The organism is Streptomyces sp. B3I8 (genome assembly GCF_030816915.1).
In the GTDB taxonomy this organism is placed as follows: domain Bacteria; phylum Actinomycetota; class Actinomycetes; order Streptomycetales; family Streptomycetaceae; genus Streptomyces.
Genome location: NZ_JAUSYN010000002.1, coordinates 1377501 through 1433209, shown reverse-complemented (window position 1 = coordinate 1433209; position 55709 = coordinate 1377501). Strand labels below are relative to the sequence as shown.

The following is a 55709-nucleotide window of genomic DNA, read 5'->3' as shown; positions in this document are numbered from 1 at the left end:
CGGGCAGCTCCTCGGCGACGTCCACGCGGGTGGGGTTGCCGATCCGGTAGCCGGCACCGGTGGCGGCCCGGGCCGCCAGCAGGTCCGTGTCGGCGGTCGACAACAACAACACTGTGCTCATGCGGGCGCTCCCGGTGGGATGAAGGGCAGTCCTTGCGGCGCGCCGGACTCGATGAGCCGCCACAGCGCGTCCGTGTCCGCGTGCTGTTCGATCAGGTCGCCGAGCCGGTCGAGCTGCTCCTCGCGCAGCGCGGCGAACGACGTGTCGGGGGCGGGGACGAAGCGGCGGCCCGCGGCGGCGGCCACCTCGCGCAGGAAGGCGCGCCGGAAACCGTCCGACTCCAGCGAGCCGTGCCAGTGCGTGCCCCGGACCGCCCCGACCCGGCAGCCGTCCGGGTCGAGGCCCCCGGCGGTGCGGATGAACGTCTCCCCGCCGGTGACCTCGGCGACCCCGTGGTGGATCTCGTACCCCTCGACGGGCTCACCGAGGGCCTCGCCGACGGGCCGGGCGAGGGTCTTCTCGCGGGCGAACCGGACCCGTACGGGCAGCAGTCCGAGGCCGTCCACCCGTCCGGCGCGCGACTCGACCTCGTCCTCGATGTACTCGCCGAGGATCTGGTAGCCGCCGCAGATCCCGAGGACCGGCCGCCCCTCGGCGGCCCGGCGGCACAGCGCGTCGGCGAGCCCCCGCGCCCGCAGCCACTCCAGAGCCCGGACGGTGCCGCGCGTGCCGGGCACGACGACGAGGTCGGCGTCGGCCAGCTCCTCCGGCCGGTCCACGAACCGCACGACGACACCGGGTTCGGCGGCGAGCGCGTCGACGTCCGTGAAGTTGGACATCAGCGGGAGCGCGCACACGGCGACCCGCAGCACGTCCTCGCCGACCGGCGGCGCGGTGTTCGACTCCCGGACGGTCCCGCGCGACGAGACCCTCCCCCAAGCTCTCAACTTCGTTCGAGCAGGGGGGACCCCCATTCCGTCCTCCTCGTCGATGCCGAGGCCGTGCCGGAACGGGAGCACGCCGTACGTGGACCGGCCGGTGAGTCCGTGCAGCATGTCGAGGCCGGGTTCGAGCAGCGAGACGTCGCCCCGGAACTTGTTGACGAGGAACCCGGCGACCAGCTCCTGGTCCGCGCGGGAGAGCAGGGCGACGGTGCCGAAGAAGGAGGCGAAGACCCCGCCCCGGTCGATGTCGCCGACGACGACCACGGGGAGCCTCGCGTTCCGCGCGATCCCCATGTTGACGATGTCGGTCCGGCGCAGATTGATCTCGGCCGGGCTGCCCGCGCCCTCGCAGATCACCGCGTCGTACGTGGCGCGCAGCTCGGCCAGGGAGTCGAGCACGGTGCCGAGCAACTCCCGCTGCCGCCCGCCGTGGTAGCCGCGGGCGCTCATCTCGCCGACCGGCCGGCCGAGCAGCACCACCTGGCTGCTCCGCTCGCCGCCCGGCTTGAGCAGCACGGGGTTCATCAGCGCGGTCGGCTCGATCCGGCAGGCCTGGGCCTGCATGGCCTGCGCCCGCCCGATCTCGGCGCCCTCACGCGTGACGAACGAGTTGAGGGACATGTTCTGCGCCTTGAACGGCGCGACCTTGACGCCGCGCCGCGCCAGCCACCGGCAGATCCCGGCGGTGACGACGCTCTTCCCGGCGTCGGAGGTGGTCCCGGCGACGAGCAGCCCGCCACCGGTCCGACGGTCGGTACCGCCGCTCATGATGTACGCCCCTTCGCCGTCGCCCTCGTGTGCGCGCCTGTGTTCGCGCTTGCGTTCGCCCGGCGGCTGCGGCTCCCGAACGCGAGCCGCACGCCCGCGCACACGCCCAGCGCGAGCCAGTTCACGCGCCGCGAGAGCCGCGCCGCACGCTCGATGTCCGCCACCCGCACGGCGCGCCCGGCGCCATTGAGCAGCGGACGGTGCTCCACGCGCCCTCCGTACGACAACGTGCCGCCCAGCCGCACCCCGAGCGCCCCCGCGAAGGAGGCCTCGACGGGACCGGCGTTGGGGCTCGGATGCCGGCCCGCGTCCGCCCGCCAGGCCCGTACCGCACCCCGGGGGTCCGGACCGGCGACGGCCGCGAGGACGGCGGTGAGCCGCGCCCCCGGTGCACCGGCCAGGTCGTCCAGCCGCGCGGAGGCCCACCCGTACCGCAGATGACGGGGGGAACGGTGACCGACCATGGCGTCCAGCGTGTTGACGGCCCGGAAGCCGAGCAGTCCCGGCACACCGGCGACGGCACCCCATACGAGGGCGCCCACGACGGCGTCGGAGGTGTTCTCGGCGACGGACTCGACGACGGCCCGCGCGATTCCGTCGGCGTCCAGCGCCTGCGGGTCGCGCCCGCACAGGTGCGGCAGCCGCGCCCGGGCGGCGTCCACGTCACCGGCCTCCAGCGCCCGCCCCACCGCCCGCGCCTCCCGCACGAGCGAAGTGCCGCCGACGACGGCCCAGGTGGCGGTCGCGGTCAGGGCGACGGAGGCGACGGGGGAGCGGCGTACGGCGCGCGCGGCGAGGGCTCCGAGCGCGGTGGCGCCACCGGCGCACACCAGGGTGTGCAGCGCGCCCCGGCCTCGGTGATCACGCCACAGCGCACGCTCCACGGCTGCCGCGGCCCGCCCGAACACGGCGACGGGATGCCCGCGGCGCGGATCGCCGAGGAGCAGGTCGCCGAGGAGGCCGGCAGTGGCGCCGTACGCGTAGAGGCGTTCGGCACCCACGGGGTCAACCGGCCGTGGGATCGGTCAGGGTGTCGCTGATGAACCTCGGTCGGCAGCCGCGCATGGCGAAGTGTCCTCACTCAGGGTGTCCACGCCCTGGTTCGACGAGACCGGCGGTGAGAGTTCCTGGCTCCCGGGGATGTCTACCCCGGTGACAGTGGCGGGACCGCGCCGGATTCGCACCGGCTTCCTCTCCTGCCGCCGTATTGGCTTCGGCAGTTCACCACGCCCCCCGACACCAGTCAACCTGGCCCTGACCTGCTGTGCGGAGTCCCACACGTACGCCGGCGCCCGTCCCGGGGGCATGCGAAGGGGGGTGGGGACGAAAACCGCCCCCACCCCCCTCACGTCGTCGCGCCATCACGCTCGCGGGGTCACATGGTCACGTGGTCACGTGGGTTCACGGTCCGTCAGGCCACGATCAGTTGGATGCCGTACGCGACCGCGGCCGCACACGCGGCGAAGCACGCGTACGCCCCCGTGGTGGCGAGCACTGCGCTCCCGCCCCGCGCGGACTCCTTCTTGGTGAGTCCCACGATGCCGAGCGTGAACAGACCCACCAGTCCCACCGTCACCACGAGAGAGACCCCGAACACTGATCCGAGCGCTACCCAGTCGATCTTCATGATGTCCGTTCCTCACACCGCGGCGGGACGAGTCGGTTCCGCCGCGGACCCGGTGTCCGGAGCGGGAATGGTGGTCTGCAACCCCGTGGCCACCGTGCCGCCGGCGGCCGTGGCGACGGCAGGTGCGGCGGCGACAGCCGTGCCGACGACGGTCGCCCCGGCGCCGTCCGCGGCGATGATCGGGCCCGCCGGCGGCGGCGCCACCGCGGCGATGGCCGCGGTCACGACGCCCGGCGACTCGACGTCGACGTCTGCGACGGAGTCCAGGTCATTGACGTTGTCCACGGTCACCGGCTTGCGGCGGGACAGCACCCAGATCGTCCCCGCCCCCGCGAGCAGCAGCGCGCCGGTCACGACCGTGCCCCACGTGCCCTGCTTGGTGAGCAGTTCCGCCCCGGCGCCGACCAGTCCCGCCGCGGGCAGCGTCAGGCACCAGGCGACGACCATGCGGGTCGCGGTGGACCAGCGGACCACCGCGCCCCGGCGGCCGAGTCCGGAGCCCATCACCGCGCCGGAGCAGACCTGGGTGGTGGAGAGCGAGAAGCCGATGTGGGAGGAGGCGAGGATCGCCGTCGCCGCACTGGTCTGCGCGGCGAATCCCTGCGGCGGCGCCAGGTCGGTCAGCCCCTTGCCGAGGGTCCGGATGATCCGCCAGCCGCCCAGGTAGGTGCCGAGCGCTATGGCCGTGCCCGCCGAGAAGATCACCCACATCGGCGGGTTGGAACCGGGGGAGAGGACGCCGCCGGTGACCAGGGCGAGGGTGATGATGCCCATGGTCTTCTGCGCGTCGTTGGTGCCGTGCGCGAGGGAGACCAGGCCGGCCGAGGCGATCTGCCCGGCCCGGTACCCCTTCGCGGTGGCCTTCTCGTCGGCCCGATTGCCGATGGCGTACGTCAGCCGGGTCGCCAGCATCGCGGCGAGACCGGCCACGACCGGCGCGGCGACCGCGGGAAGGAGGATCTTGGTGACGACGGTCGAGCCGTTCACCGACGACCAGCCGGCCGACATGACCGCCGCGCCGATCAGACCGCCGAACAGTGCGTGGGAGGAGCTGGAGGGGAGACCCAGCAGCCAGGTCAGCAGATTCCACAGGATCGCGCCGACGAGAGCGGCGAAGATCACTTCGGTTCGAAGGCCCTCTTCGTCGATGATGCCGCCGGAGATCGTCTTGGCGACCTCCACGGAGAGGAACGCGCCGACGAGGTTCAGCACGGCGGACATGGCCACCGCCGTCTTGGGCCTCAGAGCGCCGGTCGAGATGGTGGTGGCCATCGCGTTGGCCGTGTCGTGGAAACCGTTCGTGAAGTCGAACGCGAGTGCGGTGACAATCACGATACCCAGGAGGAGCGTGATGTGTTCCATTTACCCAGGCTTCTGTTGGACGTCAGTGGCCCTTGGACCGTAGGCAACCTGGGTGAACGGCAGGTGAACTGGGGCAGGCGGTGTGGTGACCCCAACGAGGTGCCGGGGTTCCGCTTACCCGGCGGCGTCCGGGTACCGGTCCCGACGGTGCCCGGGTGCCGCCGCTCCCCGAGGGCACCTCAGCCGCGCGCGAACCGCTTCAGTCCGGCGAGGGAACCGTGGAAGACGTTCTGGTCGCCGGGCAGGGTGCCCTTGGTGGCGTACTGCCAGAACGTCCAGGTCGTCCAGCCGCCGGGCAGGGCGCCCGTGTCGGAGGCGTCGTGCCGGGCGATCCACAGCGCGTGGTCACCGGCGAAGACGGTGCTGTCACCGGTGCACAGCCGCCACCAGTCGGCCGTGGTGTACAGCACGGGGCGGCGCCCGGTCAGCCCCAGTACCTCGTCGCTGAACGACCTGATCCAGCGCACCATGGCGGTCCTGCCCAGCCCGTAGCACCTCTGCGTGCCGTACGGGTTGTACTCCATGTCCAGCGCGGGCGGCAGGGTCCGCCCGTCCGCGCGCCAGGCACCGCCGTTGCGCACGAAGTACGCCGCCTGCGCGGCACCGGAGGACCTGTCGGGCACCGCGAAGTGGTACGCGCCCCGCAGGATGCCGGCGGCGCGCGCCCCGGCGTACTGCTCCTCGAAGGCGGGGTTGCGGTAGTCGGTGGACTCGGTCGCCTTGACGTAGACGAACCGCGCCCCGTCCCCTCCCGCCCGTGTCCAGTCGACGCCGCGCTGGTGCGAGGAGACGTCGTGTCCCCTCGGCGGGTCGGCGGCGGCGCGGGCGGACCCCGCTCCGACGGCGAGGAGCGCGGCGCAGAGGGCGAGCGTGAAGGCGCGGGCGGTGGGGCGTGCGGTCATGAATCCCCCGGTGAGTGTGGTGCGGGCGGGCGCCGGGGACTGTCGTGCGCGTGGCGTGCATGCGTCGCGCAAGCCGTGTGTACGCGCCCGCGCACGGACGGTCCCGCGGAAGCCCCAGAGAGTAATCGAAGGTCACCGTAAATCAGCCCATCATCATTCAATCGGCTCATAGAGGGGTGTTCGCGGGCGTAAGCGCCGGTGTACACGCCGGGACGCGCGCATTGCCTGGCATGATCGCGCCATGGCTGAGCAGCGACGGGAACGTGAACGGCGGCAGGGGGAACGTCGGCGGGGGAAAGGGAAGCGACAGGAGGACCGGGCGGTCGGCGGGGACGAGGTGGACCGTGCCTGGGACGCCCTCGTCGCCACCGCCCGCCGGACGGTCGCCGACGGACTGGTCGTCGGCACCTCGGGCAACGTGTCGGTACGGGTGGGGGACACGGTGCTGGTCACCCCCACGGGGGTGCCGTACGACAGGCTGGGCCCCGATGACGCGGTCGGCGTCGGACTCGACGGCCGTCAGGTGCTCGGCACGCTGCGGCCGACCAGCGAACTCCCCATGCACCTCGCGGTGTACCGCGACACCGGCGCACGCGCGATCGTGCACACGCACGCGGTGCACTCGACGGCGGTCTCCACCCTCGTCCGCGAACTGCCGCTGATCCACTACATGGCCGCGGCCCTCGGCGGCCCGGTCCGGGTCGCCCCCTATGCCACGTACGGCACCGCCGAACTGGCCGGGAACGTGCTCCGCGCCCTCGCCGGCCGCACCGCCTGCCTGCTGCAGAACCACGGCACCCTCGCCCACGGCGACACCCTCGACCAGGCGTACGACCGCACGGCACAACTGGAATGGATGTGCCGGCTCTGGCTCATCGCGACCGCGTCACCCGCGGGCCCGCCCAGCCTCCTGACGCCGTCCCAACTGGACGAGGTCACCGCCGGTTTGCGGAACTACGGGCAACCGGACGCCCCCTGAGGGGCGCTCGGAGGCGTTCCGGGGCGCTCCGCTGGCCGAAGCCCGCCTCAACCACGACACTGGACCGGTGCGCACTGTCAGGCCGACGGCCGCCGCCGTCACCGTAGCCCTCGCGGCCGGCCTCGTCGGCGTCGGCGCCGCCGGCGTCGCGGCCGGCCGCCTCGCCGCCGACGCCGCGCTCAAGGCGCCCCCCGGCCGCCCCCTGCCCACCGAACCCCGCCTCACCGTGCACGCCACGGCCGCGGGCCAGATCACCCTGACCCGTGCCCTCGCCTCCCGGCGCCCCGGCACCTACGGCCTCGTCGGCAACGGCGTGCACGCGGTCGTCGGCCAGGTCCTCCCCGGGGCCCCGCCCTCCGCCGACACGGTCGTACGCCGCCTCGAACGCGTCACCCACGGCACGCTGGAGACCGGCGACAGGGTCAGGTTCACCCCCGCCCTGTACCTCGGCGACCCGGGCACCGCCCTCGGGCTCGACCACACCGACGTGGACGTGCCCGGCGAACTCGGCCCGCTCCCGGCGTGGTGCGTGCCGGGCGCGCGGGACACCTGGGTGATCGCCGTGCACGGGCTCGGTGCCACCCGGGTCCACTCGATGAACCTGATGCGCTTCCTGCACGGCGACCGCTTCACCGTCCTCGCCCCCGCCCACCGGGGGGATCCGGACGCGCCCCGCCCGCCGGACGGTCTGCACCACCTCGGGGACACCGAGTGGCGGGACGTGGACGCCGCGCTCCACCACGCCGTGCGCCACGGCGCCCGGCAGGTGGTGCTGTACGGCTGGTCGACCGGCGCGACCATGGCGCTGACCACCGCGGCCCGCTCCGAGCTGCGGGACCGCGTGGTGGGGCTGGTGCTCGACTCGCCCGTGCTCGACCGGGAGGCGACGCTGCGCGCGCTGGCCGCCGCACGGCACACGCCCGGCTTCCTGCTGCCGCTCGCGGTACGAGCTGCCCAGGCAAGGATGCGGTGGGACGCGCAGCGGCTGCGGCAGGCGGTGGACCCGGCGCGGCTCACGAAGCCCGTGCTGATCCTCCACGGGCCGGGGGACTCCGTCGCACCCTGGGGGACCTCGCGGCGGCTGGCGGCGCAGCGGCCGGAACTGGTCACGCTGCACGTGGTGCGGGAGGGGGCGCACGGTGCCATGTGGAACGCCGACCCCGAGGGGTACGAGGACGCGTTGCGGCGCTTCCTGACCCCACTGGTGTGACCTCGCTGGTGTGACTGCACCGGTGCGACCCCATTGGTTCGCCTCACTGGTGCGAGTCGCCGACCGACCGCGCCTCGCGCCCCGGAGGGGTGCGCCCGGGCCGCCGTCACCTCTTGTCGCGGTTCGGCCCGGTTTGCTTCCGGTTGGCGGGTCGCGGGACGGTGGTTGCGCAGCCCCCGCGGTGCGGCGGGGGGCCGGCATCCGCATTCCGTTTGGGTTTTCGGACCGTCAACCGGAAGACTGCCCCTGTGACGTCCCGTACCCCGCGCGACTCCAGGCTCCGTCTCGTCCGCCCGCGGCCCCTGGCCGCCGCTCCCCGAGCGGTGAACCAGCACCGCACGCGCCGCCCCGCGCCCCGGCCGCCGGAGGGCACCCCGCCACCGGCGGAACTGGCCCGCATGGCCCGCGCCCGGCTGGCCGCCGCCGCCACGATCGCCCGCTGGGCCGACACCGCCCTGCGCCCGGGCCGCGACGGAGCCGGATCCGACGGCGGGGGCACCCTCTCCGACCGGACCTCCGAATCCGCCGCGGCCGAACTGGGACTGACCGTCGCTCAGGTACGCGCCGACTGGGACACGGCACGCCTCGCCGGTCTCGTCGAGGTGCACGGCGACAGCGCCCGCTCCGGCTGGCGGCTGCGCGCCTGGGACCGAGACGACAGCGCCGTCCTGCGCGGCTGGGTCGCCCTCTTCGACGCCTGGTCGCTGGCCACCCCGGAACCCTCGGACCGGGAGCACGCCGACGTCGCCGAGGTCGTCTCCGCGATGCCACAGCTCCTCTCCTTCCTCCAGCTCTCCGCCGGCCCCGTTCCGGTGGAGCAGCTCCTCGACCTGCTGCGCCAGCGCGTCACCGAACTGCGCACCGAACGCTGCGAGGTCCCCTACGGCCCGGTGCCCGAGCCCGTCGCCCCGTCCGACGGCGCCCTCGTGGCCGTCGACGCCACCGCCCTGGCCGTGTCGCCCGCACCTCCCGAGCCCGCCGACGCCGCCACCCTCGCCCCGCTCCTCGACTGGGCGCTGCGGGCGCTCGCCTCCGTCGGGGCGCTGACCTACGGCGACGGACAGGCCACGCTCACCCCGCTCGGCAGCTGGGCGGTGTGGGTCAAGCTCGAGCAGATCTGCGTGGCCGCGCAGAGCCCGGCCGGCAACATCGAGGTCGCCGCCGAGGACATGCTCCGCGGCTGCGCCCAGCTCCGCCCCAACGCCGCCCGCGCCGAGTACCGTGCCTGGCTCGCCGCCCGCCCCGTCGGCGGCGCGGTCACCGAACTCCTCGAGGCCGCCCGCGGCGAGGACGCGCTGCTGCGCGGCCTGGCCTTCGAGGCGCTGCGCGTCGTCGGCGCCCCCGCCGAACCCGACGTGCGCGCCGCCGCCGAGGAGGCCGGACTGCGCCCCTACGCCCTGCTCTGGCTCGCCGAGCAGGAGGGCGTCGACCCCGAGGACGCCCACGAGGTGCTCACCCGCGAGGAGGCCACCTGGCTGTGGGTGGACACCGCCGCCGCCGTCGCCGACCACGGGGAGGCGCCGCTCCTCGTACGCCACCTGGAGTCCGCCGTGCAGCCCACCGTGCCCGCGCTCCTGGACGAGGTGCGGGCCGTGGGCCACCCGCGCACGGTGCAGGTACTCGTCGCCCTCGCCGCCGCCCACCCCGACCCGGCGCTGGCCAGAGCCGTGCGAAGAGCCGCTTTCCAGGTCCACACCGGCGGCTGACCCCACGGCCCCCCGCCCCCAGGTTCTCCGCCCGGCCGCTCCGCCCGGGAACCGGTGCCCGTCGGGTGATTGGTGTCCGCCCGGGAACCGGTCACTGTCCGGGAACCGGTCCCCTCCCTAGGATCCGATCTCCGGCGCGTACGTGCCGAAGCTCCAGATGGTGCCCTCCACGTCCCGGGCCATGTAGTCCCGTGAGCCGTAGTCCTGGTCCGTCGGGGGCGTCAGGATCTCCGCGCCGTGCTCCACGGCTCTGCGGTGGTGCGCGTCCACGTCGTCCACCACGACGTACACCCCGGCCGGGCCGCCGCCCTTCATCACCTCGTCGAACCGGCCGCCCCGGCCCTTGGAGCCGAGCATCACCGCGCCGTTGCCCTGCACCAGTTCGGCGTGCACCACCTTGCCGTCCTCGCCCTCGTACACGGCGAGTTCGGTGAAGCCGAACGCCGCGGTCAGCTGACGGATCGCCGCCGACGCGTCCGCGTACAACAACGTGGGGAAGACGCTCGGACGCCTGCCACCCGTGCCTGCCATGCCGTTCACGCTCCCTTCGCGGCCTTCGTCTCCCGCGCTCCGCACGCCCGGAATGTGGCCTGCTTCACAGTCTGGCACCCGCCACTGACAACGCCCCGGGAATCGGCACGGCCGTACCCAGGAGGAGTACGCGAGCAGCGCGTACGGCACGGGGCGGCGGGCCCGCGGGCGGCCCCGCGGACGGGATAAACCCCTTGCGCACCCCCGTTAGACTTGGCCCATGGCCATTCTCCTCGCGCATTAGACAGCGGAGACGTCCTCAGCCGCCCGTCCCGCCTCACCCGCTACTGGAGTCTGTCCGTGATTTCCGCTTCCGGCATCGAGCTGCGTGCCGGTGCCCGCGTCCTCATCGAGTCCGCCACCTTCCGCGTCGCCAAGGGCGACCGCATCGGCCTGGTCGGGCGCAACGGCGCCGGCAAGACCACCCTCACCAAGGTCCTGGCCGGCGAAGGCATGCCCGCCGCGGGCACCGTCACCCGGTCCGGTGAGGTCGGCTACCTCCCGCAGGACCCCCGCACCGGCGACCTCGACGTGCTCGCCCGCGACCGCATCCTCTCCGCGCGCGGCCTCGACACACTGCTGCGCAAGATGCGCGACAACGAGCAGCGCATCGCCAACGGCCAGGGCGCCACGCGGGAGAAGGCGCTGAAGCAGTACGAGCGCCAGGAGACCGAGTTCCTCACCAAGGGCGGGTACTCCGCCGAGGCCGAGGCCGCCACCATCGCCGCCGCGCTCAACCTGCCCGACCGCGTGCTCGGCCAGCCCCTGCACACGCTCTCCGGCGGCCAGCGCCGCCGCATCGAGCTGGCCCGCATCCTGTTCTCCGACGCGGACACCCTGCTGCTGGACGAGCCCACCAACCACCTCGACGCCGACTCGATCATCTGGCTGCGGGACTACCTGCGGAGCTACCGCGGCGGCTTCATCGTCATCTCCCACGACGTCGACCTGGTCGAGACGGTCGTCAACAAGGTGTTCTACCTGGACGCCAACCGCTCCCAGATCGACGTCTACAACATGGGCTGGAGGCTGTACCAGCAGCAGCGCGAGGCCGACGAGAAGCGCCGCAAGCGGGAGCGGCAGAACGCCGAGAAGAAGGCCGCCGCACTCCACTCGCAGGCCGACAAGATGCGCGCCAAGGCCACCAAGACGGTGGCCGCGCAGAACATGGCCCGCCGCGCCGACAAGCTCCTGGCCGGTCTGGAGGCGGTCCGCCAGTCCGACAAGGTCGCCAAGCTCCGGTTCCCCGAGCCGGCCTCCTGCGGCAAGACCCCGCTCATGGCGGAGGGCCTGTCGAAGTCGTACGGCTCCCTGGAGATCTTCACCGACGTCGACCTGGCGGTCGACAAGGGCTCCCGAGTCGTCATCCTCGGCCTCAACGGCGCCGGCAAGACGACGCTGCTGCGGCTGCTGGGCGGCGTCGAGCAGCCCGACACCGGCGCGGTCGTCCCCGGCCACGGCCTCAAGCTCGGCTACTACGCGCAGGAGCACGAGACCCTCGACCCCGAGCGCACGGTGCTGGAGAACATGCGGTCGGCCGCGCCCGACATGGACCTCGTCGAGGTCCGCAAGGTGCTCGGCTCGTTCCTGTTCTCCGGCGACGACGTCGACAAGCCTGCCAGGGTCCTCTCCGGCGGGGAGAAGACGCGGCTCGCGCTGGCGACCCTCGTCGTGTCGTCCGCGAACGTGCTGCTCCTGGACGAGCCCACGAACAACCTCGACCCGGCCAGCCGCGAGGAGATCCTCGGCGCCCTGCGCACCTACAAGGGCGCGGTCGTCCTGGTCACCCACGACGAGGGCGCGGTGGAGGCGCTGCAGCCGGAGCGGATCATCCTGCTTCCGGACGGCGTCGAGGATCTGTGGGGTTCCGACTACGCGGACCTGGTCGCCCTCGCCTGAGGATGATCACTTGCGCATGGATCATTCGACCCACGCGTGATCCACCATCTGCGTGAGATCTCCTCGTACCCCGGTGCGTCGCGCACCGATCTTCCGGCCGGGTCCCCCTTCCGCGGGGGCCCGGCCGTCGCACGTCCGTGACCTGCTGGTTCGTGGGCGCGCTCGTGCGGGCGTACGGGAAAACAGTGATCGGAATACATCCCTCCGTTTGTGGGGACCCGCTCCTGTCGTCAAAACCGTCTCTCATCGACCTTGCCGAATGGGTGGCCAACCCGCCCCGGAGGGGTGATCATGAGAGGACCAGAGCGCACTTCCCATGAGGAGGCACGGGTGGCCGAGACTCTGAAGAAGGGCAGCCGGGTGACCGGCGCCGCGCGCGACAAGCTCGCGGCAGACCTGAAGAAGAAGTACGACTCCGGTGCGAGCATCCGGGCGCTGGCCGAGGAGACCGGCCGCTCGTATGGCTTCGTGCACCGGATGCTCAGCGAGTCGGGCGTCACGCTGCGTGGACGCGGTGGAGCGACCCGGGGAAAGAAGTCCACCTCCGCCTGAGGCCCTCGAGCCTGGGGCGGTCATCGGTTCTCCGATGGTGACCACCCGGACGGTCGGGCGACCGACCGGGTGGTTACTGTGCAGTCACTTGGGATGCCGTCGTACGGCGTCCCCGACGACCGCACCCCTTCGGAGGCGCCCCATGGCTTCGCTCGGACTCGACCTCGAACCGGTACTCGACAAGAACGGCGTACGCCTGACCGTTGACGACGCGATCGCCACGGTCACGCTGACCAACCCCGCCAAGCTCAACGTCCAGAGCCCCGCTCTGTGGCGCACGCTGATCGAGGTCGGCCGGCTGTTGCCGGGTTCGGTGCGGGTGGTCGTGCTGCGCGGAGAGGGCAAGTCCTTCTCGGCGGGGCTCGACCGGCAGATGTTCACGCCCGAGGGAATTCCCGGCGAGCCCTCGTTCATCGGCCTCGCCCGGAGCGACGACGCCGAACTGGACGCCACGATCGCCGCGTACCAGGAGGCGTTCACCTGGTGGCGGCGCACCGACATCGTGTCCGTCGCCGCCGTGCAGGGGCATGCCATCGGCGCCGGTTTCCAGCTCGCGCTCGCCTGTGACCTGCGCGTCGTCGCCGACGACGTGCGGTTCGCCATGCGCGAGACCAGCCTCGGCCTGGTGCCGGACCTCACGGGAACGTACCCGCTCGTCGCGCTGGTCGGGTACGCCCGCGCGCTGGAGATCTGCGCGACCGGGCGCTTCGTCCACGCGCAGGAGGCCGTGAACACAGGCCTGGCCAACGCCGCGGTCCCCGTCGCGCAGCTCGACGACGCGGTGCGCGACCTCGTGGACGCGCTGCTCGCGGCCCCGAGGGACGCCGTCGTCGAGACGAAGGCGCTGCTGCAGGGGGCGGCCGACCGTACGTACGACGCGCAGCGCGCGGCGGAACGGGCCGCGCAGGCCCGTCGGCTCCGAGACCTGGCGGACCTCGGCGACTGACCCGGGTCGCTCGCGCAGTTCCCGCGCACCAGAAGGGGCGCGGGGAACTGCGCGACGAGTCACGACGTACCCCGGCACCCGCCGCACATCCCGCGCGCTGTGAGCCGAGGTCCGTTCGGGGCCCAGGGGCAGAGCCCCTCGAGGGACGGGAAGGGCAGGGGCGGCGGGCGCGCGAAAAAGCCCCTCAGAACCCCCGCAGTGCCCCGCCGTCCACCGGCAGCATCAGCCCCGTCAGATAGGACGCCGCCGGCGACAGCGCGAACGCCGCCACCCGCCCGAACTCCTCCGGCCTCCCGTACCGCCGCAGCGGAATCCGCGACTCCTGCTCCCGGCGCGTGGCCGCCGGGTCCGCGGAGGCCGCGTCCAGTTCCCGCACCCGGTCCGTGTCGATCCGGGCCGGCAGCAGCCCCACCACCCGGATCCCCCGCGGCCCCAGTTCGTCCGCCAGCGACTTGGCGAGCCCCGCCAGCCCCGGCCGCAGCCCGTTGGAGATCGTCAGCCCGGGAACCGGCTCGTACACCGAGCCCGACAGTACGAACCCGATGACCCCGCCCTCCGTCAGCTCCGCCGCGGCCGTCCGCGCCATCCGTACCGCGCCCATGAACACGGACTCGAACGCGGCGCTCCACTGCGCGTCCGTGTTGTCGGCCGCGAATCCCGGCGGCGGCCCGCCCACGCTGACCAGCACCCCGTGGAAGCCGGCGAAGTGCTCGCGCGCGGCCGCGATCAACCGGGCCGGTGCCTCCGGGTCGCCGTTGTCCGCGGCCACCCCCACCGCGTTCGGCCCCAGCTCCGCGGCGGCCGCGGCCGCGGTCCTCTCGTCCCGCCCGGTGAGCACCACCTTGGCTCCGTCGGCGACCAGTTCCCGCGCCGTGGCGTTGCCCAGCCCCCGGGTCGCCCCGGTGGCCACGTACACACGGTCCTTCAGTCCAAGATCCATGGCCCTATCCTGCCTCGCCGCCCACTCCGCGCACACCCGCCTCCGGGGGGCCTACCGCTGGGGGGAACGCGGGACTGGCCCCCTTGCCGCCGTACAGGCACAGCGCCGTGTTCACCAGACCCAGATGGCTGAACGCCTGCGGGAAGTTGCCGAGCTGGCGGCCGTCCACGGGGTCGTACTCCTCGGCGAGCAGCCCGACGTCGTTGGCGAGGGCGACGATCCGTTCGAACAGTTCCCGGGCCTCCCGCACACGGCCCGTCAGATGCAGCGCCTCCGCCAGCCAGAACGAGCACACCAGGAACGTGCCCTCGTCGCCGGGCAGCCCGTCGACGTTCGGCCCCGCCGTGCTGTAACGGCGTACGAAGCCCTGGTGGCCGAGTTCCGCGCGGACCGCGTCGACGGTGCCGACCACCCGTGGGTCCTCCGGCGGCAGGAAGCCGACCCGGGGGATGAGCAGCAGCGAGGCGTCCAGCTCCTTCGAGCCGTAGAACTGGGTGAACGTGTTCCGCTCCGGGTCGTACCCCCGCGTGCACACCTCCCGGTGCACCTCGTCCCGCATCGCCCGCCAGCCGTCGAGGTCGCCGCCGAGCTTGGGGTTGCCCTCCAGTGCGCGCACCGCGCGGTCGGCGGCCACCCATGCCATCACCTTGGAGTACACGAAATGCCTCCGGCCGCCGCGCACCTCCCACAGGCCCTCGTCGGGCTGTTTCCAGGCGGTGCGCAGGAAGTCCATCAGCGCCCGCTGCACCTGCCACATGTGCGGCTTGGCGGGCAGCCCGGCGGCGAGCCCGAGCGAGAGCGAGTCGATGACCTCGCCGTACACGTCCAGCTGGAGCTGGGTCACCGCGTCGTTGCCGATCCGCACGGGGGAGGAGCCGGCGTAGCCGGACAGCCAGGGCAGCTCCACCTCGCGCAGCCGCCGCTCGCCCGAGAGGCCGTACATGATCTGGAGGTCGGCGGGGTCGCCGGCGACCGCGCGCAGCAGCCAGTTACGCCACGCCTCGGCCTCGTCCAGATAGCCGGCGCCGAGGAGCGCGTTCAGGGTGAGCGTGGAGTCGCGCAGCCAGGCGTAGCGGTAGTCCCAGTTGCGGACCCCGCCGAGCTGCTCGGGCAGCGAGGTGGTCGGCGCGGCGACGATGCCGCCGGTCGGCCGGTAGGTGAGTGCTTTGAGAGTGATCAGGGAGCGCACGACGGCGTCCCGGTGCGGTCCGTCGTAGCGGCACCTGGCCGCCCATGCCTGCCAGTCGGACAGGCTGGTGCGCAGGGCGTTGTACGGGTCGACGAGCCGGGGACGCGGCTCGTGCGAGGGGTGCCAGGTGAGGACGAAGGCGACCTTCTCGCCCTCGTGCACGGTGAACTCCGAGTGCGTGCAGAAGTCCTCGCCCCAGGTGCGCACCGGGGGCTCGCTGCGCAGCCAGACCGCGTCGGGTCCGGCGACCGCCACGCGGTGGCCGTCGGTGCGGCGCATCCAGGGGACGATCGAGCCGTAGTCGAAGCGCAGCCGGAGCGCGCCGCGCATGGTGACGGTGCCGGACAGGCCCTCGACGATGCGGACGACGTCGGGGGCGCGGTCGCGCTGCGGCATCAGGTCGGTGACGCGGACCGATCCCTCGGGGGTGTCCCACTCGGTGTCCAGGACGAGGGAGTCGGGGCGGTAGGCCCGCCGGGCGCAGACGTCGGCCCCCTGGGGCGCCAGCCGCCAGTGCCCGTTGTGCTTGTCGCCCAGCAGGGCGGCGAAACAGGCCCCGGAGTCGAACCGGGGCAGGCAGAGCCAGTCGATGGAACCGGACCTGCTGACCAGCGCGGCGGTCTGTTCGTCACCGATGAGGGCGTAGTCCTCGATGCGCGACTTCATGCGCCTCGGGGTTCCCGGAACGGGGCCGGCGCAATCACCCAGGCCGGGGGCGGGCGGGAGCGACGGGAGCGGCCGGGGTGGACACCACGCCGGTGCGGGCCCCGGCGTGCGCCTCCCGCCGGGGCCCGCACCGCTGCGGGTGGGCCTGCGCTCCTGCGGGCCGGCCCACGCCGTCGGCTCCTGCGGGTCGGCCTACGCCGTCGCGGGTTCCCGCGATTCCGTCGTGTCCTCCTCGCGCTCCGCGCCCGCCCTGTCCCGTGCCTCGCGCCGGGCCAGGACGACCCAGCCCACCGGAACGCCCGCGGAGAACAGCCACCACTGGACGGCGTACGCCATGTGGGGGCCGATGTCGCTGTGGTCGGGGTCCGGGATCAGCTCCGGGCTGTCCCCCTTGGGCTTCGGGGCCGTCAGCTCGACGTAGCCGCCGAGCACCGGCCTGCCTAGCCGGCCGGCCTCCACCCGGCTGTTGATCAGCATGACCTGGCGGTCGGGGAGACCCTTGACGTTCTTGATGCCGCTGTCGGCGGTCGTCTGGTCCGGCATCAGCCGTCCGGTGACGGTGAGCTCACCGCGTGCGGGCGCCGGGATCTTCGGGAACTCGGTCTGCGCGCCGTCCGCCGGGACCCAGCCCCGGTTGACCAGCAGTACCTTGCCGTCGTCCAGGACGAACGGGGTCAGCACGTGGTAGCCGACCTCGCCGTCGGTGTTCGTACGGCGCCGCACGACGACCTCGTGCGCGGTGTCGAAGGTGCCCCTGGCGGTCACCCTGCGGTACAGGTCGACGTGCTCGACCTTCCCGCCCGGGGAGGTGAGCGACTCGGCGGGCACCGGCTTCGCCGCCAGCGAGTCGCCTATCACCTTGTTCAGCGCCACCTTGTGCTGGTGCCGGTGCAGCTGCCAGAAGCCCAGCTCGATCATCGTCGGGATGAGCAGGAGTGCGATGAGGGTGAGGATCACCCACTGCCGGGACAACAGGAAGCGGTACACCCGTCGACGGTACCTCTTGCCTGAAAGCCTGCGGCCGGTAGGGTCCCCCGGCACCCGGCGTCACACCTTGTCGGTGATGCCCGCCCTCCCCTCCGCGCGGGCACAGTGCGCGCCGCAGTACCAGTGGCCCTCCACCTCGACGCCCTGACCGATGATCTGCACACGGCAGTGCTCGCAGATCGGGGCCATCCGGTGGATCGCGCAGGAGAAGCAGTCGAAGACGTGCACGGCACCCTGTGCGTGCACCTCGAACGTCATGCCGTAGTCGTTTCCGCAGACCTCGCAACGTGCCATGGGGGACAGGGTGCGGTGCCGCCCCGCACCGGGCGGGCGACCTCCGGGGCGAGTCGCCGCACCGTCACCCGTACGTCCGGTATGCCGCTTACGCCCGCTTACGCCTTTTCGCCTCTACGGGTTCCGCGGCCGGTGCGACGTTCTGCAGCAACTGGCCGAAGGCCGCCTCGTCGACCACCGGCGTGCCGAACTGCCGGGCCTTGACCACCTTCGACGTGCCCGAGTCGGGGTCGTTGGTGACGAGCAGACTGGTGAGGCGGGACAGGCTCGTCGCCACGTGCAGCCCGGCGTCGACCGCGCGGTCCTCCAGCAGTTCGCGGTCGACCGAGGTGTCGCCGGAGAACGCCACCCGCATGCCCTGCCTGAGCGGTTCCCCGGCCTCGTACCGGCCGGGGTTGGGGTAGGGGCACGGCGGCAGCTTGCGGGACTGGCGCCAGCTCCCGGGCCGCGGGCCGTCCGGGGACGTGGCCTGGTGGCCGATGCGCGGCGTGGCGGACCACTCGGTGAGCGGCAGGCACTCCAGCAGCGGCAGCCGGACGTTGTCCCGCGCCGCCGCGTGCAGGCTCGGCCGGAACGCCTCGGCGAGTACACGCGCGTCGTCCAGCGCGTGGTGCGCCCGACGCTGCACGACGCCGAAGTGGGCCGCCAGGGTCTCCAGCTTGTGGTTGGGCAGCGGCAGCGCCAGCGCCTTGGACAGCGCGATCGTGCACAGCCGCTGACGGACCGGAGGTTCGTGGCCCGCCCGCGCGTACTCCCGGGCGATCATCGACCAGTCGAAGACCGCGTTGTGCGCGACGAGCACCCGGCCCGCCAGCCGGGCCGCGAACTCCTCGGCCACCTCGTGGAACAGGGGCGCCCCTTCGAGCGCCTCGCTCGTCAGACCGTGTATCCACACGGGACCGGGATCGCGCTCCGGGTTGACCGTCGTGTACCAGTGGTCCTCGACCTCGCCGCGCGCGTCCAGCCGGTAGACGGCCGCCGAGATGATGCGGTCGTCCCGCGCCAGACCGGTGGTCTCCACGTCGACGACCGCGTACCCCTGTGGATACGCGGCCGGCCAGGAGGCCGGGGGCGCTGCGATCGTAGGGTCTTCGAGCATGGTCAATGAGAATACGGGCACCGGCCGACAGTCCCGTCGCGGACCTCACCCCTCGCCCCGCCCACGGCCTTCCTGACGCCCCCTCACCACCACCGGGCCGCGTCGGCGCCCCAGGTCCCCGGCGCCCCCTCCCAGGTCGCGGGGGAGCCCGCGAAGCGCACCGGCGACAGGGCGTACCGCAGCCGGCCCGCCGCCCCGCCGTCCGCCTCCGCCAGCCAGGGCGAGGCGTCCTCGTACGGCACCCCCGTGCTCACGGCGCCCACAGCCACGTCTCCCGGTGCCCTGCCTTCCGGCATCCCGTCTCCGGGTGTCCCGCCGCTCGTCAGCCACGCCGCCGTCCGCGCCAGGGCGAGGCGCACGACGCGGGAGCCGCCGCGTTCGGTCTGGTCGGTGAGGGACCGCAGGACGGCCGCCGCCAGCAGATAGCCCGTGCCGTGGTCCAGCGCCTGCGCCGGCAGCACCCCCGGCCGCGTGTCCGCCGTGCCCTCGGTCACCGCGATGCCGGTGGCGACCTGCACCAGGCTGTCGAAGCCCCGCCGGCCGCCCCAGGGACCGTACGCGCCCCACGCCGACAACTGCGCCACCACCAGCCCCGGCCGCCGTTCGGCGAGTGCCCGCGCGGACAGTCCGAAGCGGTCGAGCGCGCCGGGCCGGTACCCCGTCACGACCACGTCGGCCGAGGCCGACAGTTCCTCGAACGCGGCCCGGTCGACGGGCGCCGCCAGGTCGAGTGTCGCGGAACGCTTGCCGAAGTCCATGTCGAGGTGCTGATCGGGGAGTTCGGGGAGCCGGGGACTGTCGATCCGCAGCACGTCGGCGCCGAGCAGGGCCAGGGTGCGGGTGGCCACGGGCCCGGCGACGACCCGGGTGAGGTCCAGGACCCGCAGGCCCGCCATCGGGAGCAGCGGCGTGCCCGAGAGCGGCACGGGTGTGCGGGCCGGCGCGTCGTCCAGGCGCTCGCGCTCCACCAAGGGGCGCGCGACCAGTGCGCGTCCCTGTTCGTGCGCCGCCCACTCCTCGGGCGTACGCAGGGCCACCGCGAGCCCCCCGGCCGCGCACACCGTCTCCTCCACCTCGACGGCCGACCGTTCGGCGAGCGCCACCCCGACCGTGTCCGAGGAGGCCTCGGCCGGGAGACCCAGTGCACCGAGCAATCGTGCCCGGTGGTGCGGGTAGTTGGCGTGCGTGCGCACCCAGCCGTCCGTGGTGCGCCAGAAGCGCGACAGCGGCGCGAACGTCTCCGGCGCGCGCCCGTCGACCCGCAGATGCCGTTCGCTGTGGAAGGCGGTCGCGACGGCCCCGTCGTCGACCCGCACCTCGGGTACCCGTGCGAGCCCGGCCCGCCGCGCTCCCCACTCGGACCCGGCCAGGGCGCACGCCCCCACGCACGCCCGCGCGAGCTCTCGCACGGGCAGCACGGCGGCGAGCGCCCCCTCCCGTACGACGGTCGAGATCCGCGGGACCAGCGACGGTTCCCCGCCCAGCGCCGCCCACGCCATGCCGATGTCGGTCATGCCCGCAGTATGCGCGGCCGGGGGAGGGGACGGGCCTGCCCGTCCCCTCCCCCGGCGTGGTGGGCGGGACTAGCGGGTGACCGCCTTGAGCGCGTTCACGGTGCCCCACCCGTAGAACCCGTTGCGGTTCTTCGAGCCCTCGCACACCGCGTCGACCTTGCCGTCCGAGTCGATGTCGTACGGCTTGGTGCACGGCGTGGCGTCGGCCTCCGCGTACAGCAGGGCCTTCACCAGCGCGGCGGAGGCGTGCGGGTGCGTCGACTTGATGAGCGCGGCCACACCGGCGACATGCGGGCTCGCCATCGACGTGCCCGCCATGTAGCCCCACGAGCCGCCCGGCAGCGGGCCGAGGATGAGACCGCTGTTCGCGGGCGGGGCCGGGGTCTGGTAGGCCGTCGAGTCGCCACCGGGCGCGGCGACGTCGATCCGGCCGAGGCCGTAGTTGGAGAACGACGACTTGATGCCCTTGGCACCGGTCGCGGCGACGGTGACGACACCCGGGAGCTGGGTCGGGATGTCGAAGCACTTCGAGGTGTCGATCACCCGGTCGCCCGGGGTGGTGTCGTTGGGGGAGGACGGGTCGGTGATCTCGTCCGCGGCCAGGTCGTAGTTCTCGTTGCCCGCGGCGGCGACGTTGACCGTGCCCTTGTGCTCGGCGTACCGGGTGGCCCGGGTCAGCGCGGTGACGAGCGCCTTCTGGTCCGGGTCGTCGGTGCAGTTGAAGTACCACGGGTCGGTGTAATAGCTGTTGTTCGTGACGTCGACGCCGTGCTCGGCGGCCCACATGAAGCCGCACACCACGGCCTCGGTGTAGAAGAAGCCGGCCGTCGTGGCGACCTTGATGCCGGCCACCTTCACGCCCGGCGCGACACCGGTGATGCCGACGCCGTTCCTGGCGCCCGCGATCTCGCCCGCCACGTGCGTGCCGTGCGGGCTCTCCTCGGCGGTGGGCCGCCAGGCGCCGTCGGCCGTGTTCGGCTTGCCGGACACGCAGTTGACGGATGCCGCGCGGTCGAAGTTGGGCGCGATGTCCGGGTGGGTGTCGTCGACGCCGGTGTCGATGACGGCGACCGTCACCCTGCGGCTGCCGAGCGTCTTCTCGTGCGCCTTGTCCGCCTGGATGGCGGGCAGGTCCCACTGCAACGGCTCCAACGGGTCCTGCCCGTCGACGGCCTGGGCGTCCGCCACCTGCTGCGCCGTGAGCGCCTTGGGGGTGCCGACGTCGGTGGTGGACTGGGCGGGCAGCGGGGCGGTGCGGGTAGCGCCCGCGGACTGGACACCGGGTACCCGGCGGACGGTTCTCGCGAAGTCGGCGTTCGAGGAGTGGACGACGATCACGCCGATCCTGTCGTACGAGGTGACGACCGTGCCGCCGGCTCTGCTGATGGCCCGCCGCACCAGGTCCGAGGCACCGTGCCCCGGGGCGACGTTGACGACGTAGCTGAGCGGGGTGCCGTCGGTCGTGGCGGCCTTCGGTGCTCCCTCGGCGGCGAAGGCGCCGGTGTTCGGCAGGAAGGCGAGGGCGGACGCCATGGCCATTCCGAGCGGCAGGGCTATGACACGGTGCGAGCGCGTGCGCGAACGCAGACGAGGCATGGGATCTCCACATCATCCGTAAGCGTGAAGGCACCGGAACGCAAGTGACGCCCCGGGCAGGTGCATGACGAGTGGTGCAGGGCGACGCTATCCCGCGTCCTCGCTGGTCAGCAATGAGTTCGCAAAATCCCCCGGATTTCGCGCACGCGTCAACAGGGCGCCGGCGCACCGGGAGGCGGTACCCGGCCGGTCGGCCCCGGCGGCCCCGGAACCCGCCTCACGACCGCCGCCGAAACGTCACCGGAAAGCCGCCGCGGATGTTGAACCGGTCCCGGAGCCGGTCCGTGACCTTGAGCAGGGAACGGGAGAGTGACCGGGAACACACCCTCCTCGTTCACTGCCGTCACCATCCGTAACGCACCAGCAACGCGAGGAGACTTCGTGGCCACCGACGCACCTCCCCCTTCGAAAGCCGACCCCCGGCTCCCGTCGACCGAGGAGTTCACAGCGGTGCAGCAGAGCGCCGAGTTCGGTGAACTGCGCCGGACCCAGCGGTCGTTCGCCTTCCCGCTGACGATCGCGTTCATCGCCTGGTACCTGGTCTACGTCCTGCTCTCCAACTACGCGGGCGACTTCATGGGCACCAAGCTCTTCGGCAACATCAACGTCGCCCTGGCGCTCGGCCTCGCCCAGTTCCTCACCACGTTCCTCATCGCCTGGTGGTACTCGCGGCACGCCGCCGCCAAGCTCGACCCGAAGGCGGAAGCCATCAAGGCCCGGATGGAGGGCGGCGCATGAGCCCCGCACACCCCACAACGCACACCGCACTGCTCGCCGCCGGCGAGGCCAGTGAGCACCGGACGCTGATCATCACCCTGTTCGCGGTCTTCGTCGCCATCACGCTCGTCATCACCGTCTGGGCGGGCCGACAGACCAAGGACGCCGCCGACTTCTACGCCGGCGGCCGCCAGTTCAGCGGCTTCCAGAACGGCCTCGCCGTCTCCGGCGACTACATGTCCGCCGCGTCCTTCCTCGGCATCGCCGGCGCCATCGCCCTGGCCGGCTACGACGGCTTCCTCTACTCCATCGGCTTCCTGGTGGCCTGGCTGGTCGCCCTCCTCCTGGTCGCCGAACCGCTGCGCAACTCCGGCCGCTACACCATGGGCGACGTGCTGGCGTACCGCATGCGGCAGCGCCCGGTGCGCACCGCGGCGGGCACCTCCACGATCGTCGTGTCGATCTTCTACCTGCTGGCGCAGATGGCCGGCGCCGGTGTCCTCGTCTCGCTGCTGCTCGGCATCACCAGCGACGGCGGCAAGGTCGCCATCGTCGCCCTGGTCGGCCTCCTGATGATCGTGTACGTCACCATCGGCGGCATGAAGGGCACCACCTGGGTGCAGATGGTCAAGGCCGTACTGCTGATCATCGGCGCCATCCTGCTGACCTTCCTGGTGCTGCTGAAGTTCGACTTCAACATCTCCGACCTGCTCGGCAAGGCCGCCGAGAACAGCGGCAAGGGCTCCGCCTTCCTCGAACCCGGCCTGAAGTACGGTGCCACCGGCACCACCAAACTGGACTTCATCTCCCTGGGCGTCGCCCTGGTCCTCGGCACCGCCGGACTGCCGCACATCCTGATCCGCTTCTACACGGTGCCCACCGCCAAGACCGCCCGGAAGTCCGTCAACTGGGCCATCGGCCTCATCGGCGGCTTCTACCTGATGACCCTCGCCCTCGGCTTCGGCGCCGCAGCGCTCATCAAACCGGACGAGATCATCGCCTCCAACAAGGCGGGCAACACCGCGGCCCCCCTGCTCGCCCTCCATCTGGGCGGCGTCGACTCCACGTGGGGCGCGATCCTGCTCGCCTCGATCTCCGCGGTCGCCTTCGCCACGATCCTCGCCGTCGTCGCAGGACTCACCCTGGCCTCCTCCTCGTCGTTCGCGCACGACATCTACGCCAACGTCATCAAGAGGGGGAAGGCGAGCGAGAAGGAGGAACTGCGCGCGGCCCGCTGGGCGACCGTCGGCATCGGCGCCGTCTCCATCGTCCTCGGCGCCCTGGCCCGCGACCTCAACGTGGCCGGCCTGGTCGCGCTCGCCTTCGCGGTCGCCGCCTCCGCCAACCTGCCGACCATCCTCTACAGCCTGTTCTGGAAGCGGTTCACCACCTCCGGCGCGCTCTGGTCGATCTACGGCGGCCTGGTCACCGCCGTCGGTCTGGTGCTGTTCTCACCGGTGGTGTCGGGCAAACCGTCGTCCATGTTCCCCGACGTCGACTTCCACTGGTTCCCGCTGGAGAACCCCGGGATCATCTCCATCCCGGTCGGCTTCCTGCTGGGCGTCGTCGGCACCCTGCTGTCGAAGGAGAAGCCCGACGAGGGCAAGTTCGCGGAGCTGGAGGTGCGTTCCCTCACCGGCACCGGAGCGCACTGAGCGCCGACGCGACCGGACCCGTACGCCGGGGCCGCGCCGTGCACCGCACGGCGCGGCCCCGGCACGCGTGGGGGCCCACGGTCGGCAGGGCCTCGTTCATTGTCGGTGGCGTCACGTAGGCTCGCAGTCATCGGAAGAATTACGCAGTGACCCGAGGGAGGGGGCCCACGTGCTCATCGACACCTACGGCCGGGTGGCCACCGATCTGCGCGTCTCGCTGACCGACCGCTGCAACCTGCGGTGCACCTACTGCATGCCCGAGGAGGGCCTGCAGTGGCTGGCCAAGCCGGACCTGCTCACGGACGACGAGATCGTCCGCCTCATCGACATCGCGACCGGCACCCTCGGCATCACCGAGGTCCGCTTCACCGGCGGTGAGCCGCTGCTGCGCCCCGGCCTCGTCGGCATCGTCGAGCGGGTCGCGGCCCTCGGCGCCCGCCCCCGGATGTCCCTCACCACCAACGGCATCGGCCTCAGGCGCACCGCGACGGCCCTGAAGGAAGCGGGCCTGGACCGGGTCAACGTCTCCCTGGACACCCTGCGCCCCGAGGTCTTCAGGACCCTTACCCGCCGGGACCGTCACAAGGACGTGCTCGAAGGACTGGAGGCCGCCCGCGCGCGCCGGACTGACCCCCGTCAAGGTCAACACCGTCCTGATGCCCGGCCTCAACGAGGACGAGGCCCCCGACCTCCTCGCCTGGGCCGTGGAACACGACTACGAACTGCGGTTCATCGAACAGATGCCGCTGGACGCACAGCACGGCTGGAAGCGCGAGGGCATGGTCACCGCCGGGGACATCCTCGCCGCGCTGCGCACCCGCTTCACGCTCACCCCGGAGGGCGCCGACGAACGCGGCGCGGCCCCCGCCGAGCGGTGGATCGTGGACGGCGGCCCGCACCGCGTGGGCGTGATCGCCTCGGTCACCCGCCCGTTCTGCGCCGCCTGCGACCGCACCCGGCTGACCGCCGACGGACAGGTACGCACGTGCCTGTTCGCCCGGGAGGAGACGGACCTGCGCGAAGCCCTGCGCTCCGGCGCGCCCGACGAGGAGATCGCCCGGATCTGGCGCGCGGCGATGTGGGGAAAGAAGGCCGGATCCGGTCTGGACGACCCCACGTTCCTCCAGCCCGACCGCCCCATGTCAGCGATCGGCGGCTGATCCGCCCCCCGTGGCGTCGTCGTCGGCCGGCTCCCACTCCTCGAGCCGTACGACGTCCTTCAGGAAGCCCCGCACACCGAGGAACTGGGACAGGTGCTCCCGGTGTTCTTCGCAGGCCAGCCAGGTCTTGCGGCGATCGGGAGTGTGCAGCTTGGGGTTGTTCCAGGCCAGGACCCACACGGCGGCGGCACGGCAGCCCTTGGCGGAGCAGATCGGAGTGGCGGGATCATCGGGGACCATCACACCGCGACAATACCGGCCGGTCACAAGGCGACGCCGAGCAGCCACGGGGGGAGCTGCCCGGCGTCGGTCTGTCGCTCCGACGGGGGATGCGGAGCGCGTACGAAGTATGTCACGGGTAGCCCGCCGCCCGGCACTGGAACAGCATGATTGATCTGAGGATTCTTCGGCTCCCACGCGCGTGACGGAACACGTGCCGGGACCGGTCCCGCGGGTACCCCGTGGTCAGGCGCCGTGGTGCGACTCTCCGCGCGAGCCCGCGGCCGCTCCGGGCAGCGGGTCGTCGGCGTCGGAACCGGTGGCCCGGTCGGCAGCGGGCGGCGGGATCATCGGGGGCGTCGGCATCCGGACGAAGGTCGACGGCAGGCCCGGCGCGTTCTCCCGGCCCGCGTTGGCGATCACCACGGCGACATAGGGCAGTACCGCGCCGAGCACCAGGGCGACGATCGCGACGTACCGTTCCACGTTCCACAGACTGGCGGCGAGGATCACCGCGACGGTGCGCAGCCCCATGGAGATGACGTACTTGCGCTGCCGACCGCGCACATCGTCGGCCAGGCCCTGCCGGGCGCCGGTGATCCGGAACACCTGGGCCCCGCCCCTGCCGCTCCGCCTGGCCATCACTTCCACCACCCGCCTGCCCCACGGCCCACCCGGCCCGTACCGGTGCGAACCCGGTCAGTACACCGACCGGACATCTCAACGGTACGCCCCGCCCGCCCGGCCCACGAGAGCGGGGCGGTACCGGATCGGGGCACGGGTGAGTGCCGGCAGGAGTGCCGTCGGGGCACGGGGAGTGCCGCCGGGGAGACGCCGGCGTCCTCCGGACGGTCCCCTCCCGCATGCGCCGTCCGGGGGACCGCCCCCAACCTGGTCGTACTGCTCAGATCGGGCCGTACGAGGAGGACATCATGGGCTGGTTGTGGGCGATCATCGTCGGATTGGTGCTGGGGCTGCTCGCCAAGCTGATCATCCCGGGCAAGCAGCACAGCCCGCTCTGGCTGACCACGATCATGGGCATCATCGGTGGCATCGTCGGCAACGCCATCGCCCGGGGCATCGGCATCGGAGCGACACGCGGCATCGACTGGGGCCGACACCTCCTCCAGCTCGCCGCGGCCGTCGTCCTCGTCTTCTTCGGCGAGATGCTCTACATGGCCATGCGCGGCAAGGGCAGGCAGCGCGAACGGATCTGACCCACGCGGGAGCGGAACCGATCACACGTGGACCGGTTCCGGCTCACGCGGGACCGGAACCGACCTGCGGACGCGGTCGGCCCGCGGCGCACGGTTCCCGGCCAGGGTGCGGGACCCGGAGGGGCACCGCACCCTGGCCGGGCCGGCGCCGGGGGTGCGACACCGGGGCCGGCGGTTGTGGGTCGTACCCGGAACCCCCCGCCGCCCGCCGCAGGCGCCGAGGGCTGCCGTATCCGGATCCGCCGCTGCGGGCGCTGGTACGGAGGGCCGGCGGTCGGGAGTCCTACCCCGGACCCGGCCCCGCTGCCCGTCACGGGCACAGGCACCGGAGCCGGGGACGGTTACCCGCTCCGCCACCCACGCGGCGCCGAGGGGCGGGGGCGCATCCGGGTACGCCGCCCGCCGCAGGCGTCCGGTTCACGCCCCGGCGGTGTACTCCACCGCCGCCAGGTTCCGCTTCCCGCGTCGCAGTACCAGCCACCGCCCGTGCAGCAGGTCCTCCGCCGCGGGGACGGCGTCCTCGGCCGTGACCTTGACGTTGTTCACGTACGCGCCGCCCTCCTTCACCGTGCGCCGCGCGGCGGACTTGCTGGCGACCAGCCCGGCCCCCGCGAACAGGTCCACGACCGGGGCGAGTCCGGTGACCCGGACGTGCGGCAGCTCGGAGAGCGCCGAAGCCAGGGTCGTCTCGTCCAGACCCGACAGCTCGCCCTGGCCGAACAGCGCCTTCGACGCGGCGATCACCGCGGCCGCCTGCTCCGGGCCGTGCACCAGCGCCGTCAGCTCCTCGGCCAGCGCCCGCTGCGCCGCCCGCGCCTGCGGCCGCTCCTCGGTCTGCCGCTCCAGCTCCTCCAGCTCCTCGCGGGACTTGAAGGACAGGATGCGCAGGTAGCCCGAGATGTCCCGGTCGTCCACGTTCAGCCAGAACTGGTAGAACGCGTACGGCGTCGTCATCTCCGGGTCCAGCCAGACCGCGCCGCCCTCGGTCTTGCCGAACTTGGTGCCGTCCGCCTTGGTCATCAACGGCGTGGCGTAGGCGTGGACGGCGGCGTCCGGCTCCAGCCGGTGCAGCAGGTCGAGGCCGGCCGTGAGGTTGCCCCACTGGTCGCTGCCGCCCTGCTGCATCGTGCAGCCGTAGCGCCGGTGCAGCTCGAGGAAGTCCATCGCCTGCAGGAGCTGGTAGCTGAACTCGGTGTAGCTGATGCCCTCGGAGGACTCCAGGCGCCGGGCCACGGAGTCCTTGGTGAGCATCTTGTTGACGCGGAAGTGCTTGCCGATGTCCCGCAGGAACTCGATCGCGGACAGCCCCGCGGTCCAGTCGAGATTGTTGACCATGACGGCCGCGTTCTCGCCCTCGAAGGACAGGAACGGTTCGATCTGGCCGCGCAGCCGCTCGACCCAGCCCGCGACGGTCTCCGGCGAGTTCAGTGTCCGCTCCGCCGTGGGCCGTGGGTCGCCGATCTGGCCCGTGGCCCCGCCGACCAGCGCCAGCGGCCGGTGTCCGGCCTGCTGCAGCCGGCGCACGGTGAGCACCTGGACCAAGTGCCCCACGTGCAGGGACGGGGCGGTCGGGTCGAAGCCGCAATAGAACGTGACGGGACCGTCCGCGAGCGCCTTGCGCAAAGCGTCCTCGTCGGTGGACTGGGCGAACAGCCCACGCCACTTCAGCTCGTCGACGATGTCCGTCACGGTTCTCGTGTCTCCTCGGTGATGCCGCTCCCGGGCCGCTCGCGGGCCGCCCGGGGGTCCTCGGGCAGTCGGGTGACGGCCCGCTACGAGGTTATACGCCCTGGCTGACGGAGCTCATGTTGAAATCCGGCACCCGCAGCGGGGGCATCGCGGTCCTGGTGAACCAGTCGCTCCACTCCCGCGGCAGTGTCTTCTCCGTGCGTCCCGCCTCGGTCGCCCGCCCCAGCAGGTCCACCGGCGACTCGTTGAACCGGAAGTTGTTGACCTCGCCGGTCACCTCGCCGTTCTCGACCAGGTAGACGCCGTCCCGGGTCAGCCCGGTCAGCAGCAGCGTCGCGGGGTCCACCTCGCGGATGTACCACAGGCAGGTGAGCAGCAGGCCCCGTTCCGTTTCGGCGACCATCTCCTCCAGGGACCGGTCCGTGCCCCCGTCCAGGATCAGGTTCCCGAGGGCCGGGGCGACCGGCAGCCCGGTCAGCGCGGCACCGTGCCGGGTGGCCGTCAGGTGCTTCAGGGTGCCGCCGGAGAGCCACTCGGTGGCGGTGAGCGGCAGCCCGTTGTCGAACACGGACCGGTCGTCCCCCGAGGAGTGCGCGAGGACGAACGGGGCGCACTCCAGGCCCGGCTCGTGCGGGTCGCTGCGCAGCGTCAGCGGCAGCTCGGACAGCTGCTCGCCGACGCGGGTGCCGCCGCCGGGCCGGCTGAAGACCGTACGGCCCTCGGCGGCGTCCCGGGCCGCCGCCGACCAGAGCTGGTAGATCAGCAGGTCCGCCACGGCCGCCGGCGGCAGCAGCGTCTCGTACCGGCCCGCCGGCAGCTCCACCCGCCGCTCGGCCCAGCCCAGGCGTACGGCGAGTTCCGCGTCGAGCGCCGCCGGGTCCACGTCGGTGAAGTCCCGCGTGGCGCGGCCGGCCCACGCCGAGCGCGCATGGTCCGGGGACTTGGCGTTCAGCTCCAGCGTCCCCGTGGGCTGGTCGTGCCGCAGCCGCAGCCCGGTCGAGCTGCCCAGGTAGCTGGAGACCGTCTCGTGGCTGGCGAAGCCGTACAGTTCCCGTCCGCCGGACCGGGCGCGGGCGAACGCGTCGCCGAGGGCGGGCGCGAAGGCGTCGAAGACGGCCGAGGAGGTCTCGACGGGCGCCTCGGTGAAGCCTGGCGAGGCCGGTACGCCGGTGACCAGCGGCTGCGCGTCCTCGGCCGGACCGGCGCCGCGCGCGGCGGCCTCGGCGGCCCGCACCAGCGGCTCCAGCTCGTCCGTGGTCACCGCCGAGCGGGAGACCACGCCGGAGGCCGTGCCCTCCTTGCCGTCGACGACCGCGATCACGGTGAGCGTGCGCCCGCGCGTGACGCCGTTGGTGGTCAGCGCGTTGCCCGCCCAGCGCAGATTGGCGGTGGAGCGCTCGTCGGCGATGACGACGCAGCCGTCCGCCCGGGACAGCTCCAGCGCCCGCTCGACGATCTCGTGCGCCTGGTGCGCCGTGCTGGTACGCGCGCTCATCGACCGGCCTCCTGCGTGGTGTTGAGACTGTGTTTTCCCGGGGGGCGCTCCCCGGACCCCCGGCCGAACGCCGTAGTGGTCCTCATCGACCGGCCTCCTGCGTGGTGTTGAGGATGTTGACGCCCCGGAAGAGGGCCGACGGGCAGCCGTGCGACACCGAGGCGACCTGCCCGGGCTGGGCCTTGCCGCAGTTGAAGGCGCCGCCGAGCACATAGGTGGACGGGCCGCCGACGGCCGCCATGGAGCCCCAGAAGTCGGTGGTCGTCGCCTGGTAGGCGACGTCCCGGAGCTGCCCGGTGAGCCGCCCGTTCTCGATCCGGAAGAACCGCTGCCCGGTGAACTGGAAGTTGTACCGCTGCATGTCGATCGACCAGGACCGGTCCCCGACCACGTAGATCCCGCGGTCCACACCCCCGATGAGGTCCTCCGTGGACATCCCCGCGGGGTCGGGCCGCAGCGACACGTTGGCCATGCGCTGCACGGGAACATGGCCGGGGGAGTCGGCGTACGCGCACCCGTTGGACCGGTCGAAGCCGGTCAGCCGCGCGATCCGCCGGTCGAGCTGGTAGCCGACCAGGGTGCCGTCCTTCACCAGGTCCCAGGACTGCGCCTCGACACCCTCGTCGTCGTAGCCGATCGTGGCGAGCCCGTGCTCGGCGGTGCGGTCGCCGGTGACGTTCATCAGCTCGGAGCCGTACTTGAGCGTGCCGAGCCTGTCGAAGGTGGCGAAGGAGGTGCCGGCGTAGGCGGCCTCGTAGCCGAGCGCCCGGTCGAGCTCGGTGGCGTGGCCGATCGACTCGTGGATGGTCAGCCACAGGTTCGACGGGTCGACGACCAGGTCGTAGACCCCGCCCTCGACGCTCGGCGCCCGCATCTTCTCGGCGAGCAGCTCCGGGATCCGGTCCAGCTCGTCCGCCCAGTCCCAGCCGGTGCCCGTCAGGTACTCCCAGCCGCGTCCCACCGGGGGTGCGAGGGTGCGCATGGAGTCGAACTCGCCGGTCGACCCGTCGACGGAGACGGCGGTGAACTGCGGGTGCAGCCGCACCCGTTGCTGGGTGGTCACGGTCCCCGCGGTGTCGGCGTAGAACTTGTTCTCGTGCACCGTGAGCAGCGAGGCGTCCACGTGGTCGACGCCGTCGGCCGCGAGCAGCCGCGCGCTCCACTCGGTGAGCAGCCCCGCCTTCTCCTCGTCGGGCACGGAGAACGGGTCGATCTCGTACGACGACACCCACGTCCGCTCGGCGTGCACGGGCTCGGAGGCGAGCTCCACCCGCTCCTTCGACCCCGCCGCCGCGCTCACCCGCGCCGACAGCTTGGCCATGGCCACGGCCTGCGAGGCGACCTTCGCGGCGGCGTCCATCGTCAGGTCCACCCCGGAGGCGAAGCCCCAGGCCCCGCCGTGCACCACCCGCACCGCATACCCGAGATCGGTGGTGTCCGAGGACCCGGCGGGCCGGGCGTCCCGCAGCCGCCAGGCCGCGTTGCGCACCCGTTCGAACCGGAAGTCCGCGTGCTCGGCCCCCAGCGCCCGCGCCCGGGCGAGCGCGGCGTCGGCGAGCGCGCGCAACGGCAGCGCCAGGAATGACTGATCGACCTCGTGGGCCACGAGCGGCCTCCCCTTGTCACCATCGCGAGATGTGCTCATTCGTCAGCAGTGAACCATGCGCTGTCCCGGAGACGGGACGGGCGACGGGCTGTCCGGTGTCATTGCCCGGGCGCGCGACGTGCCGCGGGTGGCCGCCGTGACGTGTCGCTCTCACTCGGAGCTCCCCAACTACCCTTCGTACACGAGTTGTTGGTCAACTGTTACAAGATCTATGGCTGTCCGTGCGTAAAGGGCACGTACGTTCGAGCCTGCTGGTCCGGACGACCATCGGACCATCGACCCGAGGAGTGCGTATGCGTATGCGTCGTGTGGCCGCACTGGCGGCCGCGACCGCCGGTCTACTCACGGCACTGTCCGCCCCCGCCGCGATGGCCGACGGGCCCATAAACAGCGGCGGGCTGGTGGCCTGCAACCACCGAGCGCAGCCCATCGACGTGGAGTTCCCGCGGCGGGGCGGCTTCAGCACCTTCATCATCGACCCCGGCACCTGCCTGAGTACGAGCCTGGACAACGGCCAGGCCAATGAAGAGGCCGTGGCGTACGCCTACTACGACGGTGGGCACTGGCTCGCCGTCGACCACTTCTTCTTCGACAGCCGGTCCTGGTACCCCCACGACGTGTACTGAGCCGGACGACGCGCGAAGCAAGGGCGACGGGCGGGCACGGGAGCGACTCCCGTGCCCGCCCGTCGGCGTCCCGTACGACGTGAACCCGCACGACCACCGGCAGACGTACGAGACGCTGCCCCTCGTCCGGGGCCGCACGCGGCGCCGACTGTAGGGACCCGACAGGACGTGCCCCGTGCCACTGTCGGTGCCCGATTGCCTCCGGAAGCGGACGGACCGATAGATTCCCTGGTGAAGGCGCCTGTCTCGCAGGGGCTCCAGACCGCTATCGAAAGGGTGATCCGTTGAGCCGCTCGGTTCTCGTCACCGGAGGCAACCGGGGCATCGGCCTCGCCATCGCCCGCGCTTTCGCCGACGCCGGCGACAAGGTCGCGATCACGTACCGCTCGGGTGAGCCGCCCCAGGGGTTCCTGGCCGTCAAGTGCGACATCACCGACACCGAGCAGGTGGAGCAGGCCTACAAGGAGATCGAGGAGACGCACGGTCCCGTCGAGATCCTGGTCGCCAATGCCGGCATCAACAAGGACCAGCTCCTGATGCGGATGTCGGAGGAGGACTTCACGTCCGTCGTCGACACCAACCTCACCGGCACCTTCCGGGTCGTCAAGCGGGCCAACCGCGGCATGCTGCGGGCCAAGAAGGGGCGGGTCGTCCTGATCTCCTCCGTCGTCGGCCTGCTCGGCTCCGCGGGGCAGGCGAACTACGCCGCCTCCAAGGCCGCGATGGTCGGCTTCGCGCGCTCCCTCGCCCGTGAGCTGGGCTCGCGCAACATCACCTTCAACGTCGTCGCGCCCGGTTTCGTCGACACCGACATGACCCGGGAGCTCACCGAGGACCAGCAGGCGAAGATCCTCGCGCAGGTGCCGCTCGGCCGGTACGCGCGGTCGGAGGAGATCGCCGCCGCGGTGCGCTTCCTCGCCTCGGACGACGCCTCGTACATCACTGGAGCCGTCATCCCCGTTGACGGCGGACTGGGAATGGGTCACTGATCACCATGAGCGGAATCCTCGAGGGCAAGCGCGTCCTGATCACCGGTGTGCTGATGGAGTCCTCCATCGCCTTCCACGCCGCCAAGCTGGCCCAGGAGCAGGGCGCGGAGATCATCCTGACCGCCTTCCCGCGCCCCACGCTGACCGAGCGCATCGCCAAGAAGCTGCCGAAGCCCACCAAGGTCCTCGAGCTCGACGTCACCGACGACGAGCACCTCGGGAGGCTCGCCGACATCGTCGGCGAGGAGCTGGGCGGCCTCGACGGCGTCGTCCACTCCATCGGATTCGCCCCGCAGGACGCGCTCGGCGGCAACTTCCTCAACACCCCGTTCGAGTCCGTCGCCACCGCCATGCACGTCTCGGCGTACTCCCTGAAGTCGCTGACCACGGCCTGCCTGCCGCTGATGCAGAACGGCGGCTCCGTCGTCGGCCTCACCTTCGACGCGCAGTACGCCTGGCCGCAGTACGACTGGATGGGCCCGGCCAAGGCCGCCCTGGAGGCCACCAGCCGCTACCTGGCGCGCGACCTGGGCAAGCAGAACATCCGCTGCAACCTGATCTCCGCAGGTCCGATCGGCTCCATGGCCGCCAAGTCCATCCCGGGCTTCAGCGACCTGGCGGCCGTGTGGGACAGCCGCTCCCCGCTGGAGTGGGACCTCAAGGACCCGGAGCCGGCCGGCAAGGGCATCGTCGCCCTGCTGAGCGACTGGTTCCCGAAGACCACCGGTGAGATCGTCCACGTCGACGGCGGCCTGCACGCGATCGGCGCCTGAAACCGCGTCCGCGAGCCCCCTGCCGTACGGTGCCCCGTCCCGCCTCCCGCGGGGGCGGGGCACCCGTGCGTACGGGGGCGACGTCAGTCGGTACGCCAGGCGTCAGTCGGCTGACGGCGGCATGGGCCGCCCCGGGCGGCACATCACCGGGTAGCTCCCGGCCGCCGCGGCCGCGGCCGCCGCGTTCCCGTCGCGCAGGGCATCCAGCAGCACGTCGTGGCCCATGTACGTCTCCGGCGTCAGCTCGGTGCCCACGTCGCCGCGCAGCCAGTCCCGCAGCACCTCGCTCAGGTCCGCGTACATCGCCGTCATGACCTCGTTGCCGGACGCGGCCACCACCGCCAGGTGGAAGGTCGCGTCGGCCGCCACGAACGCCTCCGGATCCCCGGACCGCCACGCCTCCTCCCGGCGCACCAGCAGTGACTCCAGCTGCTTCAGATCGCGCTCGGTGCGCCGCTCGGCGGCGAGCCGCGCGGCCGCGGACTCCAGTGCCGAGCGCAGCTCCGCGATGTGACCGGCGTCCGCGCCGGCGAACCGGCGGTGCATCACGCCCGCCAGCTCGCTGGTCGCCACGACGTACGTGCCCGAGCCCTGGCGGATGTCCAGCAGCCCGTTGTGCGCGAGGGCGCGCACGGCCTCCCGCACCGTGTTGCGCGCGACGCCGAGCTGCTCGACCAGCTCCGGTTCGGTGGGGATGCGGGAGCCCACCGGCCACTCGCCCGAGGTGATCTGCGCCCGCAGGGCGGTGATGACCTGCTCGGACAGCGCCGAACGGCGCGGATGACTCAGGGGCACGGCACGCCTCCGGGTGTGGGGCGGGTGACTCCGGGGGAGTCGGAACGGAGTGGACAACCAATCATCCCATGATTCTATGATGGATGGCATGACCAGCGACAGGACGCGCACGATGACACCCCACCCGATACCCGGCACGAAGGCCGACCGCGGCTCCGTGCCCGACAACGCGGCCGTCAGGAGCCCGGCCGCCGGGAACGTGGCGTCCACGCGCGCGTGGGCGCTGCGGCTCCTTCCCGTGGCCATCGTCCTGGCCGCCCTCAACCTCCGCCCCGCCGTCACCAGCCTCGGCGCCCTCCTGGAGGAGGTCCGCGACGGCCTCGGCATGAGCGGCACCGTGGCCGGAGTGCTGACCTCCGTGCCCTCCCTCTGCTTCGCCGCCTTCGGCGTCATGGCACCCCGGCTGGCCCGCCGCTTCGGACTCATCGCCGTGGTCTGCACCGGCATGGTGGCGATCACCGTCGGACTGCTGATCCGGCCCTACGCCGGGAACACGGTGGGCTTCCTGATCGGCACCGCCCTCGCGCTCATGGGCATCGCCGTCAGCAACATCCTGATGCCGGTCATCGTCAAGCGCTGGTTCCCCGACCGGGTCGGCCCCATGACCGGCCTGTACTCGATGGCGCTCGCGCTCGGCACCGCCCTCCCCGCCGCCGTCACCGTGCCCGTGACCGACGGAATGGACGGCGACTGGCGCGCCGGGCTCGCCGTGTGGGCGGGGCTCGCCGCGGTCGCCGTCCTGCCCTGGCTCGTGCTGCTCCGCGCCCGCGGTGCGGAACCGGTCGAGCCCGCCCCCGTGGGCCCCCGCGCCGGGGGCAGCGCAGTGCGCATCACCCGCAGCCGCATCGCCTGGGCGCTGGCCGTCTTCTTCGGCCTCCAGTCGACCGCCGCGTACATCACCATGGGCTGGATGGCGCAGATCTACCGCGACGCCGGCCTGTCCGCCGGCACGGCCGGACTGCTGCTCGCCGTCACCATGGTGATGGGCGTCCCGCTCGCCTTCGTCATCCCCCGCGTGGCCACCAGGCTGCCCCAGCAGGGGCCCATCGCCGTCGTCCTGGGCGTCTGCGGCCTCGCCGGGTACGCCGGGCTCTACCTCGCCCCCGCGGGCGGCGCCTGGGCCTGGGCGTTCCTGCTCGGCATCTCCAACTGCGCGTTCCCGCTCGCGCTGACCATGGTCGGCATGCGGGCCCGCACCGGCGCGGGCGTGGCCCAGCTGTCCGCCTTCGCCCAGAGCACCGGATACCTGCTCTCGATCCCCGGCCCGCTGCTGGTCGGCGTCCTCTACCAGCACTCCGGCGGCTGGGGGCAGCCCCTGGCGCTGATGGCCGTCCTCATGGTGCCGCAGATCCTCGTCGGCGTCCTCGCGGGCCGCGACCGCACCGTGGAGGACGAGGCGGCGGCGCGCTGACGCCGCCCCCGCACGGCGACCCGTGAGCGGGAAGTGCGAGACTTGTCCCCATGCCCGTCCTCGAACCGAACCCGCAGAACGGCCAGAAGAAGATGCTGCTCATCTTCGGCACGTTCCTTGCCATCCTCGTGGTCATCGCCGTCATCGCGACGATCGCCGCGCCCTGACCCCACCCGGAGGGTGGGGCTGACCCCCCTGTCCCCTAGGGGGTGAGTGTCAGGGTCAAGTGGGTGGATCACCGGATGGGCCGAGGACGCCCGACTCCGTACCTTCGAATCGTGACCGCGAACGGCGGACCACGACGACACGGAGACCCTGGAGGCGTCATGCCGGCCCCCACGCACACCCCGCCCCGCCCGGCGTCCACGGGTGGCGTCGACATCCGGCTGCCCTGGTGGGCGCTGGCCCTCCCGGTCGTGGCCTTCCTCGTGCTCCTGACGCTCATACTCAACCCCGCCCACGCGGGCACGGCCGGTGCGGACACCGGGCTCACGCACGTGGTCGAACACGCCGCGCAGCTGATCGACCACCCGTAGCGGCTCGGCCAACTCCCTGAGCCCATCGGCCTGTTTCGTGCGAAGCTGGGACACATGAGCGTCGCAGAACCCCGCAGGATCGTCCTCCTCCGACATGCGAAGGCCGACTGGCCCCAGGTCGCCGACCACGAGCGTCCGCTCGCCGAACGGGGACGCAAGGACGCCCCCGTCGCCGGCCGCAGGCTGGCCGACTCGGGCATCGACTTCGACCTGGCCCTGTGCTCCACCTCGACCCGGACCCGGGAGACCTGGAAACTCGCCGTCCACGAGCTTCCGCACCGCCCGAAGACCGTCTACGAGGAGCGGATCTACGACGCCTCGCCCGGCGAACTGATCGCCGTGCTCAACGAGACCCCCGACGACACCCGCAGCATCGTCCTCATCGGCCACAACCCCGGCATCCAGGGCCTGGCCGAGGTCCTCACCGGCCAGGCGGACGCCAGTGCCCGTGACCGCATGACCCGCCGGGGTTTTCCCACGGCCGCGTTCGCCGTCCTCACCTTCGACGGCCCCTGGAAGGCCCTGGAACCCGGCAGCGCCGCACTCGACGACTACTGGGCCCCTACGGAGTAACTGCACGACGGAGCAGCCGCACGGAGCTGCTGCTCGACGAAGTAACCGCAGACGGAGTATCCGGACGTCCGGTTCCCGGGCTCCCGAGTGTGAGCCCGGGGCCCCGGCCCTCGCGTCGCTACACGGAGTCGTCGTGAGTGTCCGCCGCCTCGACCTCTTCCCGCGTGATCCCCAGCAGGTACAGCACGGTGTCGAGGAAGGGGAAGTTCACCGCCGTGTGCGCGGCCTGCCGCACCACCGGCTTCGCGTTGAACGCGACCCCCAGTCCCGCCGCGTTCAACATGTCCAGATCGTTCGCCCCGTCGCCGATCGCCACCGTCTGCGCCAGCGGCACCCCGGCCTCCGCCGCGAACCGGTGCAGCAGCCGCGCCTTGCCCGCCCGGTCGACCACCTCACCCGTGACCCGCCCGGTGAGCCTGCCGTCGACTATCTCCAACGTGTTGGCCTGGGCGAAGTCCAGCCCGAGCCGCTCCCGCAGATCGTCGGTGACCTGGGTGAAGCCGCCGGAGACGACGCCAACCTGGTAGCCGAGCCGCTTCAGCGTACGGATCAGCGTGCGCGCACCCGGCGTGAGCCGGATCTCGCTGCGCACCTTGTCCACCACGGACGCGTCGAGTCCCTTCAGCAGCGCGACCCGCGCGTGCAGCGACTGCGCGAAGTCCAGCTCGCCCCGCATCGCGGCGGCGGTCACCTCGGCGACCTGCTCCTCGCACCCCGCGTGCGCGGCGAAGAGCTCGATGACCTCGTCCTGGATGAGCGTGGAGTCGACATCCATCACCACCAGGCGCTGCGCCCGCCGGTGCAGCCCGGCCGAGACCACGGCGACATCGACACCGAGGGCCGCGGCCCCGGTCGCCAGCGCGGTCCGCAGGGGCCCGGTCTCCACCCCGGAGACGGCGAACTCCACCGCCGTCACCGGGTACTTGGCGAGCCGGAAGATACGGTCGATGTTGGCGCCCGTTCCGCTGATCCAGGCCGCGATCGCGGCCGTGGCCTCCGCGGTGAGCGGGTGGCCGAGCACTGTCACCAACGAGCGTCCCGACCCGCGGGGACGGTTGTCGCCCGTGCCGGAGATGATCTCCGCCTGCATTCGCATCGACTCCGCCCAGCTGTGGACGGTGGCCCGCAGGTCACCCTCCGTGCCGGCAGCCGGCTGCGTCACCAGCGCGCAGAGCACCATCCGGCCCCGGGTGACGACCTGCTCGATGTCGACCACGTCGACGGAGTAGGCGGCGAGGGTGTCGAACAGCCCGGCCGTCATGCCGGGGCGGTCCTTGCCGAAGATCTTGACAAGGAGAGTGGGCGTGTCGGTGGTCTGCGATGCGCTCATGGTGTCTCCACCGTATCTGTCACCCCGTGCCCCGCGCCCCCGTGGTCCGCCTGACGGACACGGAACGGGGGGCGGCGGCCGGCCCCGCCGGCCGCCGGGCGCGGGCGGATCACTCACCTCCGCTCCGGCCGCCTCCGAGGCGGCTCGGGGGGGGGGGGGGGGGGGGGGGGGGGGGGGGGTGGCTCCGGGGGCGGACCGGAAGGACGACCGGGAGGGCGGCCGGGCGGAGACGGTGGTGTCGGGGGAGGCGGAGACGGTGGTGTCCGGGGAGGCGGTGGCGGTGGTGCCACCGGCGGCAGCGGCGGCACTGTCGGCCGCAGGGGCGCCCTCGACCGTGGCGGCGCGGTCGGCTTGGGAGGGGCCACAGGCCCGACCATCGTGGGCGCCCCGTGCACATCGGGGCCGGGCCGCTCGCGCGTCCCCGGCGGCCTCGCGTCCTGCGGTTCCTGCCCACCGGGCCTCGGGGCCCCCGGCGGCCTCGCGTCCTCCGGTTCCCGCCCGCCTCCCTCGCCGTCCGGCATCCGTGGGTCCCGTAGATCCCGCACATACGGATCGGTGTCGGGGTCGGGCGCCCGGTGGGGCACGGTCGGCCGATACGGTCCGGCGGTCTTCCGCGAGGGCTCGGCACCTCGGGTCGGTCGGGCGCCCCGGGCCGGTTCGGCCTGGTGAAGCCGCATGGTCACCTCGGAGGGCACCGCCCCCCGGGACACCCCGGACGTCTCTACGACCCCCGGGGACCCGACAGCCCCTACCGTCCCCGCATTCCCCAGCACGCCCGCATTCCCCACCACGCCCGCGGTCCCCGGCACCGCCCCCCGCCCCGCGGCCCCGCACACCCAGGCCAGCGCCGCCCCCACCACTCCCGCCCCCGCGCCCCACAGCGCCCCCAGCAGCAGTGCCGTGCCGAGGTGCCCGTGGAGTTCCAGCGCCGCCCCGAACGCGTCGACGCCGAGCACCGACACCGAGGCGTCCACCGACACCTCCGTCAACCAGGCCAGCAGGGGCAGTGCCACCGCCGTCGCGATGCCGAGCCGCAGCGCGCAGCGCCCCGCGAAGCCGAGCGGACCCGTCCCTCGTACGGTGGGGCCACTCGCTTCCGGGCCGCTCCCGCCAGCGGCCCCTCCCGCAGATGCCGTAGCCGCCACCCCGACCGGTGACCCGGCCCGCACCGGCGACGGCACCGGCGTCCGTACCGCGGTCAACACCCCGGCCAGCAGCATCATCAGCGCCGCCGCCACCCCCAACAGCCACACCCGTCCGTCCAGTTCGGCGAGCCGCCCCAGGGTGACGGGCTCGCCGGACCCGGTGCTCAGCAGGCGGTCCACAGGGTCGGGCAGAAGCCCCGCGAGCGCTCCGGTGACCGTGCCGTCCCACGGGACGAACAGGCCGATCGGCACGCCCAGCCACACCCCGTCGGGCGTGGCCAGCAGGGCCGCGCCCGCGATCCGCTTCGGGTGCGCGTCGCCGATCGCCGCGTACGCCGCCGCCGCGAGGCCCGCCACCACCGCCGTCAGCAACACCGTGACCAGCGCGGACACGGCCGGCCGTACCACCCGGTGGACGGCATCCCAGCCGCGTGGCAGCGGGGTCCGGCGGGAGGCGAGCAGCGCGAGCAGTAACACTCCCGTCGCCCACAGAGCGCCACCCAGCAGCGTCGGACCGGTGTCCACGGTGAACCCGACCGCGGCCTTGGCGCGCACCAGATCGCCCAGCCGGTCCGGCAGCGAGCCGCCGAGATCCCCCAGGCCGCCCAGGTCACCGAGATCCCCGAGCCCGGGAATGTCCAGGCCCCCCGACCCCGAACCCTTCGACGCCCCGCCGCCCATGCCCGGCAGCGAGTCGATGCCCAGCGCGCTCCCGTCCAGCGTGACGACGTCGTGTCCCGCCCGGGCGAGCCCGCCGAGCACCGCCACGAACAGCACGACCACCGCACCGGCCCGCACGAGGAGTTCACCCGGGGTCGGAGCAACCCCCGCCGCCCGCAGGGACCGCAGGAAGAACCAGGACAGCAGCAGCGCGCCCACCAGCCCGACGCCCAGTGGCGTGAACCTCAGCGCGGTCGTCGCCTCGGCCCCCTCGAACCCGTACACCGACAGGTCACCGGCGGGCCGGACCGCCCCGCCCGCGCCGAGCGCCACCGCCGCCGCGGTCATCGGCGCCAACGAGCCCCCCGAGCCGGCCGAGTCCGCGTCGAGCAGGCGCAACCCGAGCGCGGCGGTGCCCGCCATCCCGACGACCGCCCAGCCGACGCACGCGAACGCGGTGAGCAGCACGTCCTTCCACGGCACACCCCCGCCGCGCCCCGCGGACGCAAGCCCCGTGGGCACACGCCCTTCGGAGCCACGCCCCCCGGACCCGTTCCCCCGGTCCCGCCCGGCCGACACAGCACCCATGGCCGATCCCCCCGATCCCCCGATCCGCGTACTCCGCGTCGCGGCGCACCCACCCTCACCCGCCCGGCCCGGCGGATGTCCCCCTCGCGTGGTTTACCACTACCCGGCCCGGTTTCAACCCCCGGCGACGACGGAGGCGCGTACACACCCAAAGGCGTCGTACCCGGTCTTCGCATGGCCCGACTTTCGGTCAGGGGCAGCCGCCTGAAATAGTTCCCCACGATGTTCGACATCCCTAGACTCCCCGCGACGGGGGTAATTCGGGGGACAACTCAGTGGGGCATGGAGTGCCAGAACTCGTACTGGAAACAAACGGACGGACCTGGACGCTCGACCCGTCCAGGTCATACACCCTCGGGCGCGATCCGCAGGGTGACATCGTGTTCGACGACGCCAGGGTCTCCTGGCGGCACGGCACGGTCTCCTTCGACGGCCGCGGCTGGGTGCTGGTGGACCACGGCAGCACCAACGGCACGTTCGCGCGGGGGCAGCGCGTGGACCGTGTGGAGCTCGCCTCCGGCACGGTCGTCAACCTGGGTAACGCGACCGACGGACCGCGGCTGAATCTCTCCGCCGCCGAGGCCGCCGTCGCCGCCCCGCAGGCGGGGCCCCAGCAGCAGCCGTACGCCGCGCAGGGAGCGGGCCCCGGCTGGGGACAGCAGGCGCCCGGCGGCCCCGCGCAGCAGGCCGCCCCGCCGCAGCCGCAGGGCCCGCAGCCGCAGATCCCGCAGCAGCTGAACCACGGCCCCGCCGCGGCCCCCGTCCAGCCGGGCGGGTCGGGCGACGGCGCGGCGGCGGCGCCGGGTTACGGCGACCGCAGCCCCACCACGTTCCACCAGTTCTCGCTGGGCCGCGTGATGCGCATCGGCCGCGCCCTGGAGAACGACCTGGTCGTCTCCGACCTGCAGGTCTCCCGCAACCACGCCGAGTTCCACGCCACGCCCGACGGCCGCCTGGAGATCCGTGACCTCGGTTCTCACAACGGCACGTACGTCAACGGCGGTCCGGTGCCCAAGGGCGGCTCCGTCCAGCTCGGTCCCACCGACGTCGTCGGCGTCGGCCACTCGACGTTCAGGGTCGTCGGCGACCGGCTCGAGGAGTTCGTCGACACCGGTGAGGTCTCCTTCTCCGCCCGCCACCTGACCGTCACGGTCGACGGCGGGAAGCAGATCCTGCGGGACGTCTCCTTCGGCGTCCCCGAGAAGTCGCTGATCGCGGTGATCGGCCCCTCCGGTTCCGGCAAGTCGACGCTGCTGAAGGCGCTCACCGGCTACCGCCCCGCCAACCAGGGCGACGTCCTCTACGACAACCGGAACCTGTACAAGCAGTTCGCCGAGCTGCGCCAGCGCATCGGTCTCGTGCCGCAGGACGACATCCTGCACAAGGAGCTGTCCGTCAAGCGGGCCCTGAAGTACGCGGCCAAGCTGCGCTTCCCCGCCGACACCACGCGCGCCGAGCGCCAGGCCCGCATCGACGAGGTGCTGCGCGAGCTCAAGCTCGACATCCACAAGGACAAGAAGGTCAGCTCCCTCTCCGGCGGCCAGCGCAAGCGTGTCTCCGTCGCCCTGGAGCTGCTCACCAAGCCGTCGCTGATCTTCCTGGACGAGCCGACCTCCGGCCTCGACCCGGGCATGGACCGCGACGTCATGCAGCTGCTGCGCGGCCTCGCCGACGACGGCCGCACGGTCCTCGTCGTCACCCACTCGGTGGCCGAGCTGGCGATCTGCGACAAACTCCTGGTGATGGCCCCGGGCGGCTCGGTCGCCTACTTCGGCCCGCCCGAGGAGGCGCTGAACTTCTTCGGCTACGACTCCTGGGCCGACGTCTTCTCCGCCTTCGAGAACTACCGCGACTACGACTGGGCGGGCCGCTGGAAGGGTTCGCAGCACTACCAGATGTACGCGGCCGACATCGACGCGGTGGCCCCGCAGTCGGTGCACATGCCACCGCCGCAGGCGATCAGGCCGCCCAAGCCACAGGGCTGGACGTCCCAGCTCGTCACCCTGATCCGGCGCTACGTCTCGGTCATCGTCTCGGACAAGGGTTTCCTCGCCCTGACGGTGATCCTGCCCGCGGTGCTCGGCGCGGTCAGCCTGCTGATCGACTCGGACAAGGGCCTGCTGGTCAATCGGATCAATCCGTCGACCGGTGTGCCCTTCCCGAACGGCACGGCGACCACGGTCCTGCTGATCCTCGCCGTCGGTGCCTGTTTCGCGGGCGCCGCCAACTCCGTCCGCGAGCTGATCAAGGAACGGGTCATCTACGAACGGGAACGCGCGACGGGGCTGTCCCGGTCGGCGTACCTGATGTCCAAGGTGGTCGTCCTCGGCGCCGTCACGGTGCTTCAGGGGCTGCTGGTCGGCCTGATCGGCTTCTCCAGCCGGGAGATCCCCGGGGAGGGGCTCATCCTCAAGAGCAACACCCTGTTCGAGCTGTGCCTGCCGATCATGGCGCTCGGCTTCGCCTCGATGATGTTCGGCCTGGTCATCTCCTCGCTGGTGAAGACGGCCGAGAAGACCATGCCGCTGCTGGTCATGTTCGCCATCGTCCAGGTGGTGTTCACCGGCTGCCTGTTCACGCTGCACGGCACGGTCGGCGTCAACGAGTTCTCGTACCTGATGCCGTCCCGCTGGGCGGTCGCCGCCGCCGGCACCACGCTGGACTTCAACAACATCGCGCCCAACAGCGACGACCCGGGCAGCACCGACCCGCTGTGGAACCACGAGGCCTCCGCCTGGGGCATGGACATGGCCGCGCTGCTGGTTCTCGGCGTGATCTGCGGCTTCTTCGTGGCCCGCTTCCTGCGCCGCCACGAGCCGGAGGTCATGCGCAAGTGACCTCCCCGTAGGCCTTCGCGCGTACGGCGAAGGGCGGCACCCCCGTCGGTGGGGTGCCGCCCTTTCCGCGTCATTTCGCGTGGAGGGGTCCGTGCCGCCTCAGTACGCGCTGTCGACGTTGTCCATCGAGCCGTAGCGGTGCGCCGCGTAGTTGCAGGCGGCGGTGATGTTGGCGACCGGGTCGTAGATGTTCCACGACGTGCCGGGCACGTGGTACGTCTTGAAGGTCGGCGGGATGACCTGCAGCAGCCCCTTCGAGGGGATGCCGTTGATCGCGTTGATGTCCCAGTCGTTGATGGCGTGCGGGTTGCCCGAGGACTCCCGCATGATGTTGCGGTGCAGGCCGCTGTAGGAGCCGGGTATGCCCTGCTCGTGCATGATGTCCAGCGAGTGGCGGATCCAGCCGTCCAGGCTGTTCGCGTAGGACTTGCCGGCGGGGGCCGACGGACGGTGCCAGGAGCGGCTCGCGGAGTGCTCGCCGCCGCGGCCCTTCCCGGCCTCGGCGGCCGCCTTCTTCTCCCCGGCCTTGTGCGCGGCTTCCCGGCCGGCCTCGGCCGCGTCCCGCTTCTTGGCGGCCGCGTCGTCGTCGGCCTGCTTCTTCGCGGCGATGGTCTCGGCCTTGAGGCGCTGGCCCGCCATCTGGTCGGTCACGCGGACCTTGACGTCCTCGATGGGCTGGGTGCTGTAGTGCACCGGGGCGGAGGAGGCCGCGGCCTCGTGCGTCGTGGTGGACTGCGCGCTGCTCGGAGCGGCGGAGATCGCGAGGGCGGCTGCACCGAGCGCGGCGACACCGGCGATGCCGGCGCGGTGGGACGTGGCCAGGGCGCGGCCGCGAAGCAAGGCGGTGTACTTGGGCATGGGTGGTGAGACCTCTTCGAATAGCGCGGAGGTCGCTCCCGGGCCGGGACGGACAACGGGGATGTTTCCGGTCCGGACGCCGTGGGTAAAACAGGCGGCGCCGAGCGACGGAAGCAATTCTTAGCTGGCGCAAAAAGGCCAGGCAAAGGTGTGACGTACGATCCCCGGTAGTGGACACAGGGACGGCAAAACGGGGCAGATCGCCCGATCCGCCCCGCTCACGCGCCCTTTCTCTTCCTCCTAATCCGCTTCGTACGTGATGTGTGCCCTATGCGCGGGCTCACACCGGCTTCACCCTTCTCTCACCGCTGGTTGCGCAAGCAATGCGCTCCGTGAGCGCGTTCTCCGGACCGTGCGCCGTCCTTCCGCCGTGTCCCGTCGCCCTCCCGGCTGTGCCGCTCGGCCCGCGGCGGGGCTCCTTCGGCGGGGCGGCCCCACCGCTGCACGGCCGCCCTACCTCAGCAGAAGGTGCACGTCCCCGAACTCGTGCCACAGGAGGCGGCCGGCCAGCGCCTCCTCGTACCCCCGTTCGACCGCCTCCCGCCCCGCGACCGCCTCCAGCATCAGCAGGTGCGAGGCCTCCGGTTCGTGCAGCCCGGTCAGCAGCCCGTCCACCACCCGCACCCCCCGCTCGGGAGTCACCACCAGGTCCGTCCACCCGGCACACGCGCGGACGACGCCGTCCGGGCCCGCGGCGGACTCCACCGCCCGCACCGCGGTCGTCCCCACCGCCACCACCCGCCCGCCCCCCGCCCGGGCCGCGTTGACCAGCCGCGCCGAGGCCTCCGGCACGGCGAACCGCTCCGGGTACGGCGGCTCGTGCGCCTCCGCCGACGCCACCCCGGTGTGCAGCGTGAGGGGCGCGAACTGCACGCCCCGGCTCACCAGCTCCGCCACCAGACGCGGGGTGAAGGGCCGCGCCGCGCTCGGCATCTCCGCGCTGCCCGCCCCATCGGCGCACGGCAGCGCGAACACCGTCTGGTAAGCCGACAGCGGCTGGTCCCGCTCCGTGTACGCGTACCGGATGGGCCGCCCGTGCCGCCGCAGCAGGCCGGTCACGCCCACCTGCTCGTCCGGGACCCCCGAGGGGCGCGCGGCACGAACCGGCACACCCCCGCCCCGCACCCCTGGCGTCCCCGGCGAACGCCCTCCCCGCGCCTCCGTCGCGACGGGCCGCGCCCACCACAACCGTCCGCTTCCCTCCGCCAGAGGTTCCTTCAGTACCAGCCGCATCCCGTCCGGCAGCTCCACCGCCGCGCCCGCCGGACCGCCCTCCCGCGGGCGCGTGGTGCCCCGCTCGTCCGGGTCCCGCAGCTCCACCGCCCAGCGTCCGTCGTCGCCCCGCGTGGAGAAGTGCACCACCACACGCGCATGCCCGACCCGCCCGTCCACCGCGGCGGCCAGCGTGGGGGAGGTGTTCACCAGCAGCAGGTCCCCGGCGCGCAGCAGCCCCGGCAGCTCCGGGAACGCGTGGTGCGTCACCTCCGTACCGCGCGACACCAGCAGCCGTACGGCGTCCCGGCCGAGCCCCGGCCCGCGCCGCTCCGCCGGCACCCGGGCCGACAGCTCCTCGGGCACCGACCACGCGTGCCCGCGCACGCCGGCCCTCATCGCCCCGCCACCAGGGCCGGCGCCCCGTAGCGGCCGCTCGGCGGCCGTTCGTCCAGCAGCCGCAGGAACGCGGGCACCACGCTCTCCGGCGCCGGCCGCGGCGCGTCGTCGTCCGGTACGGCGGCCGCGTACAGGTCGGTAGCCATGTCCCCGGGGTCCACCGACCACACCCGCAGCCCCGGCTCCTCCACCCCCAGCACCGCCGCCAGCTGGTCCAGCGCCGCCTTGGACGCCCCGTAACCTCCCCACGTCCCGTACGCCTCCACCGCCGCGTCCGAGCTCACGGCGACCACTGCGCCCGCCGGCGATTCCCGCAGCAGCGGCAGCGCCTCACGCACCAGGCCGTGCGCCGCCACCACGTTCACCTCCAGCGCCCGGCGCAGCCCTTCAGGCGCCAGCTCCGCCAGCGGCACCAGCGGCTCGGCGCCCAGCGCGCTCGCGTTGTGCACCAGCAGGTCGACGACACCGCCGCCCAGCTCCCGGGCGCGCGCCACCAGCTCCGTACGGTGCCCGGCGTCCGTGACGTCCCCGGGCACCGCCGCCACCCGCCTCCCGTACGCCGTCAGCGCGTCCGCCGCCTCGGCCAGCGGCCCGGGATCCCGCGCGTCGAGGACCAGGTCCCAGCCACGTCCGGCCAGCCCCGCGCCGAGCGCCCGGCCCAGCCCCTTCGAAGCCCCCGTGATGATCGCTACCGGCATGCCCGTCCGTCCCCTCGTCCACCGCCGCCGACCACCGGCGACGCCCCCAACGTAGGAACGCGCCCGCACCCGCCGCCTCGGACGGGAGATCCAGGCCGCCGGGGCCCTTCGGCCTAGTCCGCAAGCCCTTCCGCCCGGGCCCGCGGCCCCGGTCCGCATGCCCGCCGCCGGACCGATCCCCGCTGTCACAGCCCCCCGGTACCGTGAGGTCATGAGTTCCGGACCCACGTCGGGCCTGGCCGCGGTGAGCTCCGCGCTGCTGGCCATGAGCAGGCATCTGGAGGTGCGCGACGTCCTGAAGACGATCGTCGCCTCCGCCCGCGAGCTGCTCGACGCCGAGTACGCGGCCCTGGGCGTCCCCGACGACCACGGCGGCTTCGCCCAGTTCGTGGTCGACGGCGTCAGCGACGCCCAGTGGAGGGCCATCGGCCCGCTCCCGCGCCGGCACGGCATCCTCGCCGCCATGCTCGACGAGGCCAGCCCCCAGCGCCTCGCCGACGTCCGCACCGACCCCCGCTTCGAGGGCTGGCCCGCCGCCCACCCCGAGATGTCCGACTTCCTCGGCCTCCCCGTCCGCGCCGACGACGAGGTCATCGGCGCGCTCTTCCTCGCCAACAAACGAGGCCCCGGCCCCACCGGCCGCTGCGGCTTCACCGAGGAGGACGAGCAACTGCTCGGCATCCTCGCCCAGCACGCCGCCATCGCCCTCACCAACGCCCGCCTCTACGAGCGCAGCCGCGAACTGACCATCGCCGAGGAACGCTCCCGCCTCGCCCATGAACTGCACGACGCCGTCAGCCAGAAACTGTTCTCCCTGCGCCTGACCGCCCAGGCCGCCGCCGCCCTCGTCGACCGCGACCCCGCCCGCGCCAGGGGCGAGATGCAGCAGGTCGCCGCGCTCGCCGCCGAGGCCGCCGACGAACTGCGCACCGCCGTCGTCGAACTGCGCCCCGCCGCCCTGGACGAGGACGGCCTCGTCGCCACCCTCCGCACCCAGATACAGGTCCTCGACCGCGCCCACACCGCACGCGTCACCTTCACCGGCCGGGGAGTGCGCGCCCTGCCCGCCGCCCAGGAGGAGGCACTCCTGCGCGTCGCCCAGGAGGCACTGCACAACGCGCTGCGGCACTCCGGCGCGACCCGCGTGGACGTCACCCTGGAGCGCAGCGGCCCCGGCGCCGTGCTGCGCGTCACGGACGACGGCAGCGGCTTCGACCCCCGGACGGTACGCCGCGCCGGACGCCACCTCGGACTGGTCTCCATGCGCGACCGGGCCGGCGGCGTCGGCGGCACCCTGACCGTGGAATCCGCGCCCGGCAAGGGCACCACGATCGAGATGGAGGTCCCCGGTGGCTGACGCGATCAGGGTGCTGCTCGTCGACGACCACCAGGTCGTCCGCCGTGGCCTGCGCACCTTCCTGGAGGTCCAGGACGACATCGAGGTCGTCGGTGAGGCGTCCGACGGCGCCGAAGGCGTCGAACGGGCCGAGGAACTGCGCCCCGACGTCATCCTCATGGACGTCAAGATGCCGGGCGTCGACGGCATCGACGCGCTGCGCAAGCTCCGCGAACTCGACCATCCCGCGCGCGTGCTCGTCGTCACCAGCTTCACCGAACAGCGCACGGTCGTCCCCGCCCTGCGCGCGGGCGCCGCCGGGTACGTCTACAAGGACATCGACCCGGACGCGCTGGCCGCCGCCATCCGTTCCGTGCACGCCGGGCACGTCCTGCTCCAGCACGAGGTGGCGGGCGCACTGCTCGCCCAGGAGGACACCGGCCCGGCCCAGGGGAGGGCCGGCACGCTCACCGAGCGGGAGCGGGAGGTGCTCGGACTGATCGCGGACGGCCGTTCCAACCGGGAGATCGCCCGTGCGCTCGTGCTCTCCGAGAAGACCGTCAAGACCCACGTCTCGAACATCCTGATGAAACTGGACCTGTCCGACCGCACCCAGGCGGCTCTGTGGGCGGTACGGCACGGGATGGCCGGCTGATCGGTCGACCTGCTGACCTGCTGACCTGCTGACCTGCTGACCGGTCAACCGATTGACCGGCTGAGACGCGGCCGGCCGGCCCGGCGGGTGGCCGTCGCACGCCCGGTTCCCCTACGAGCAGCAATTCATACGGTCGGGTGTATGTCACCCGAACGGCGTATCTTCGAGCCGCTTCCGGACGTTCTCCTCTGCGTGCTGCGGCGCCCGCCGCAGCGCCCACGCGGAAAGCACCGAGCGCGTCCAGCGCACCGTGCGTGCAAGGAGAACAGAGAAGTGAAGAACCTCAAGAAGGCCGCCGCCGTCACCCTGGTCGCCGGAGGGCTCGTCGCCGCGGGTGCGGGAATGGCGTCCGCCGACAGCGGCGCGTGCGGCAAGGCCGCCGGCTCCCCGGGCGTCGGCTCCGGCAACGTGATCCAGGCCCCCGTCCATGTCCCCGTCAACGCCGTCGGCAACACGGTGAACGTCATCGGCGCCCTGAACCCGGCCTTCGGCAACCTGGGCCTCAACCACTGAGACCCCGGGGACCACTGAGCCCGCCCGCAGCCCACCGGTCCCGCTCGGACCACTCCGAGCCCGCGGCGGACGCGCATGCCCCCGCGGTGGCCTTTCCGGACGACCCCGGGAGGCCACCGCCCGCGCCCCACGTGGGCGCACCGGCATCGACGGGCGCCGGCGCGCGAGCCGCCGAGAAGGCGCCCGGAACCCGGCGCCCACCCCCGCGCGCCGGGCGAGCCGTCACCGGGCCCCGCGCTCCCGCTCCTCCACCACCGAGTTGTACGCCGCCACCCGCGCCCGCCGCGCCGTCCGCTCCACCGGCCGCAACGCCGCGCCGCGCGCCGCCATCTCGGACGCGCTCACCGCGCCCCCGTGCCCGGTGCCGTACGCCACCGACACCAGCAGCCCCACCCGCGCCGCGAGCTCCAGCACCCGCACCGCCCGCGGCGGATACCCCGGCGCCAGCACCTCCCCGTCGCCGCCCTCCACCCGCGCCCGGTACGCGTCCACCGCGGCCTCCGCCACCGGACCCGACCCGGCGACGTCCAGCCGCGACAGCACCTCCGTCGCCTCCCGCAACGCCTCCGCCAGCTCCCGCTCCGCCTCCCCGAGCGAGGGCACGTCGGCCGGCGGCGCCTCCCGCACCGGCAGACAGCGCCAGACGACCTCGACGTGCACATCGCCCGCGGGCCCGGCCTCGCGCACCTCCGGCACCAGCCCGAACGCCGCCCCGTGGCACACCACGGCCTCCTCCGCCTCCAGCGCCCGCGCGTTGAACTCCGGCGGCCCGCTCAGCCCCAGCGGATGCCCCGGCACCGGCAGCGCCACCCGCAGCCCGGTCACCCCGAGCGCACGCAGCCGCCCCAGCGCGAGCGACAGCCCGACGGGCCCGGACTCACCCGGCAGCCCCTCCACCCGGTGCACGGCGTCTTCTCCGACGACCGCCGACACCGCGTCGTCCGGCGACGCGTTCCCGGCGAGAAGGGCATTTCCCCATGCGGCCAACCGGCCTGAACGTGGTTCCGTGAGCATGCCCCCACCCTAAGGACCGGACCGATGGAACAGCCCGGCCGACCAGTGGCGTAGATTTCTTGAAGGACTGCGCCCACAGGCGCGGCGGGCCGCGCCGACCGGCGTGCGCCCGGCGTGGGCGACAGCCGCGACCGGCCGACACTGCAATGACACTGCAATGGGGAGACAACGCGCTCATGAGCGATGTTCTGGAACTTCAGGACGTATCCGTGGTCCGTGAGGGCCGTGCCCTCGTGGACCAGGTCTCCTGGTCGGTCAAGGAGGGCGAGCGCTGGGTCATCCTGGGCCCCAACGGCGCCGGCAAGACCACCCTCCTCAACGTCGCCTCCAGTTACCTCTTCCCCAGCAAGGGCACGGTCAGCATCCTCGGCGAGACCCTCGGCCGCTCCGGCACCGACGTCTTCGAGCTCCGCCCCCGCATCGGCGTGGCCGGCATCGCCCTCGCCGAGAAGCTCCCCAAGCGCCAGACCGTCCTGCAGACCGTGCTGACCGCCGCGTACGGCATGACGGCCGGCTGGCAGGAGGAGTACGAGGACATCGACGAGCAGCGCGCCCGCGCTTTCCTCGACCGCCTCGGCATGAGCGACTACCTGGAGCGCCGCTTCGGCACCCTCTCCGAGGGAGAGCGCAAGCGCACCCTCATCGCCCGCGCCCTGATGACCGACCCCGAGCTGCTGCTCCTCGACGAGCCCGCCGCCGGCCTCGACCTCGGCGGCCGCGAGGACCTCGTCCGCCGCCTCGGCCGGCTCGCCCGCGACCCGATCGCCCCTTCCATGATCATGGTCACGCACCACGTCGAGGAGATCGCCCCCGGCTTCACCCACGTCCTGATGATCCGTCAGGGCCAGGTGCTCGCCGCCGGCCCCCTGGAGCTCGAGCTCACCTCCCGCAACCTCTCCCACTGCTTCGGCCTCCCGCTCGTCGTCGAACAGTCCGGCGACCGCTGGACCGCCCGCGGTCTGCCCATGTCCTGACGCTCCTTCGGGCCCCCGGAGCCGACCCTCCTGCGGGTCCCGGAGCCGCCCCGGCCCGGCGTACGGGCCGAATCACCCCCTCCGAGCGCCGCGGTGGGCCGATCTGCGCCCTGTCCGACTCCCGCGCGCGGTCCTACCATTGACGATGTGAACGACATCGACGCATGGGTGTGGTGGCTCGTTGGCGCGGCCGCGCTCGGAATCCCGCTCGTCGTCACCGCGATGCCCGAATTCGGCATGCTCGCGGTCGGCGCGGTCGCCGCGGCGGTCACGGCGGGCATCGGCGGCGGCGTCGTCGCCCAGGTGCTGGTCTTCGTCGTCGTCTCGGTGGCCCTCATCGCCGTGGTCCGGCCCATCGCCAACCGGCACGCCAGGCAACGGCCCCAGCACGCCACCGGCATCGACGCACTCAAGGGCAGACAGGCCGTCGTCCTCGAACGGGTCGACGGCGGAGAGGGCGGGCGGATCAAACTCGCCGGCGAGATCTGGTCCGCCCGCGCACTCGACTCGGGACAGGCCTACGACGTCGGCCAGTCCGTGGACGTCGTCGACATCGAGGGAGCCACGGCGATCATCATGTGACCTCGTACGACGCAACTCGACGGAACGGCCCCGGCAGGGGCGACGGTCTGTCAGACTCGACCAGCAAGATCTTCGACAACCATAAGATCTGCCGTAAGAGCCGAGGCGGAGAAGGGTACGGGGAACGACGATGGAACCGGTCATCATCGTCCTGATCATTCTGGTGGTGTTGGTCTTCATCGCCCTGATCAAGACGATTCAGGTCATCCCGCAGGCGAGCGCGGCCATCGTCGAGCGTTTCGGCCGCTACACACGCACACTGAACGCCGGCCTCAACATCGTGGTCCCGTTCATCGACTCCATCCGCAACCGCATCGACCTGCGCGAGCAGGTCGTGCCGTTCCCGCCGCAGCCGGTGATCACCCAGGACAACCTGGTCGTCAACATCGACACCGTCATCTACTACCAGGTGACCGACGCCCGCGCCGCCACCTACGAGGTCGCCAGCTACATCCAGGCGATCGAACAGCTCACCGTCACCACGCTGCGCAACATCATCGGCGGCATGGACCTGGAGCGGACGCTCACCTCCCGCGAGGAGATCAACGCGGCCCTGCGCGGTGTCCTCGACGAGGCCACCGGCAAGTGGGGCATCCGCGTCAACCGCGTCGAGCTCAAGGCCATCGAACCGCCGACCTCCATCCAGGACTCGATGGAGAAGCAGATGCGCGCCGACCGTGACAAGCGCGCCGCGATCCTCACCGCGGAGGGCATCCGCCAGTCCCAGATCCTCACCGCGGAGGGCGAGAAGCAGTCGGCCATCCTGCGTGCCGAGGGCGAGGCCAAGGCCGCCGCCCTGCGCGCCGAGGGCGAGGCCCAGGCGATCCGGACGGTCTTCGAGTCCATCCACGCCGGCGACCCCGACCAGAAGCTGCTCTCCTACCAGTACCTGCAGATGCTCCCGAAGATCGCCGAGGGCGACGCCAACAAGCTCTGGATCGTCCCCAGCGAGATCGGCGACGCACTCAAGGGCCTCTCCGGCGCCTTCGGCAACTTCGGCGGGATCGGCGGCGGCTCCAACGGCAACGCCACCCCGCCGGCCCCCCGCACCCCGAACGACGACCGCCGCGAACGCCCGTCGATCGACTGACCCCCGCCGCACGCCCCGCGCCCCGCAAGGGGCGCGGGGAACCGCGCGACCGGCCACAGAGTCCCCGCAGCCGACAACGGGCAGTCCCGCCCCCGCCAGGCAGGCAAACAGCCACTGTCACGCCGCGGTCGGCGACAGCCACTCCGGCAGGGAATCGACATCGTCCTGTCCCAGGGCCAACAGCATCGCGTCCGCCGGCGTCGGTTCGAACGGCCGTGTCAGCAACGGCATGCCGGCCTGCTCCGGCGTCCGGTCCGCCTTGCGGTGATTGTCCTCCGCGCACGAGGCCACCGTGTTCAGCCAGGTGTCCTCACCGCCCCGCGACCTCGGCACGACATGGTCCACGGTCGTCGCACGCCCCCCGCAGTACGCGCACCGGTGCCGGTCCCGGACCAACACCCCCCTCCGCGACCACGGAGCTTGTCTTCGGAACGGCACCCGTACATACCTGCACAGCCGGATCACCCGGGGCGCCGGTATGTCCACCAGAGCGCCCCGCATGCGCAGTCCGGGATGGGCCTGCTCGACGACGGCCTTGGCCTGCAGCACCAGAACGACGGCCCGGTTCAGGGTCACCGTCGACAACGGTTCGAAACTCGCGTTCAGTACCAGCGTGTCACGCATCCAGCCCACCTCCTGTGCGCTCCGGCCCACCCCCCTGGCGGGCTGGATCAACTCTGGCCGGGCACGCCGAGATGGACAACGCAATAAAAAAGTGCCCGCCCCTGATCAATTCCAAGACCAGGGACGGGCAAACGTGCCGTGAACGAGTGACGGACCTACGCACGGAAGGACGCACGGAACGACGTACGGAACAAGGCACGGAACGACGCACGGAACGAGGCAGGGACGAACGACGGCCTCAACCCTCTCCGGGCACCTCGTACTCACCCACCAACTGCGCACGCGCCAGCGTATGGAACCGCAGGTTGAACCCGACGACGGCGGGCGACGCGTCCGAGTCCGGGCCCAGCTTCTCCTGGTCCACGGCGTACACCGTGAACACATACCGGTGCGGTCCGTCCCCGGGCGGCGGCGCGGCCCCGCCGAAGTCCTTCGTCCCGTAGTCGTTGCGCGCGTGGACCGCGCCCTCGGGCAGCCCCACGAACGAGCCACCGCCCGCACCCGCCGGGAGCTCGGTGACCGAGGCGGGGATGTCGAACAGCACCCAGTGCCAGAACCCGCTCCCCGTCGGGGCGTCCGGGTCGTAGCACGTCACGGCGAAGCTCTTGGTCCCCGACGGGAAACCCTCCCAGCGAAGCTGCGGAGAGGTGTTCCCGGCGGCCTGGACCTGAGTCTCCTTCAACGCCGTGCCGTGCTCGACGTCCTCGCTCGTCACCGTGAACGACGGCACGGGGGGATGGAAGTCGTGCGGCAGCGGCGGCCTCTTGCCCTCGGTCACCTCGGCACCTCCAGATCGGTCGGATCGGTATCGTCCCGCCGGCCGCGCGCCCCGGGCGCGCGGCTGCGGAAATCTCGCCCTCCGACCCTAGAACCAGTTGCGCTTGCTGCCGACCTCTGACACCCACTGGTGGAGGTACGCCGACCAGTCGGTGGCGTGGAAGTCGTGCAGCCCCACCTTGAACGAGCGGTAGGTGTCACTGCCCTCGCTGAACAGTCCCGGCTTCTTGTCCATCTCCAGCACGACGTCCATCTCGTGGTCGTCCGCCACGAAGCTCAACTCGACCTGGTTCAGCCCCCGGTACTGCTGCGGCGGGTAGAACTCGATCTCCTGGTAGAACGGCAGCCGCTGCCGCGTACCGCGGATGTGCCCGCGCTCCATGTCCGCGTGCTTGAAGCGGAAGCCGAGCTGGATGAACGCGTCCAGGATCGCCTTCTGCGCCGGCAGCGGGTGCACGTTGACCGGGTCCAGGTCGCCGGAGTCGATGGCCCGGGCGATCTGCAGCTCGGTGGTCACCCCGATGTGCATGCCGCGCAGCGACTGCCCGTCGATCGTCGTGACCGGCGTCTCCCAGGGAATCTCCAGGCCGAACGGCACCGCGTGCACCGCGCCCGCCTTCAGCTCGAAGGCCCCGCCCAGCCGCTGCTTGGCGAACTCGATGTCCTGCTTGTACTCCTGGTCGCCGCTCTCCACCTCGACCTTGGCCTGGAGACCGACCGACAGTCCCTCGATCTGCTGGTCGACGGAACCGCCCTGGATCCGCACCTCGCCCTGGACGACGCCGCCCGGAACCACGTTCTCCTCGGTCAGCACGGTCTCGACCGAAGCACCGCCGGCCCCCAGGCTCGCGAGCAGCTTCTTGAACGCCATGTCTCTCCCTCTCCAGGCCGCCCTTCACGGCGGCTCCCGCTCCCTACATACGCGATCCGACCACGGCCGGTTCCGCGCCCCCACCCTTCCAAGATCTGGCATGTCTTGGCCAGCCCATGGCGCCGCTCCGCCCCGCCGTGCCACCGACCGTCTGGACTACGCTCGTACGACATGATCGCGACGCCCGACCGTACGCCCCTGCCCAGGCCGTTCTTCGACCGGCCCGTACTGGAGGTCGCGCCCGACCTCCTGGGCCGCGTCATCGTCCGAACCACACCCGACGGCCCGATCGCCCTGCGCCTGACGGAGGTCGAGGCGTACGACGGCCCGAACGACCCCGGCTCGCACGCCTACCGCGGCCGCACGGCCCGCA

The 55709-nt window shown here is 72.5% G+C and carries 53 protein-coding genes, 1 pseudogene and 1 riboswitch (2 of these 55 cut by a window edge); of the genes and pseudogenes, 25 read left to right on the top strand and 29 right to left on the bottom strand.

The features are described 5' to 3' along the window. The 6 genes from cobN to QFZ64_RS08650 all read right to left on the bottom strand — a co-directional run. Nucleotides 1–121 carry the start of a cobaltochelatase subunit CobN gene (gene cobN / locus QFZ64_RS08675; protein WP_307064031.1) on the bottom strand. The gene continues 3545 nt to the left of window position 1, outside the view, so the window shows 121 of its 3666 coding nt (coding positions 1–121); the start codon lies at nt 119–121; its stop codon lies off the left edge, out of view. Further along, nucleotides 118–1713, bottom strand: coding sequence for a cobyric acid synthase (locus QFZ64_RS08670; RefSeq protein ID WP_307064029.1), 1596 nt, complete (start codon nt 1711–1713; stop codon nt 118–120). Before QFZ64_RS08670 ends, cobN begins: the two co-directional genes overlap by 4 nt. Further along, nucleotides 1710–2714 (bottom strand): cobalamin biosynthesis protein, encoded by a 1005-nt coding sequence (locus QFZ64_RS08665; protein ID WP_307064027.1) that lies wholly within the window; start codon nt 2712–2714, stop codon nt 1710–1712. Before QFZ64_RS08665 ends, QFZ64_RS08670 begins: the two co-directional genes overlap by 4 nt. Nucleotides 2715–2813: 99 nt before the next feature. Further along, nucleotides 2814–2955: riboswitch (cobalamin riboswitch) on the bottom strand. 169 nt (nt 2956–3124) lie between these two features. Then, nucleotides 3125–3340: a hypothetical protein gene (locus tag QFZ64_RS08660; RefSeq protein WP_307064025.1), complete on the bottom strand. Its 216-nt coding sequence runs from the start codon at nt 3338–3340 to the stop codon at nt 3125–3127. A 12-nt stretch (nt 3341–3352) separates the two neighbouring features. Next, the gene (locus QFZ64_RS08655; protein WP_307064023.1) at nt 3353–4702 is read right to left on the bottom strand and encodes an inorganic phosphate transporter; all 1350 of its coding nucleotides are present in this window, start codon (nt 4700–4702) and stop codon (nt 3353–3355) included. Nucleotides 4703–4881: 179 nt separating this feature from the next. Next, a complete protein-coding gene (locus tag QFZ64_RS08650; protein ID WP_307064021.1) occupies nt 4882–5604 on the bottom strand; it encodes a lysozyme in 723 nt (240 codons plus the stop codon). 241 nt (nt 5605–5845) lie between these two features. On the opposite strand from QFZ64_RS08650, the gene QFZ64_RS08645 reads away from it, so the two are divergent. The 3 genes from QFZ64_RS08645 to QFZ64_RS08635 all read left to right on the top strand — a co-directional run bounded on the left by QFZ64_RS08645 (nt 5846) and on the right by QFZ64_RS08635 (nt 9499). Further along, a complete protein-coding gene (locus QFZ64_RS08645; protein ID WP_307064019.1) occupies nt 5846–6583 on the top strand; it encodes a class II aldolase/adducin family protein in 738 nt (245 codons plus the stop codon). Between the two features lie 67 nt (nt 6584–6650). Beyond that, nucleotides 6651–7793 carry an alpha/beta hydrolase gene (locus QFZ64_RS08640; RefSeq protein ID WP_307064017.1) on the top strand — a complete coding sequence of 381 codons (1143 nt, stop codon included), beginning with the start codon at nt 6651–6653 and terminating at the stop codon, nt 7791–7793. A 248-nt stretch (nt 7794–8041) separates the two neighbouring features. Then, nucleotides 8042–9499 carry a hypothetical protein gene (locus QFZ64_RS08635; protein ID WP_307064015.1) on the top strand — a complete coding sequence of 486 codons (1458 nt, stop codon included), beginning with the start codon at nt 8042–8044 and terminating at the stop codon, nt 9497–9499. A gap of 117 nt (nt 9500–9616) precedes the next feature. Here QFZ64_RS08635 and QFZ64_RS08630 read toward each other — a convergent pair whose 3' ends face one another. Further along, entirely contained in the window at nt 9617–10030 is a 414-nt protein-coding gene (locus tag QFZ64_RS08630; RefSeq protein ID WP_307064013.1) for a VOC family protein, read from the bottom strand. 300 nt (nt 10031–10330) lie between these two features. Between QFZ64_RS08630 and QFZ64_RS08625 the strand changes: the two genes are divergently transcribed. The 3 genes from QFZ64_RS08625 to QFZ64_RS08615 all read left to right on the top strand — a co-directional run bounded on the left by QFZ64_RS08625 (nt 10331) and on the right by QFZ64_RS08615 (nt 13427). Next, nucleotides 10331–11929: an ABC-F family ATP-binding cassette domain-containing protein gene (locus QFZ64_RS08625; protein ID WP_307064010.1), complete on the top strand. Its 1599-nt coding sequence runs from the start codon at nt 10331–10333 to the stop codon at nt 11927–11929. Between the two features lie 330 nt (nt 11930–12259). Continuing rightward, nucleotides 12260–12481 carry a helix-turn-helix domain-containing protein gene (locus QFZ64_RS08620; protein WP_030378959.1) on the top strand — a complete coding sequence of 74 codons (222 nt, stop codon included), beginning with the start codon at nt 12260–12262 and terminating at the stop codon, nt 12479–12481. Nucleotides 12482–12623: 142 nt separating this feature from the next. Further along, nucleotides 12624–13427 carry an enoyl-CoA hydratase/isomerase family protein gene (locus QFZ64_RS08615; protein ID WP_307064007.1) on the top strand — a complete coding sequence of 268 codons (804 nt, stop codon included), beginning with the start codon at nt 12624–12626 and terminating at the stop codon, nt 13425–13427. Between the two features lie 184 nt (nt 13428–13611). Here QFZ64_RS08615 and QFZ64_RS08610 read toward each other — a convergent pair whose 3' ends face one another. The 7 genes from QFZ64_RS08610 to QFZ64_RS08580 all read right to left on the bottom strand — a co-directional run bounded on the left by QFZ64_RS08610 (nt 13612) and on the right by QFZ64_RS08580 (nt 21712). Further along, nucleotides 13612–14367, bottom strand: coding sequence for an SDR family oxidoreductase (locus QFZ64_RS08610; protein WP_307064005.1), 756 nt, complete (start codon nt 14365–14367; stop codon nt 13612–13614). A 4-nt stretch (nt 14368–14371) separates the two neighbouring features. Beyond that, nucleotides 14372–16222, bottom strand: coding sequence for a glycoside hydrolase family 15 protein (locus tag QFZ64_RS08605; RefSeq protein WP_307064003.1), 1851 nt, complete (start codon nt 16220–16222; stop codon nt 14372–14374). Between the two features lie 192 nt (nt 16223–16414). Continuing rightward, a complete protein-coding gene (locus QFZ64_RS08600) occupies nt 16415–17209 on the bottom strand; it encodes an SURF1 family protein (protein ID WP_307064001.1) in 795 nt (264 codons plus the stop codon). Nucleotides 17210–17269: 60 nt separating this feature from the next. After that, nucleotides 17270–17503: a hypothetical protein gene (locus QFZ64_RS08595; RefSeq protein WP_307063999.1), complete on the bottom strand. Its 234-nt coding sequence runs from the start codon at nt 17501–17503 to the stop codon at nt 17270–17272. An 88-nt stretch (nt 17504–17591) separates the two neighbouring features. Beyond that, nucleotides 17592–18602, bottom strand: coding sequence for a DEDDh family exonuclease (locus QFZ64_RS08590; protein WP_307063997.1), 1011 nt, complete (start codon nt 18600–18602; stop codon nt 17592–17594). An 83-nt stretch (nt 18603–18685) separates the two neighbouring features. After that, nucleotides 18686–20116 (bottom strand): CoA transferase, encoded by a 1431-nt coding sequence (locus tag QFZ64_RS08585; protein ID WP_307063996.1) that lies wholly within the window; start codon nt 20114–20116, stop codon nt 18686–18688. A gap of 69 nt (nt 20117–20185) precedes the next feature. Further along, on the bottom strand, nt 20186–21712 hold the full coding sequence (locus QFZ64_RS08580) for a S8 family serine peptidase (protein WP_307063994.1): 1527 nt from the start codon (nt 21710–21712) through the stop codon (nt 20186–20188). A gap of 381 nt (nt 21713–22093) precedes the next feature. On the opposite strand from QFZ64_RS08580, the gene QFZ64_RS08575 reads away from it, so the two are divergent. The 3 genes and pseudogenes from QFZ64_RS08575 (at nt 22094) to moaA (ending at nt 25244) form a co-directional block, all read left to right on the top strand. Beyond that, nucleotides 22094–22450 (top strand): DUF485 domain-containing protein, encoded by a 357-nt coding sequence (locus tag QFZ64_RS08575; RefSeq protein WP_307063992.1) that lies wholly within the window; start codon nt 22094–22096, stop codon nt 22448–22450. Next, a complete protein-coding gene (locus QFZ64_RS08570) occupies nt 22447–24084 on the top strand; it encodes a cation acetate symporter (RefSeq protein ID WP_307063990.1) in 1638 nt (545 codons plus the stop codon). Before QFZ64_RS08575 ends, QFZ64_RS08570 begins: the two co-directional genes overlap by 4 nt. 169 nt (nt 24085–24253) lie before the next feature. Then, nucleotides 24254–25244: pseudogene (gene moaA, locus QFZ64_RS08565) on the top strand (GTP 3',8-cyclase MoaA). Here moaA and QFZ64_RS08560 read toward each other — a convergent pair. Both QFZ64_RS08560 and QFZ64_RS08555 read right to left on the bottom strand, forming a co-directional pair. Continuing rightward, the gene (locus QFZ64_RS08560; RefSeq protein ID WP_307071618.1) at nt 25227–25484 is read right to left on the bottom strand and encodes a hypothetical protein; all 258 of its coding nucleotides are present in this window, start codon (nt 25482–25484) and stop codon (nt 25227–25229) included. The pseudogene moaA and the gene QFZ64_RS08560 sit on opposite strands and share 18 nt — an antisense overlap. A gap of 225 nt (nt 25485–25709) precedes the next feature. Beyond that, nucleotides 25710–26105 (bottom strand): DUF3099 domain-containing protein, encoded by a 396-nt coding sequence (locus tag QFZ64_RS08555; RefSeq protein ID WP_307063988.1) that lies wholly within the window; start codon nt 26103–26105, stop codon nt 25710–25712. A 290-nt stretch (nt 26106–26395) separates the two neighbouring features. Between QFZ64_RS08555 and QFZ64_RS08550 the strand changes: the two genes are divergently transcribed. Next, nucleotides 26396–26680: a GlsB/YeaQ/YmgE family stress response membrane protein gene (locus tag QFZ64_RS08550; RefSeq protein WP_307063986.1), complete on the top strand. Its 285-nt coding sequence runs from the start codon at nt 26396–26398 to the stop codon at nt 26678–26680. Nucleotides 26681–27097: 417 nt separating this feature from the next. Here the strand turns inward: QFZ64_RS08550 and tyrS are convergent, their stop codons facing one another. The 3 genes from tyrS to QFZ64_RS08535 form a co-directional block, all read right to left on the bottom strand. Further along, complete coding sequence (gene tyrS, locus QFZ64_RS08545; protein ID WP_307063985.1) at nt 27098–28369, bottom strand: tyrosine--tRNA ligase; 1272 nt, start codon at nt 28367–28369, stop codon at nt 27098–27100. Nucleotides 28370–28460: 91 nt separating this feature from the next. Next, nucleotides 28461–29864 carry a metallopeptidase TldD-related protein gene (locus QFZ64_RS08540; protein WP_307063983.1) on the bottom strand — a complete coding sequence of 468 codons (1404 nt, stop codon included), beginning with the start codon at nt 29862–29864 and terminating at the stop codon, nt 28461–28463. 82 nt (nt 29865–29946) lie between these two features. Then, nucleotides 29947–31470, bottom strand: coding sequence for a TldD/PmbA family protein (locus QFZ64_RS08535; protein ID WP_307063980.1), 1524 nt, complete (start codon nt 31468–31470; stop codon nt 29947–29949). A gap of 293 nt (nt 31471–31763) precedes the next feature. On the opposite strand from QFZ64_RS08535, the gene QFZ64_RS08530 reads away from it, so the two are divergent. The 3 genes from QFZ64_RS08530 to fabI all read left to right on the top strand — a co-directional run bounded on the left by QFZ64_RS08530 (nt 31764) and on the right by fabI (nt 33858). Next, complete coding sequence (locus tag QFZ64_RS08530) at nt 31764–32096, top strand: hypothetical protein (protein WP_307063978.1); 333 nt, start codon at nt 31764–31766, stop codon at nt 32094–32096. A gap of 284 nt (nt 32097–32380) precedes the next feature. Further along, a complete protein-coding gene (gene fabG, locus QFZ64_RS08525; RefSeq protein WP_307063976.1) occupies nt 32381–33085 on the top strand; it encodes a 3-oxoacyl-[acyl-carrier-protein] reductase in 705 nt (234 codons plus the stop codon). Between the two features lie 5 nt (nt 33086–33090). After that, nucleotides 33091–33858, top strand: coding sequence for an enoyl-ACP reductase FabI (fabI, locus tag QFZ64_RS08520; RefSeq protein WP_307063974.1), 768 nt, complete (start codon nt 33091–33093; stop codon nt 33856–33858). Between the two features lie 102 nt (nt 33859–33960). On the opposite strand, the gene QFZ64_RS08515 is transcribed toward fabI, so the two are convergent. Beyond that, nucleotides 33961–34653, bottom strand: a complete 693-nt coding sequence (locus tag QFZ64_RS08515; RefSeq protein WP_307063973.1) for a FadR/GntR family transcriptional regulator — start codon at nt 34651–34653, stop codon at nt 33961–33963. An 88-nt stretch (nt 34654–34741) separates the two neighbouring features. Here QFZ64_RS08515 and QFZ64_RS08510 point away from each other — a divergent pair, with 88 nt between their 5' ends. The 4 genes from QFZ64_RS08510 to QFZ64_RS08495 all read left to right on the top strand — a co-directional run bounded on the left by QFZ64_RS08510 (nt 34742) and on the right by QFZ64_RS08495 (nt 37173). After that, the gene (locus tag QFZ64_RS08510) at nt 34742–36064 is read left to right on the top strand and encodes an MFS transporter (protein WP_307063971.1); all 1323 of its coding nucleotides are present in this window, start codon (nt 34742–34744) and stop codon (nt 36062–36064) included. 50 nt (nt 36065–36114) lie between these two features. Beyond that, nucleotides 36115–36231 (top strand): SGM_5486 family transporter-associated protein, encoded by a 117-nt coding sequence (locus QFZ64_RS08505; RefSeq protein ID WP_307063970.1) that lies wholly within the window; start codon nt 36115–36117, stop codon nt 36229–36231. A 159-nt stretch (nt 36232–36390) separates the two neighbouring features. Beyond that, a complete protein-coding gene (locus QFZ64_RS08500) occupies nt 36391–36600 on the top strand; it encodes a hypothetical protein (RefSeq protein WP_307063969.1) in 210 nt (69 codons plus the stop codon). Nucleotides 36601–36654: 54 nt separating this feature from the next. Further along, on the top strand, nt 36655–37173 hold the full coding sequence (locus QFZ64_RS08495; RefSeq protein ID WP_307063967.1) for a histidine phosphatase family protein: 519 nt from the start codon (nt 36655–36657) through the stop codon (nt 37171–37173). Between the two features lie 118 nt (nt 37174–37291). Here QFZ64_RS08495 and serB read toward each other — a convergent pair whose 3' ends face one another. Together serB and QFZ64_RS08485 are read right to left on the bottom strand one after the other, a co-directional pair. After that, complete coding sequence (gene serB, locus QFZ64_RS08490; RefSeq protein ID WP_307063966.1) at nt 37292–38503, bottom strand: phosphoserine phosphatase SerB; 1212 nt, start codon at nt 38501–38503, stop codon at nt 37292–37294. 113 nt (nt 38504–38616) lie between these two features. Further along, nucleotides 38617–40791 carry a streptophobe family protein gene (locus tag QFZ64_RS08485; protein WP_307063963.1) on the bottom strand — a complete coding sequence of 725 codons (2175 nt, stop codon included), beginning with the start codon at nt 40789–40791 and terminating at the stop codon, nt 38617–38619. A gap of 392 nt (nt 40792–41183) precedes the next feature. Here QFZ64_RS08485 and QFZ64_RS08480 point away from each other — a divergent pair, with 392 nt between their 5' ends. Continuing rightward, complete coding sequence (locus QFZ64_RS08480) at nt 41184–43733, top strand: FHA domain-containing protein (RefSeq protein WP_307063961.1); 2550 nt, start codon at nt 41184–41186, stop codon at nt 43731–43733. A 99-nt stretch (nt 43734–43832) separates the two neighbouring features. Here the strand turns inward: QFZ64_RS08480 and QFZ64_RS08475 are convergent, their stop codons facing one another. The 3 genes from QFZ64_RS08475 to QFZ64_RS08465 form a co-directional block, all read right to left on the bottom strand. Further along, a complete protein-coding gene (locus tag QFZ64_RS08475; protein ID WP_307063959.1) occupies nt 43833–44591 on the bottom strand; it encodes a transglycosylase SLT domain-containing protein in 759 nt (252 codons plus the stop codon). Between the two features lie 453 nt (nt 44592–45044). Further along, nucleotides 45045–46202 carry an S-adenosylmethionine:tRNA ribosyltransferase-isomerase gene (locus QFZ64_RS08470; protein ID WP_307063957.1) on the bottom strand — a complete coding sequence of 386 codons (1158 nt, stop codon included), beginning with the start codon at nt 46200–46202 and terminating at the stop codon, nt 45045–45047. Continuing rightward, nucleotides 46199–46900 (bottom strand): SDR family oxidoreductase, encoded by a 702-nt coding sequence (locus QFZ64_RS08465; protein ID WP_307063955.1) that lies wholly within the window; start codon nt 46898–46900, stop codon nt 46199–46201. The genes QFZ64_RS08470 and QFZ64_RS08465 overlap by 4 nt, the downstream gene beginning before the upstream one ends. Before the next feature lie 211 nt (nt 46901–47111). On the opposite strand from QFZ64_RS08465, the gene QFZ64_RS08460 reads away from it, so the two are divergent. The 3 genes from QFZ64_RS08460 to QFZ64_RS08450 all read left to right on the top strand — a co-directional run bounded on the left by QFZ64_RS08460 (nt 47112) and on the right by QFZ64_RS08450 (nt 49404). Then, on the top strand, nt 47112–48257 hold the full coding sequence (locus tag QFZ64_RS08460) for a GAF domain-containing sensor histidine kinase (protein WP_307063953.1): 1146 nt from the start codon (nt 47112–47114) through the stop codon (nt 48255–48257). Then, nucleotides 48250–48891, top strand: coding sequence for a response regulator transcription factor (locus tag QFZ64_RS08455; RefSeq protein WP_307063951.1), 642 nt, complete (start codon nt 48250–48252; stop codon nt 48889–48891). The genes QFZ64_RS08460 and QFZ64_RS08455 overlap by 8 nt, the downstream gene beginning before the upstream one ends. 273 nt (nt 48892–49164) lie before the next feature. Next, on the top strand, nt 49165–49404 hold the full coding sequence (locus tag QFZ64_RS08450) for a chaplin (RefSeq protein ID WP_307063948.1): 240 nt from the start codon (nt 49165–49167) through the stop codon (nt 49402–49404). A 222-nt stretch (nt 49405–49626) separates the two neighbouring features. Here QFZ64_RS08450 and QFZ64_RS08445 read toward each other — a convergent pair whose 3' ends face one another. Next, the gene (locus QFZ64_RS08445) at nt 49627–50418 is read right to left on the bottom strand and encodes a hypothetical protein (protein ID WP_307063947.1); all 792 of its coding nucleotides are present in this window, start codon (nt 50416–50418) and stop codon (nt 49627–49629) included. A 176-nt stretch (nt 50419–50594) separates the two neighbouring features. Here QFZ64_RS08445 and QFZ64_RS08440 point away from each other — a divergent pair, with 176 nt between their 5' ends. The 3 genes from QFZ64_RS08440 to QFZ64_RS08430 all read left to right on the top strand — a co-directional run bounded on the left by QFZ64_RS08440 (nt 50595) and on the right by QFZ64_RS08430 (nt 53064). Further along, entirely contained in the window at nt 50595–51392 is a 798-nt protein-coding gene (locus QFZ64_RS08440; protein WP_307063945.1) for an ABC transporter ATP-binding protein, read from the top strand. A 147-nt stretch (nt 51393–51539) separates the two neighbouring features. Next, nucleotides 51540–51974, top strand: coding sequence for an NfeD family protein (locus QFZ64_RS08435; RefSeq protein WP_307063943.1), 435 nt, complete (start codon nt 51540–51542; stop codon nt 51972–51974). A 130-nt stretch (nt 51975–52104) separates the two neighbouring features. Next, nucleotides 52105–53064, top strand: coding sequence for an SPFH domain-containing protein (locus QFZ64_RS08430; RefSeq protein ID WP_307063941.1), 960 nt, complete (start codon nt 52105–52107; stop codon nt 53062–53064). Nucleotides 53065–53181: 117 nt separating this feature from the next. On the opposite strand, the gene QFZ64_RS08425 is transcribed toward QFZ64_RS08430, so the two are convergent. From QFZ64_RS08425 to QFZ64_RS08415, 3 genes are all read right to left on the bottom strand, one after another. Further along, nucleotides 53182–53688, bottom strand: a complete 507-nt coding sequence (locus QFZ64_RS08425; protein WP_307063939.1) for an HNH endonuclease — start codon at nt 53686–53688, stop codon at nt 53182–53184. Between the two features lie 238 nt (nt 53689–53926). Continuing rightward, nucleotides 53927–54466, bottom strand: a complete 540-nt coding sequence (locus QFZ64_RS08420; RefSeq protein WP_307063938.1) for a YbhB/YbcL family Raf kinase inhibitor-like protein — start codon at nt 54464–54466, stop codon at nt 53927–53929. An 87-nt stretch (nt 54467–54553) separates the two neighbouring features. Beyond that, a complete protein-coding gene (locus tag QFZ64_RS08415) occupies nt 54554–55336 on the bottom strand; it encodes a sporulation protein (RefSeq protein WP_307063936.1) in 783 nt (260 codons plus the stop codon). Nucleotides 55337–55507: 171 nt separating this feature from the next. On the opposite strand from QFZ64_RS08415, the gene QFZ64_RS08410 reads away from it, so the two are divergent. Next, on the top strand, nt 55508–55709 hold the start of the coding sequence (locus tag QFZ64_RS08410; RefSeq protein ID WP_307063934.1) for a DNA-3-methyladenine glycosylase. The gene runs 440 nt beyond the window's last position; 202 of the gene's 642 nt are visible here — the first part of the coding sequence; its start codon is at nt 55508–55510; its stop codon lies beyond the right edge, outside the window.

What these genes read in the sequence shown, in the direction of transcription:
- QFZ64_RS08670 (WP_307064029.1), bottom strand. Translation starts at nt 1,713, where the DNA reads ATGAGCGGCGGTACCGACCGTCGGACCGGTGGCGGGCTGCTCGTCGCC.
- QFZ64_RS08660 (WP_307064025.1), bottom strand. Translation starts at nt 3,340, where the DNA reads ATGAAGATCGACTGGGTAGCGCTCGGATCAGTGTTCGGGGTCTCTCTC.
- QFZ64_RS08655 (WP_307064023.1), bottom strand. Translation starts at nt 4,702, where the DNA reads ATGGAACACATCACGCTCCTCCTGGGTATCGTGATTGTCACCGCACTC.
- QFZ64_RS08650 (WP_307064021.1), bottom strand. Translation starts at nt 5,604, where the DNA reads ATGACCGCACGCCCCACCGCCCGCGCCTTCACGCTCGCCCTCTGCGCC.
- QFZ64_RS08645 (WP_307064019.1), top strand. Translation starts at nt 5,846, where the DNA reads ATGGCTGAGCAGCGACGGGAACGTGAACGGCGGCAGGGGGAACGTCGG.
- QFZ64_RS08630 (WP_307064013.1), bottom strand. Translation starts at nt 10,030, where the DNA reads ATGGCAGGCACGGGTGGCAGGCGTCCGAGCGTCTTCCCCACGTTGTTG.
- QFZ64_RS08615 (WP_307064007.1), top strand. Translation starts at nt 12,624, where the DNA reads ATGGCTTCGCTCGGACTCGACCTCGAACCGGTACTCGACAAGAACGGC.
- QFZ64_RS08610 (WP_307064005.1), bottom strand. Translation starts at nt 14,367, where the DNA reads ATGGATCTTGGACTGAAGGACCGTGTGTACGTGGCCACCGGGGCGACC.
- QFZ64_RS08605 (WP_307064003.1), bottom strand. Translation starts at nt 16,222, where the DNA reads ATGAAGTCGCGCATCGAGGACTACGCCCTCATCGGTGACGAACAGACC.
- QFZ64_RS08595 (WP_307063999.1), bottom strand. Translation starts at nt 17,503, where the DNA reads ATGGCACGTTGCGAGGTCTGCGGAAACGACTACGGCATGACGTTCGAG.
- QFZ64_RS08590 (WP_307063997.1), bottom strand. Translation starts at nt 18,602, where the DNA reads ATGCTCGAAGACCCTACGATCGCAGCGCCCCCGGCCTCCTGGCCGGCC.
- QFZ64_RS08585 (WP_307063996.1), bottom strand. Translation starts at nt 20,116, where the DNA reads ATGACCGACATCGGCATGGCGTGGGCGGCGCTGGGCGGGGAACCGTCG.
- QFZ64_RS08580 (WP_307063994.1), bottom strand. Translation starts at nt 21,712, where the DNA reads ATGCCTCGTCTGCGTTCGCGCACGCGCTCGCACCGTGTCATAGCCCTG.
- QFZ64_RS08570 (WP_307063990.1), top strand. Translation starts at nt 22,447, where the DNA reads ATGAGCCCCGCACACCCCACAACGCACACCGCACTGCTCGCCGCCGGC.
- QFZ64_RS08560 (WP_307071618.1), bottom strand. Translation starts at nt 25,484, where the DNA reads ATGGTCCCCGATGATCCCGCCACTCCGATCTGCTCCGCCAAGGGCTGC.
- QFZ64_RS08555 (WP_307063988.1), bottom strand. Translation starts at nt 26,105, where the DNA reads ATGGCCAGGCGGAGCGGCAGGGGCGGGGCCCAGGTGTTCCGGATCACC.
- QFZ64_RS08550 (WP_307063986.1), top strand. Translation starts at nt 26,396, where the DNA reads ATGGGCTGGTTGTGGGCGATCATCGTCGGATTGGTGCTGGGGCTGCTC.
- QFZ64_RS08540 (WP_307063983.1), bottom strand. Translation starts at nt 29,864, where the DNA reads ATGAGCGCGCGTACCAGCACGGCGCACCAGGCGCACGAGATCGTCGAG.
- QFZ64_RS08530 (WP_307063978.1), top strand. Translation starts at nt 31,764, where the DNA reads ATGCGTATGCGTCGTGTGGCCGCACTGGCGGCCGCGACCGCCGGTCTA.
- fabI (WP_307063974.1), top strand. Translation starts at nt 33,091, where the DNA reads ATGAGCGGAATCCTCGAGGGCAAGCGCGTCCTGATCACCGGTGTGCTG.
- QFZ64_RS08510 (WP_307063971.1), top strand. Translation starts at nt 34,742, where the DNA reads ATGACCAGCGACAGGACGCGCACGATGACACCCCACCCGATACCCGGC.
- QFZ64_RS08505 (WP_307063970.1), top strand. Translation starts at nt 36,115, where the DNA reads ATGCCCGTCCTCGAACCGAACCCGCAGAACGGCCAGAAGAAGATGCTG.
- QFZ64_RS08500 (WP_307063969.1), top strand. Translation starts at nt 36,391, where the DNA reads ATGCCGGCCCCCACGCACACCCCGCCCCGCCCGGCGTCCACGGGTGGC.
- QFZ64_RS08495 (WP_307063967.1), top strand. Translation starts at nt 36,655, where the DNA reads ATGAGCGTCGCAGAACCCCGCAGGATCGTCCTCCTCCGACATGCGAAG.
- serB (WP_307063966.1), bottom strand. Translation starts at nt 38,503, where the DNA reads ATGAGCGCATCGCAGACCACCGACACGCCCACTCTCCTTGTCAAGATC.
- QFZ64_RS08475 (WP_307063959.1), bottom strand. Translation starts at nt 44,591, where the DNA reads ATGCCCAAGTACACCGCCTTGCTTCGCGGCCGCGCCCTGGCCACGTCC.
- QFZ64_RS08470 (WP_307063957.1), bottom strand. Translation starts at nt 46,202, where the DNA reads ATGAGGGCCGGCGTGCGCGGGCACGCGTGGTCGGTGCCCGAGGAGCTG.
- QFZ64_RS08465 (WP_307063955.1), bottom strand. Translation starts at nt 46,900, where the DNA reads ATGCCGGTAGCGATCATCACGGGGGCTTCGAAGGGGCTGGGCCGGGCG.
- QFZ64_RS08460 (WP_307063953.1), top strand. Translation starts at nt 47,112, where the DNA reads ATGAGTTCCGGACCCACGTCGGGCCTGGCCGCGGTGAGCTCCGCGCTG.
- QFZ64_RS08445 (WP_307063947.1), bottom strand. Translation starts at nt 50,418, where the DNA reads ATGCTCACGGAACCACGTTCAGGCCGGTTGGCCGCATGGGGAAATGCC.
- QFZ64_RS08440 (WP_307063945.1), top strand. Translation starts at nt 50,595, where the DNA reads ATGAGCGATGTTCTGGAACTTCAGGACGTATCCGTGGTCCGTGAGGGC.
- QFZ64_RS08430 (WP_307063941.1), top strand. Translation starts at nt 52,105, where the DNA reads ATGGAACCGGTCATCATCGTCCTGATCATTCTGGTGGTGTTGGTCTTC.
- QFZ64_RS08425 (WP_307063939.1), bottom strand. Translation starts at nt 53,688, where the DNA reads ATGCGTGACACGCTGGTACTGAACGCGAGTTTCGAACCGTTGTCGACG.
- QFZ64_RS08415 (WP_307063936.1), bottom strand. Translation starts at nt 55,336, where the DNA reads ATGGCGTTCAAGAAGCTGCTCGCGAGCCTGGGGGCCGGCGGTGCTTCG.